A 55,626-nucleotide genomic window follows, 5' to 3' on the forward strand; every position below is an offset into this window, starting at 1 on the left:
CGGTCGCGTTCGGTCTCTTGGCGTCAACAATCCTGATCATCTTCGTCTTTCCCAGCATCATTGGCATCTACTTTGACATTGCTGATGTCCGGAAGTGGGAAGCTTCGCGTCAGGGGCACGGTGATGAGCTTGTCCCAGGTGCGTCGACTGCCGAGGTGCGTTAGTGGAAATGCAGTCCACAAACCCGTTCTACGCGACCGCTGCAGCGCTGGTATCGGTGATCCTGATCGGTTGGCTTCTTATGATCGGGCAGTCTTTGATTGTGCCGGTCATTATCGCAGTCATATCCGTTTACCTGCTCTCAGCTGCGTCAACAGGGCTGGCGTCAGTTCTGCCATCGTTGCGTGACTATCATCGGCTGCGCAGCCTGATTGTTCTGGCCATCTTTGTTCTGTTCGTTGTTCTTTTTGCCCTGTTTGTGTCAGACAATGCACTGGCCATCGCTGCCTCGCTGCCGACCTACGCAGACAATCTCAACACACTGATCGACAACCTTGCGAACACCTTGGGGCTGACAGAGGTTCCGAGTGTGGCCACCCTTCTTGAAAGGCCCCAGGAGCGCATTGATGTGGGGGCATTGGTGCAAAGCGCGGTTGGTACAGTCTCCGGCATTGGCTCTGTGTTGGTCATGGCGATTTGCTACGCGGTATTTTTGGCGGCTGACCTGAAGACTATGCCGGGAAAGCTGCGCATCGCACTTGGCGATGAAACGTCGGCAGAACAGACGGTCAAGCTGGTCATGAAGGTCAACAAGCGGATCGGGGGCTATCTGATCGCGAAAACTCTGGTGAACGGCATCCTTGCAGCCGTCTCCTTCGTGATCATGTGGCTGCTTGGGATCGAGTTCGCCCTGCTCTGGGCTGTGTTGATCGGGCTATTCAACTACATCCCCTATGTCGGGTCGATTATCGGTGTCGTCTTCCCGGTTTTGCTCAGCCTCGGCCAGTTCGGCTCACTGGCCGCAAGTGGCGCAGCGCTGATCGCACTTATGACCGCGCAGCTCTATGTCGGCTATGTTCTCGAACCAAAGATGCTTGGAAAATCTGTCAACCTGAGCGCGTTTGTAGTCCTGTTGGCGCTCTCCTTCTGGACCCTTCTATGGGGGGCCATCGGCGCGATCCTCGCGGTCCCGCTGACCGCCGTTGTAATGATCATCCTCGCCGAAATACCAAGCCTGCGCCCGGTCGCGGTATTGATTTCAGATGACGGCGAAGTGTGATGGGCCTCTTCTTCCGAAACTACCTCAACCTATTACGGGCCTTGGCTTCCGCAATTTTCGATCCACGTTCCCTGCATCTTCTCGCCATGACGGTCTCGCTGGTAGCGATCAGCACAGTCGTCTTTGTCTATCTCGAAGGATGGCGTCCGCTGGATGCGGCTTACTTCTCCGTGATGACAATGGCCACAATTGGGTTTGGCGATCTAGTTCCGACAACGGATGCTGGCAAGGTCTTCACCGTGTTATTCGCGACTGCAGGCATCGGCTTGTTTGTGGTTCTGGTCAGCACGATTGCAACGATTTTTGTAGCAAATTTTGTGGTTGAGAAGCGTTGAGCTGAAGAATCCGAAGTATGGACCAGTAGCGGTTTGCCGCATCCCGTTGAGTCGGGTCTGTCAAAATCGCTATTGGAGTCGCTGGCGCAACTGCAGCGCAAGGGCGGTTTGCCGCAAAGCAGACGGTAGCGTGACCAATAGTTGATGTCGGCAGTGCTTAGGGCCTTTTTGACGATTCGAAGGGCCGATTTGGTACTTATGCGAGTTGTTGCAAGAAGTCCCATTCAAGGATCAGCTCGGGACCGTCTGGCTTTGGAAGATCGGATCGCGAGACCATCGCCCCTTGAACAGAGAAATCACCCATCACGCGCACAGCTAAGAGCCGGTTGAAATGCCGGTCCATGCGGACAGTCACGGCCTTCCAGTTCTTGAACGGCGAGATTGTTTTGATCTCAACGAAATTGTCGCCAAGCCGCCCATCTGAACCTTCAGCATTGCGCCGATGCAAGACGATGCCATGCGCGATCGCGCCGTATAGCTCTCCAATGTCGCCGTAAATCTGTAAATGGCGACTGGTGGCCGCCTCAAATTCTCGTACCGTTCGCAGCAGTCCCTGGAAGGCTTTGATATAGGCGGGATCTGCATCCGGAAAGCTCTGACGGATTTGAGCGGCCTGCGCAGGATCGTTGATGTCACCCCAGCTCAGGAGTTGGTCGTCGGTCCACATGGGTTTGATATCTAAACGCGTTGATTCTGCCGGCACGTCCACTTTCAAGCAGCAGTGATTTCCACGTTCGGTAACACTTAATGCATTGAGATCGTGTGGTCGGCGGCAGATATCGGGGCGATCGTCAGCGTTAAATCCGCGCGCCCGGTGCCATTTCAGCGACATCATCAAAAGAAGTCGCCGCGAGCGATGGTCTGGAGGCACTTTAAGACGTGCTCCTTCTTTCCATCCCGCAGGGACTCATAGATCGTGTTATCTCCGCCAACCGGATAGGTTCCACAAAGAATGCGGTAGGCTGTCATGCCATTGTCGCCAAGGATTGCGAGCGCGTCTTCCAATCCATCCAGAAGCGTTCCGTCAGAGCCGACCTGCCACCGCGGGTACTTGGTTTCGCCAGTTGGGCTTGTGATCCCAAGCATCTTTTGTGCGCGTCGCAAATCATCGACATCTTCAGTAGAAAGGCCAAGCATTGCTGCCATCTCGTCCGCATCGCAAATGTCGTCACGTGACGAGATCTCCGCAAGGCGTTGCACGCCGCGCGCACTGGCAGTTGCAAGCGGATCTCCAGAATCGTCAAATGTCGCCATGCATTCCCTCACCGCTTCAGCGATGAGTGTCTTGGCATATTCTTCTGCCGACAAGCCACGCGCCTCAGCGCCGTTCTTCAAGGCGACAAACACGGGTTCAGGAATATTGTCGATGATAAGTTGAGGCAAATCTGCTCCCTCGCTCGATCACACCGCAGCCGGCCGACGCGCATGCCGTGCTGTGACGCGCTTCCAATCCAGTCCTTCGAAAAGCGCCTCAAACTGAGACTTGTTGATGGTGATGACACCATCGCTGATCCGTGGCCATTCAAAGCCTTTGCCCTCGATCCGCTTGTATACCAGCACCAACCCGGTCCCATCCCAGACAATCATCTTCAGGCGATCAGATCGTTTGGAGCGAAAGATGAATATCGCACCAGAGAAGGGATCCAGTTCAAATTCGTTCATCACAATGGCGGCGAGGCCATCCATGCCCTTCCGAAAGTCGACGGGTTTTGACGCTACATAGAATCTGAAGTTTCCGGCAGGCGAGATCATGTCTTGCCGTCCAGAGCGTGGACCAGCTGCGCCAACTGTTTGATGGGGTAGCTGCTGGGCAACTCCAATATGATGTCACCACACCTGAGCATGATCAAGTCGGCGACCTTGGGGCCGTCTGGCCGATTGTGATCCACTTTCAGCTCGGCAAAGGCCGTCTGCTTCGAGTCCCTTGGCGCAAACTTCTTCTTGTGCCCCGTCCCGTAGTCTCGTTTCCAACGATATGCTGTTTTGTCAGAAATCTGACAGGTTTTCTGAACATCTGCCATTGTCAGCTTTCCTGTTACCATCTGTCGGGCCAATTCGCTCTTGAGCTTATTGGGCCACATCCGACGGCCATCCTTGCCGACGGGGATGGAATAGCCGAAGGCGTGGAAGACGTTTTCGACTTTCTGATCACTTGCGAGGCCACCCAGGTCTTGAGAGTTCATGATGCCTGTATCCTTTTGGATGCATCATAAACCGTCGAACGCAGGCTGATCAGGGGCAATTTAGGGGGTCAGATGCAACGCTTACGATGCACTGGCCAGCCGAAGCTGCGATTGAGCGTGAGAGCCAAGGTGGTTTTTCCAGCGCCTGGGCTTCCATAAATGAATACGAGCATAACTGAACCTTCGCCTACTTCGACGGTCCGATCCAACTAGCTCCGCTATTTCTGGAATAGGCTCACCACTGGAAAACACGACAGGGTGATAGCTGCTCCGTACGAATAGTGGGAGCTTGATCGCCACCACAGACCATTGTCTGCCTAAAACTGATCCAGCAGACGCCGCAGGTAATCTCGTTCGACTTGTGGGCGGTCTTGTTCGGCAGAGCGGCGTCGGATCTCGCCCAACAGCTCTTCGGCGCGGCGATTTATCTCTTCACGGCCCAGTAATTGCTGGTCGGTACCAAGCTGACCGGTATTGCCCATTTCGCGCCCAAGCGGGTCACGCTGCCCTGGGACCGGGCGGCCAGAGGCTTGGCCCTGCTCTGATCCCTGACCGGGTTCGGCCTGCTGGTTTTGCGCCAGGGCACGGCCCAATTCGCGCATGCCGTTGCGCAGTGCATCCATGGCTTCGGCCTGCCGGTCAATCGCTTCGGGCAGATCGCCGTCGCGCAGCGCATCTTCCGCGCCTTCCATCGCGCCCTCCGCCCGCTCAAGCGAACGGCGCGCGATGTCGCCCGCCTCACCATCAAGGTTGGGAAGTCCGTCACGCTGGCGCTGCAATTCCTCGCGCAAAGCGCGCTGACGTTCGGCAAGGCTACGGGCATCCTGATCGCCCTCGCCACCGGCGCCATTGCCAACCTGTCCGCTTTGAGAATCTTCACCAACACCCTGGCCCTGACCCTGCTGGCCACCCTGACCTGGCTGGCCCGGCTGCTGACCCTGTTGACCCTGCGGCTGGCCGGGTTGCTGGCCTTGCCCTTGCTGTCCCTGTTGTCCCGGCTGACCTGGCTGGCGTTGTTGGCCCTGTCCGGGATTGAATTGTTCCTGCAGATCGCGGAACGCATCATCGGACAATTGTTCCTGATCACGCAAAGTCTCTGCCAGATCCTGCATGGATTGCTGGCCGGGTGTTTGCGGCCCATCACCGCCTTCACCTTGGGTGACGCGCATGTTCTCCATCATCTGGTTGAGCTGTTCCATCAGCTCTTGCGCCTCGGCCATGCGGCCTTCCTGCATGAGTTCCTCGATGCGGTCCATCAAGGCCTGCAGCTCATCCATCGACATCTGCTGGCTGTTGCCGCTGTTATCGGCCTGATCGGTGCCGTCATTCGGTTCAGCCTCTTGCGCGAGCATGCGCATGTATTCGTCGGTCGCCTCGCGCAGTTCCTGCATCAGCTCGGCGATCTCCTCGTCCGAGGCGCCGTTGCGCATCGCCTCCGCCAACCGCTCCTGCGCGCGGCGCAGACGTTCACGGGCATCGGCAAGCCGCCCGTCTTCGAGTTGAATGGCGAGATCCCAAAGGGCCTCGACAATCTCGGCCTGTCCTTCATCGGTCAGGCCAACATCACGGAAGTTATCGAGCCGGCGAATGATGGTGCGCAGCCGCAGATACGTGGTTTCATTCGAAAACAGCCCCTCGGGCCTATGCGACACCGCCCGCAAAATCTGGCTCACCCGGCGCATATTGGCCTTGGACCACATCAGATCGCGCCGCTGTTCGATCACAGCCCGCGCGAACGGTTGGAAAAAGCGGCGACCGGGCAGGATCAGCGGTTCGGGTTCGGTCGCTCCGGTCTGGCCAGCCGCATCCGTCACCTCAAGCTGCAATGTCACGGGCAGATTGGCGAGCGGGTGTTCGCTGAGATTCTCAATCAGAAACTCCTCGAATTCGGATCTGTCCCCGGTGAAGGGCATGGGCAAATCCAGAACGAGCGGTTCTACCGGATCAGGATCGATCACCAACCCATGCACGCGGTCAACAGCGGTCAGATCAAGGGCAAGCGTCGCCGTCCCGCTTTCCACGCCATAATCGTCGGACGCGCTAAAGGGCTGAGACAATTCACCCATCGCGTCAGCTTCGATTTCACCGGTGAGGTCGACTTCCGGTGGCATATCTTCGATGGCAACGACGTTCCATTCGACGCCATTCACCCCTACGACTGTTAAGACGCCCGATTGCGTGATCGTGAATTGCTGCTGCGCATCTGATGCCGCACCCAAGTCTTCGACCCGGCCCGACACTGTTTCTGCGACAGTTAGCGCTCCGACCTCACCGTAAAGTCGCAAAGTGACCTGGCTGCCCTCTGGTACACGCAATGGCCCTGCAGGCACATCGTTAAGGTAGATGGAAGGTCGGCCCGTATAGGCAGGTGGTTCGACCCAGCCTTCCCAGACAGGCCCCGTCGCCAGCGTCTGCTCGCCTCCCGCCGCAATCTCGGCCACGGAGCCGACACGCAGCAGCGAACCAAAGAGCAAGGCGGTCACAAAGAACAGGAGCGCGACAAACCGCAAACCGTAAGGGTCACGGTCCGAGACGCGCAAGTCCGGCTCGATTGCGCGCGCATCCTTCGTCCGTTCGGCCATGCGGGCCATATGGGCGCGCCAGACTGCTTCGGACGCGGCATCGCCACTACCAATGGCCTGACTGTCTGCAATGGCCGCGATAGGTCGGCCGGGCAATGCGGCATCAACCCTTGCGACAGCCTCGGCCTTGGTCGGAATACGAAAACGCCGCGCGCCCCAGATCAGCGCCGTCAGGGTCGCGATGACAGATACAACCACGCCACCCCAGAAAACCTCAAGCGGGACGAGATCCTGCCACCCCATCATGAGCGGCGCGAGGATCAGGAAGATGACCGTCCAGAGCGGCCAGAATGACCGCACAACTTCTTCCGCGATCATGCCAGCGCGCGTCGCGGCGACCGGCAATTGAAGATGTCGCATCTGATCGGGATCGGCTGTCAGCGGTTCTCTCCGAAGTTATGCGACTACTCTAACCACGATGGCATCGTATCGCGCGCAATCATTTCTTCATAGGTAGGGCGTGGGCGGATAACTGCAAATTGATCTTGGTCCACAAGAACCTCTGGGATCAATGGCCTTGAATTGTATTCCGATGACATAACCGCACCATAAGCCCCGGCAGAGCGGAACGCGACCAGATCATCCGGAGCCACGGCGGGCATGATACGGCCTTTGGCAAAGGTGTCACCGGTTTCGCACACGGGGCCGACGATGTCATACTTTGCTGGTTTGGCACCCGGTTCGGGCTCAATCACCGGCACGATGTCGTGCCATGCCTCGTACATGGCGGGCCGAATGAGGTCATTCATCGCACCGTCAAGGATCAGAAAGTCCCGATCCTCTCCAGATTTGACATAAATGACCTTGGACACCATCAGACCGGCATTGCCCGAAATCAGGCGCCCCGGCTCAATCTCGATCTCGCAGCCAAGGTGACCGACAGTGCGTTCGATCAGCGCGCCGTAATCTGTGGGCAGAGGCGGCGCCTCATTCGAGCGGGCATAGGGGATGCCAAGTCCACCGCCCAGATCGAGCCGCTTGATCTCGTGCCCGTCCGCACGCAGTTGTTCGGTAAGCTCTGCAACTTTCCGGTATGCGGCTTCAAAGGGCGCCAATTCCGTCAGTTGTGAGCCGATATGAACATCAATCCCGATGACTTTCAGCCCCGGCAACTTCGCCGCCATCGCATAAACCTCACGCGCGCGGCTGATCGGAATGCCAAACTTGTTCTCGGATTTGCCCGTCGCGATCTTCGCATGCGTTTTTGCATCGACATCGGGGTTCACCCGCACGGTGATGGGCGCCACCACTCCCATCGATTGCGCCACCCGGTCCAGAACCAGCATTTCGGGTTCGGATTCGATGTTGAACTGCCGGATACCGCCCTCCAGCGCCATCCGCATCTCATCAGCGGTCTTGCCGACCCCGGAAAAGACAATCCGTTCACCGGGGACGCCCGCCGCCTTGGCGCGCAGGTATTCCCCGCCCGAGACGACATCCATCCCCGCGCCTGCATCAGCGAGGACCTTGATAATGGCCTGATTTGAAGCGGATTTCATCGCATAGCAGACCAGATGATCCGCAAAGCCCAGCGCCTCGTCAAACAGCCTGAAGTGGCGGGTCAGCGTAGCCGTCGAATAGACATAGAACGGTGTCCCGACCGAAGCCGCAATCTCCGCAATCGCCACATCCTCGGCAAAAAGCGCGCCGTCACGATAAAGAAAATGGTCCACGCTTGCGATCCTCGTCCAAAACCAGAATTGGACATAGCAGATCGCTGGCGCTGGCCAACCCTAAACGCGGACGGTGTGCTTGTCTTTGTAATAGACGACGCGTTCGCGCAGATAGAGATAAAGAGGCAAGCCACAGCTGACGCCGATGCAGAAAGTTGCAGGGATCGCAATCATGCTCAGATAGTTCTTGGTCTTGAACGCCTCAGCAATGATCCAGATGGTCAGCGCGACGGCGGCTATCGTGAGATCCCAGACCAGCCCGCTTGTTGCGTTGTTCACATGCCACGCATCCACCATCGCCATGATGCTCCAGCCATTCTCCTGAAACCAGGAGATGAAGTAATACATCGGATGCACGGTGCCCCAGGTGGCCAGCAAAAGGTAGATAATCCGCATCAGAGTCTCAGCCCCACTGAGAGGGTGCCGTTTGAGGCTCCGATGCCCGCAGTTGTGTTCACACCATTTGAGCCGACGCTGAGGCCGACATTTGCGTTGGGCTCAAGCGGCGGACCATTTGCACCACATGCGGCCAAAGCCGCTAGACCCAGTATCAAAGCGATCATTTTCATCTCGAAGCCTCATGCATTGAGTTTTTGTGACCAATGCGCGATCTGCGCGCGCACATTTGCCGGTGCGGTGCCGCCAAAACTGGTGCGTGAGGCCACCGAGTTTTCAACGCCCAGCACGTCAAAGACGTCCGCGCGGATGCCTGCGTGCGTCTTTTGCATCTCTTCCAGCGTCAGATCCGGCAAGTCGCATCCTTTCTCCTCGGCCAAAGCGACAAGCGCACCGGTGATGTGATGCGCCTCACGGAACGGTAGCCCAAGTTCACGCACCAGCCAATCGGCAAGGTCAGTGGCGGTCGAAAACCCGCTGGAGGCTGCGGCTTTCAGGTTGTCTCGGTTGGCAGTCATGTCGCCAACCATCCCCGTCATGGCGGCCAGTGCCAGCATCAGGTTGTCAGCGGCATCAAAGACCTGCTCCTTGTCTTCCTGCATGTCCTTGGAATAGGTCAGCGGCAGGCCCTTCATCACCGTCATCAGGGCCACATTCGCCCCGAAAATGCGACCGATCTTGGCGCGGATCAGCTCTGCCGCATCGGGGTTGCGCTTTTGCGGCATGATGGAAGAGCCAGTCGACCATTTGTCCGACATGGTTACAAACCGGAACTGCGCGCTCGACCAGATCACCAGTTCTTCGGCCAGACGGCTCAGATGCATCGCACAGATGCTGGCAGCGGCGAGAAACTCCAAAGCGAAATCCCGATCCGATACCGCATCAAGCGAATTGGCCATCGGCGCGTCAAAGCCGAGTGCCTTCGCCGTCATCTCACGATCAATCGGAAATGACGTACCCGCCAGCGCCGCTGCCCCCAAAGGTGACAGGTTCATCCGCTTGCGCGCATCCGCGAAACGCGACCGGTCACGCGCAAACATCTCAACATAGGCCAGCATATGATGGCCCCAGGTTACCGGCTGCGCGGTCTGCAGATGGGTGAAACCCGGCATGACCCAGTCCGCCCCCGCCTCTGCCTGCGCGAGAAGCGCTTGGCAAAGCGCGCCGAGCGCCGCGTCCGCCGCATCGCATTGGTCCCGAACCCAAAGCCGGAAATCGACGGCTACCTGATCATTGCGCGACCGTGCTGTATGGAGCCGCCCCGCAGGCTCTCCAATCAGCTCTTTCAGCCGCGCCTCGACATTCATGTGGATGTCTTCCAAGGCGGCAGAAAACGGAAACTCCCCCGTTTCAATCTCTGACAAAACGGTGAGCAGACCTTCCCGGATCGCCGCAGCATCGTTATCGGTAATTATGCCTGTCGCGGCGAGCATTGCCGCATGGGCCCGTGAACCTGCGATGTCCTGCGGTGCAAGGCGGCGGTCGAACCCGATTGAGGCATTGATCGCCTCCATAATCGCATCGGGTCCGGCGGCAAAACGCCCGCCCCACATCGTGTTCGCGGATTTGGTCATGAAGGAAACAGCCTATGCGCAAGTTATTGTCAGCCCTGCTTTATACGGCCCTTCTCAGCGTTGCAAATCCGGGCGCCGCCGATATTGCGACTGCAGATGCGATGCGCGAAGGCGATATGCGCAAGCTGATCTTTCATGCTGAACCCATCGCAAGTTCGGATGTGCCGTTCATGGGCGAGGACGGCACCGAAATGACGCTGGACGCCTATCAGGGCAAACATGTGGTCCTGAATTTCTGGGCGACCTGGTGCGCGCCCTGTCGTCATGAAATGCCGCTTTTGTCAGCGTTACAAACCCAGCTTGGTGGCGACGACATGGAGGTTGTGACGATTGCAACCGGACGTAACCCGTTGCCCGGCATGCAGCGCTTTTTTGAGGAAATCGGCGTGGACAACCTGCCACTCCACACCGACGCGCGGCAAAACCTGGCGCGCAGTCTGGGTGTGCTTGGCCTGCCGGTGACCATCGTTTTGGACCCCGAAGGAAATGAAATCGCGCGGATGCAGGGCGATGCTGACTGGGCAAGCGACAATGCCATTGCGATCATGCAAACGCTGATCGGCACTGGCTCCTGACAAATGCTTGCGCTCAGGCGCGCCCGGCCGTCTCTGACAACAAAAGCGGGTCAATCCCCATCATTTTCAGGGCACCTGTCCATTTATGCTCGTTCGCGCGGCCAAAGATGATGTCCTCGCGCGGGTCGCAAATAAGCCAGCCGTTTCGTGCGATCTCCCGATCAAGCTGCCCCGGCCCCCAACCGGCATAACCCAATGCAAGCATTGAGGTTTTCGGCCCCTTGCCCTGGGCAAGATCCTCCAGCACTTCCAGGGTTGCCGTCATGCCCACGTGATCATCGACCTGCAACGTGCCATGAGCCGCCGCGTAATCGCTTGAATGCAGAACAAAGCCGCGCCCCAGCTCAACCGGTCCGCCAAAATGCACGCGAATGTCGCGCGCATTAGGACCACGCGCGATCTCAAGCTCTTCCAGAAGATTGCTGAAATCCACATTGGTCTGCGGTTTGTTGACGATCAGGCCCATGCTGCCTTCGTCGTCATGGGCACACATGTAGATCACGCTATGGGCAAAACGTGGATCGCCCATACCCGGCATCGCCACAAGTAGCTTGCCTGCAAGATGCACCGTTTCTTCTGCCATACCTTAATAATGTGGTCTGGGCTGGTGTGACGCAAGGGTCAACATTGCAAGGCCTGTCGTAAACGTGACTTCCCATTGCAGGCGCTTTGCATAAGTAACGTGTCATGCGCAAAACGACGCTCATATCACTTGCCCTAGCGGCATTACCCGTCTTTGGCGCGGCAGGTCCGTTTGACGATCTGGCCTCGGTCGAGATTTTGCCGGGCTGGCGCAATGCGGGGGGTGAGCATATGGCGGGCCTGCGCATCACGATGGACGAGGGCTGGAAAACCTATTGGCGCGCGCCAGGCGATGGTGGTATCCCGCCGCAGTTTTCGCTCACCGGATCGGAAAACATTACCGGCTTCACGCCGCATTGGCCGGTGCCTGAGCTTTTTTATCAAAACGACATGTACTCGGTCGGTTACGAGAATTCGGTCATCTTCCCCTTGCGGCTCTACAGTGTTGATCCCGAAGCACCGATGCGGATCAGCGGCCAGATCCATATTGGTGTTTGCGAGGAAATCTGCATTCCCGTGACGCTCGACTTTGATGAGCTTCTGCCTGTTGGGGGCGAGCGCGATGCTGCGATCACTGCAGCGTTGATCAACCGCCCTCTTACGGCGGACGAGGCGAATGTAGGCGCGGTGATCTGCCAGATCGATCCGATAAGTGATGGCTTGCAGGTCACCACGGTTATTGACGTCCCGCCAATGGCTGCAAAGGAATTTGTGGTTGTCGAGGCGGGGGATGACCATGTCTGGGTCTCCGAAGCCGATATCGCCCGCGATGGCAACAGGCTCAGCGCAACTGTCGATATGGTGCATCACAGCGGAGAGGCCTTTGCGCTGGATCGGTCAGCGGTGCGGATCACCGTGCTGGGTGACAATCAGGCCATCGATATTCAGGGCTGTGCTGCGGGCTAGGCACGTGCGCCGCCAACGCCTTGTATGATCCCCGCCACCATATAAATCGCCAGCAACCAAACCGCGAGACCACCCAGGAAAATCACAAAGGCCGGGGCGAAGCCATTGGCCAATGCTGGCAGCAGCGCAACGATGCCAGGCAACGGTGCGCCTGTGAGAATTACAGGACCTACGGTTGCTGTAAAGAGGCCAACGGCCCCCAGCGCCCCGATACCTGCAGGTAAAAGCATCGCCGCACGGCGTCCGCGCAAGGCGCGCTTGGCGGCCTGAACCTGCCGATGCACATCCTGCTGCATCGCCATCACCGATGGTACAACCAACAGGACCAACAACATCCCAAAGCCCAGACCGAAGACCAGCGTCACAACCGTTGGTTTGAGGAACTCCGCCTGGTTCGAGCCTTCGTATAGAAGTGGCGTGAGACCCAGCACCGTTGTCAGGGTCGTCAGCATCACCGGTCGCAACCGATCCACGGCCCCGTCGATAATCGCTGGCACAAGGCCGCGATCCTGCGCGTATTCGTCCACCGTCGTGACCAGCACGATGCTGTCGTTGATGATAATCCCGACCATCCCGATCAGACCCACCACCGTGAACATGCTAAGCGGGATCTCCCACACATAATGACCATAGATCGTACCAACCAAAGCAAAGGGAATGATCGACATGACAACAACGGGCCGGGTCCAGCTGCTGAAAATCCACGAGAGCGTCAGATAAATCCCCAAGAGCACGAGGATCAGCCCGGTGCGCGCATCGTTCAGAAAGCGCTGTTCCTGTTCGCTTTGCCCCGAAAGCTGCGTCTCAATCGCAAAATCGCTTTCGATGCCGGGCAGGATATCTTCGTTAATGGCAAGCTGGATTTCAGTGGCCCGCGCCGCATCTTCGTCATCGAGATCACCGATGACCGAAATCAGCTGAATGCCGTTTTCGCGGCGCACGGTGGAAAAGCCTGTGCGGCTTTGCACGGTCACAACATCGGCGAGCGGGACATAGGCGCCTTCCAGCGTTCTGATCTGGGTCCGATCCAGAAAATCTGCCGATAGCTCGCCTGATGGCAGCTCCACCCGGATCGTGCCGGACCGTGCGCCAACGGGAAAACTCGCCGCCTCAATCCCGCCGAGGCGATTGCGCAGGACACGGCCCAGCGCATCGATCCCAAGCCCCAGCGCGTCGCCCTGCGGGGTCAGTTCCAGGATCAGCTCTTCCTTGTCATAGGCCAGCGTGTCCTCAAGCCCGGAAATCTCGGGGAATTGGGCCAACCGGGTCTTGAGTGCCTCTGCGGCGGCCTTCAGCGTCTCGCTATCAGCGCCGAACATCTGGATGTCCAGACTGTCTCCGCCCGGTCCCGTCCCCCAAGAGCGGAAGCTGACGGTTTCGGCCAGCGGGTGCTGCACAATCGTGTCCTGCAAGGCGCTGACAAAAGCAAAGCTGGTATAGGGGCGGCTATCGGCGTCGATCAACTCGATGGTGATCGCGCCAAGCTGGTCGGCATCTTTCGTATCCGAGCCCGCGATGGCCCGCCCGGAATTCCCGCCAACCTCTGCGATCACGAATTTCAGCGGGTTCAGCCCATGCTCGGCCTCGTATTCCGCGCCCAAAGCCTCGGCCGCGCGCTGCATCTCACGCATCATTTCCAGCGTATCTTCGCGGGTCGCACCGGGCAGCATCGCAAAGTTGCCCGTGACCTGCGCCTGTTCGGGCGCGTTAAAGAATCGCCAGCTGACCTCACGCTCGATAAAAAGCGTGATTTGCGTGGCCAGCGCCACCAGCGCCAGCGCCACGACCGGATAGCGCGCAATGATGACGATATGCATGAAAGGACGGAAAACCGTTTCCTTAAACCAGTCAAAACCACGGTTTACCGTGCGCGAGGGCCAGTCATACCAGTGTTCCTTCGCCGAATGCGCCATCGAATGCGCGAGGTGATTGGGCAGGATTACAAAGCATTCGAGGAGGCTTGCCGCCAGCACAACGATCACGGTGAGAGGTATATCGGCGATCAGATCACCAAAGCGCCCGCCAATGGCGACAAGGCCAAAGAACGCGATAATTGTCGTGATTGTCGCCGAAAAGACGGGGCTGAACATCCGTTGCGCAGCCCGTTCTGCCGCGACAGTCGGGTCTTCGCCCAGATGCCTGACCCGGAAATCAGCATGTTCGCCCACCACAATCGCATCATCCACCACGATGCCCAGCGTGATGATCAGCGCAAAAAGCGAGATCATGTTGATCGTGATACCCACTGCATACATCAGCGCGATGGCTGCGAGCATCGCCGCCGGGATGCCAAAGGCGACCCAAAACGCGGTGCGCGCATTCAGGAACAGGAACAAAAGGCCGACGACCAGCATCAGCCCCGTCAGGCCGTTGTCCAACAGGATGTTCAGACGGCCCGTGATGAATTCCGCACGCGCATTTGTCAGCGTGATCGTCACGCCTTCTGGCAGCGTTGCTGTCAGCTCATCCGCGACCCGTTCCACCGTTTCCTGCATGCCAATGGCGTCACCAGTGGCCGAGCGTTGGACCCGCAATTTGACCGCAGAATCTTCACCGACGAAATAGGCCCGCGCGCGATCCGTGCCCTCAACCCGAACGGTGGCCACATCAGCAACGGTCAGTTTTGAGCCATCGGGGTTGGAGCGCAGGACAATCGCCCCGATGTCCTCGGCGCTGCGTTTCGCGACGCCGGTCCGCACCCTTGCGTTGGATGAGACATCACCGGCGGGGTCGGCTTGCGCCTCTTCCCCGATGCGCTGGGCGATGTCCGATAGGCCGATATCATGCTCGATCAGGGAAAGTGAGGGGACCTCGACAATGGTTGACGGGGCTGCGACACCCTGAACAGTCACCTGTGTCACGCCTTCGGTGAAAAGCCGCGTCGAAAACTCGTCGGCAAAGCGACCAAGTTGATCCACGCCAACAGGGCCGGTGATCACCACATCGGTCACCCGGTCCGACCAGCCACCGCGGCGCACCGACGGGTCTTCGGCATCTTCAGGCAGGCTCTCTGCGCTATCGAGGGCGAGTTGCACATCCTCTGCGGCGCGATCAATGTCGTAGCCGGGCTCAAATTCCAGCTGGATTGATGCGCGCCCTTCGCGGGAGGTGGAGGTGGACGAGGTGACGCCCTCAACCGCCAATAGCACCGGTTCGAGCACCTGAACGATGGCCTCGTCCACATCCTCAGCACCTGCACCATCCCAAGTGACCGATACGGTCAGATCATCCACGACCACATCAGGGAAGAACTGCGCGCGCATATTCGGAAAGGCCAGCAAACCCGCCGTCAGCATCAACACAAGCAGCAGGTTCGCCGCCGTCTTGTGCCGCGTGAAGTAGGACAGGATGCCCCCTGCCCGCGCGTTCAGCTTGTCACCGCCCGTGATCATCCGCTGCCCATACGGCTTTCGAGCCGTGCGACGGTCTCAGAAGAGACCTCGTCTTGCTCCAACTGTCCAATAATGCGGGCCTTCACGTCATCGGGCATCCGGCCTTCGGTGACAAAAGCGATCAGCTTGGCGCGGCGTTCGGGATCAAGCGTGATCATGTCCGCTGTTTGCGGCGCAGCTCCGCCCAGTTGGATCGGACGGACCCTGATGCCTGCGCCCAGAAGTGGTGAGCGTTCGGCGACAATCGTGGCACCCGCCAAATCGCCCACGCGAACGATGACATCATCACCCTGCCGCCGCAGAAGTTCCACCTGACCAAGCTCCAAGCGCTCATCCTCGCCCACAACCAGAACAGTCTCATCCGGGGCGAGCGCCGTTGCCGGCACCATAGCGACATTGCGCAATTCGGGCTCGTCAATCCGCACAGTCACAAAGTCACCGGGACGAAATCCAGGTGCTGCATCCAGACGCGCAAAGAGCAGGCGGCCCGTCTGCCCCTCGCCCACGGTGGCACCTTCACGAATGATCGTACCCGTTGCCGTGAGGTTCACGCCAGATACGTCCAAAGCCACCCGCACAGGCGCATTGAGCAACCGGCCGCCGGTATCCAGAAGCCGCGCATATTGCGAGGTCGAGACGCGAAAGCTGACCTCAAGCTGCGTGGGGTCGACCAATTGCGCAAAACGCTCATTGGCCGTCACGCGCCCGCCGGGGCTGATCGTGACATCCGAAAGGACGCCATCAAAAGCTGCAAAGACCTGGGTATCGTCCACATCACGCTCGGCCTCTGACAGACCGATCTCAGCCCTTGCAAGGCGCGTGCGGGCCTGATCAATACGTGCCTCGGCAGAGGCGACCGCCTGACGACGGGTCAAAACCGAAGCATCCGCAGACGAGGCCGCCAATTCCGCGTCTTCCACAGCTGCCGCCGTGCCCACACCACGTGTCTGCAGGTCGCGTGCCCGGGTCAGGGCCTGTGCGCGCAGATCGGCCTGCGCCTGGGCGGCGGCAAGTTCATCACGTTCCAGCAAAAGCGAGCGTTCGGCATCGCGCAACTCCGCTTGCGCATCCTGCAGGTCGGCACGGGTGCGGTCGAGCGCAGCCTCGGCCTCAACCGGATCGATCCGCAGCAAAAGCTGGCCTTGCGTTACCGCACCGCCTTCGACCAGCAGATCGCTCGCGTCCAGTACTGTGCCACCGGTCGCACTGCGCAAATCCAGCGTGCGCTGGCTGCGCAACTCGCCAAACACCGTCAGTTCCGGCGTCAGCGTTTGCGGCGCCAATGTCACCACATTCACCGACAAAACACGCTCGCGCTGCGGGAAACTGCGCGGCTCTTCATTCATCCGCGCGACAAGGGCCTCGCGGACCATATTGCCTGCGACAGCAATTAGCGTGAGCGTGACACTGAGAAGGAATATGCCCGTCAGACTTCGGCGCAAAAACCGCATGTTACCATCCTTGCTTGGCTGGCCTAGAATTAGGCGCTGGCTCGCTGCATTCCACTCTAACGCACGCGCACGTTACTTCCGTCGCAGATGTTCATCCAATCGCGGCATAATTTCCACAAAATTGCAGGGCCTGTGGCGATAATCGAGTTGGCGGGCCAAAATCTCGTCCCAGGCATCCTTGCAGGCACCCGGCGAACCGGGCAGCGCGAAGAGGTATGTTCCCCCTGCGACACCCGCTGTTGCCCGGCTTTGGACGGCGGAGGTGCCGATTTTTTGCATACTCACGATGGTGAAGATCGTGCCAAACGCATCGATCTCTTTTTCATAGACATCGCGATGCGCCTCAACGGTGACATCGCGGCCCGTCAGGCCTGTGCCACCCGTCGAAATCACCACGTCCACGCCATCATCGTCACACCATGCGCGGAGTTGTGCGGCAATCTCGGCCCGCTCATCAGGGATGATTTTGCGGTCTGCCACCTTGTGTCCCGCAGCTTCGATCCGATCAACGAGTGTCTGGCCCGATTTATCGTCCGCAAGCTGCCGCGTATCGCTAACGGTCAGAACGGCGATGCGGACAGGCACAAACTCAAGCGTTTCGTCGATGCGGCTCATCCGATCCTCACAGGCAGGGATTGGCGACAGGAAGACGGGGGATCGACATCATGCCGTCAATCTCATCGTTGGTATCCGCGACAAAGAGGCGATCCGAGAAATCTGTGACAACCGACGGATCGCTGCAAAAGGGTCGCGCGAGATCAATCTCGGACGCGACCAGCGCGTCGTAGCGGCGCATCACTTCGGCCGGATCGGCCGGCGGAAACGCATTTTCGGCATAAAAAGCGAGTGCCCGCGCGCGATAATCGTCGCTGATGGCTTGCTGTTCAGCGGGCAGCGTGACTTCGCAAGCCAGAAGGGCACTTTCCAAAGAAGCGAGCACGCTGACAAAACATCCCACGGCGCCATGGCCGCTTTGATCGAGGCCCATGAAAGTCACATCATCCTCGTTGCCGCGCAGGATCACGATATCGCCGACCTGCAAAAGATCACGATCAGCGTCAGCCGCCTCGACAGCGTCTGCGTTTTCGGCAAACAACTGTTCGTAGTCGATCAGACCCAAAGGGTCTGCCCCTGCCCGTGCGGCCAGTAACATCACAAACGCCGCAACATATTTTGTCATCATGCTCATCCCCGCAAACGCGCCTTAAGCGCCAGTAAATCCGCCCAGGCCTCACGCTTGGCAATCGGGTTCCGCAAAAGATAGGCGGGGTGGAACATGGGTAAGCACGGTTTGCCCAGCACTTCCACCCACTCCCCACGCATTCGGGTGATGCCCGTGCGTCCCAAAAGTGCCTGACAAGGCGTATTGCCCATGAGCACGAGGATGTCCGGCGCGGCCAGGGCGACATGCCGCTCAAGAAACGGCAGCATCATCGCGATCTCCGCCTTGTCCGGCGTGCGGTTGGATGGGGGGCGCCATGGCAGCACATTGGTGATGTAGACGGCCCGTGTCGCATCGCCATGCGCCCGGCCAACATCAATCGCCTCCAACATCCGGTCGAGCAGTTGACCCGCCCGCCCGACAAAGGGTTTGCCGGCCCGATCCTCATCCCGCCCCGGCGCCTCGCCGACGATCATCACGCGCGCGGCGGCCTGACCATCGCTGAACACAAAACTGCGCGCGCCGCGTTTCAACTCGCAATGTTCAAAACCCTGCATCGCGGTGGCCAGACCGGCCAAATCGATCGCCCCGGCCGCTAAACGTCGTGCCTCTGCCACCGCATCAACTTCTTCAGGCGCGACCGAGGGCGGCGGGCCGTCAGGCGGTGTAACCGGCGCCTTTGGTTTTGGCTTGGCCGCATCCAGTGCATAGCGATCCACCGGCTTGTCCTGCACCGCATCGCTCACCCCCAGCTCCACCTGCCATTCCAATGCAGCGCGGTCCGCCCAATATGTCTCACCCGAATCCATCACGCTCAGGTTATGCCGGATCGGCGGCAATGTGCACTCCCCCGCCATTGAAGCGCCGAAAGCAGCTATCTATAAGAGCGAAAGATCAGTGGACGAGGCCCCATGACATTTCGCGCGCATCACCTTCTGGGCATCGAAAAGCTGCACCCGACCGAGATCACAACGCTGCTCGACCTTGCCGACAGCTATGCCGAGCATAACCGCAAAGGTGTGGCCCATCGCGATGTTCTGGCGGGCCTCACCCAGATCAACATGTTTTTTGAGAACTCCACCCGCACCCAGGCGAGTTTTGAGCTGGCGGGAAAACGACTTGGCGCGGATGTGATGAATATGGGCATGCAGGCCTCGTCCATCAAAAAGGGCGAGACGCTGATTGACACGGCGCTGACGCTGAATGCGATGCATCCCGACCTTCTTGTGGTGCGACACCCGCAATCAGGCGCCGTGGATCTGCTGGCCCAAAAGGTGAATTGCGCCGTCCTGAATGCCGGTGATGGTCGCCATGAACACCCGACCCAAGCCCTTCTGGATGCGTTGACAATCCGCCGAGCCAAGGGGCGGCTGCACCGGCTTTCCATCGCGATCTGCGGTGATATCGCCCATAGCCGCGTTGCGCGCTCAAATATCCTGCTTCTGGGCAAGCTCGAAAACCGGATCAGGCTGATCGGCCCGCCAACGCTGATGCCATCTGGCGTGGCTGATTTCGGGGTCGAGGTTTTTGAGGATATGGAAAAAGGGCTGCAGGACGTTGATGTCGTCATGATGCTGCGCCTTCAGAAAGAGCGGATGGATGGCGGCTTCATCCCGTCAGAGCGTGAATACTTCCACCGCTACGGCCTCGACGCTGACAAGCTGCGTCATGCCAAGCCTGACGCCATCGTCATGCATCCGGGGCCGATGAACCGCGGGGTTGAGATTGATGGCACCATCGCCGATGACATCAACCGCTCTGTCATTCAGGAGCAGGTGGAGATGGGTGTTGCCGTCCGCATGGCCGCAATGGACCTCTTGGCACAGAACCTGCGCACGCGCCGCAAACCGCAAGAGGTCATGGCGTGATCACCCATTTCTTCCCGCCAGCAAAACATGAGAACTGGCAGGATTACTTCGATCCCGATGAGGAATTGCTCTGGCAAGGCGCCCCGGAACCCGGCGCACAGAGTTTGCCCATGACGGTTTTCATGAGCATTTTCGGCCTGCCCTTCCTTGCCGCAGGTTTGTGGGTCGCATTTAACGGATTTGACAGCACGCTGCCGTTCGACGGCTTTGTCCACGTTTTCTTTGGCGTGCTGATGGTGCTCTTTGCGATCCCGTTCATTGTCGTCGGTGCAGGCATTACGTTTGGCGTTTGGCTGTATGCCAAGCACAGCCATCACTATATTCGTTATGCACTGACCAACAAACGCGCTTATGTCGCCAAGTCTTTCTACCGACACACGCTCAAGATCTATCGGATCATGCCCGACGACGCGATTACCCTCGAACAGGGAAAATACGACAACGTGAAGTTCAAGACAATCTACACCACGGACAGTGACGGGGAAACGCGCCGTGATATCGGTTTTGACGGGATCAGCGGCGGGCGCGAGGTTTACGGGTTAATTCGCCAGATCCAGCGCGAGGGCACGGCATGATTGAGATCCCGGCAGACGATCACGGGCAAATCCGCGTCTTTGCGACGACCGATGCTCTGCCAGACGCAGTACGCGACAAGACGCCAGAGGGTATGATCGCGCTTTTCGGCCTGCCTCTTGATGGCACCTATGTCGATATCGTGAAGATCAGCGATTTGGGGGACATGACGCTTAGCGCCTATATCGCCGAAGGCTACGACATGACAGCCGACGCGGTGGACAAGGCGGCGGTGGATCAGGTCACTGGCACCGCCGTGCTGGTACTGTCACGCGCGACCGGTGGGCAAGCTGTCACGCTCAGACCCGAACATGGGCTGCGCCATGTGACGACCTACAGCCCTGTGGCTGGGATTACCCCGCCCGAAGCCTTGCCCGATAAGTCCGCCCGGGATCACGTGCCAACATCTCCCGCCAAGCCGCAGAAATCCGATGCAAGGATTGGAGGGATGGTCGCGATGTACGCACTTCTTTTCATGTTCGCGCTGGTGGGCCTAATGATCTGGGTCGGCGGATGAGCGACACGTCACATCAAGATCAGACCGGCTGGGAGGGTATTCTTGACCCCGATGAGACGATCATCTGGCAAGGACGCCCGGATGGCGGATTTCACCTCACCCCCGGCATGCCCTTCACGATCATCTTCGCACTGTTCTTTTCAGGTTTCGCGCTTTTCTGGATGATCATGGCCGCGCGCGCTGGCGGTCTGTTTTGGACATTCGGACTGATCCACTTTGGCGTGGGTCTGGCCCTGCTTTTTGGCACGACGATGGGCCCTTCATTTGTGCGGCGAAGGACATGGTACACGCTGACCAACCAGCGTGCCTTTATCGCCAAGAACCTGCCCATCGCGGGGCGCAGTCTGAAATCTTATCCGATCACATCCGATATGGCGATCACGCTGACCGAGGGCAGAAAGCAAAGCATCTATTTCGCGAGCAAACGCGACCGGCATGACGACAGCACAGAGGATCGCAAGATCGGATTTGAGCAGATCAGTGATGCTCGCGAGGTGTTGAAGCTGATCCGCGCGATTCAGAAAGACAAATCATGACGACCACCTTCTTTGCCAATGCCCGCCTGATTGATCCTGTGGCGCTGACCGACGGCATCGGCGCGCTGCTGATCGAAGGTGATAAAATCGCCGCCGTCGGAGAGGGCATCCAACAGCCCAAAGACGCCAAAGTCGTCGATTGCGGTGGTTATTGTCTGGCGCCCGGGATCATCGATATCGGGGTGAAAGTTTCCGAACCGGGTGAGCGGCATAAGGAATCCTTTCGCTCTGCCGGGATGGCGGCTGCTGCGGGTGGCGTGACCACCATCGTCACGCGGCCTGACACGCTGCCCGCCATCGACACGCCCGAAACGCTGGAATTTGTCGAACGCCGCGCGCAGCTGGACGCACCCGTGCATGTTTTGCCCATGGCCGCACTGACCAAAGGCCGTGCCGGGCGTGAAATGACCGAGATTGGCTTTTTGCAGGATGCGGGCGCTGTCGCCTTCACCGATTGCGACCGGGTCGTCACCGATACCAAAGTGTTCAGCCGCGCGCTGACCTATGCACGCTCGCTTGATGCGCTGGTGATCGGGCATGTGCAGGAACCGGGGCTTTCGGAAGGCGCCGCTGTCACCTCTGGCAAGTTCGCCTCACTGCGAGGTTTACCAGGTGTCTCACCCCTTGCGGAGCGGATGGCGCTTGACCGTGATATCAGCCTGCTGGAGATGACGGGCGCGCGCTATCACGTCGATCAGATCACCACGGCCCGCGCCCTGCCTGCGCTGGAACGGGCTAAGCGGAACGGGCTGCAGATCACCGCCGGGATCGGGGTGCATCACCTGACTCTCAATGAGTTAGACGTGGCCGATTACCGGACCTTCTTTAAGCTCAAACCCCCATTGCGCAGTGAGGACGACCGCCTCGCAGTGGTCACTGCCCTGGCCGAAGGGCTGATCGACATCATCTCTTCAATGCACACGCCGCAGGACGAGGAAAGCAAGCGCTTGCCCTTTGAAGAGGCGGCGAGCGGCGCGGTCGGCCTTGAAACGCTGCTGCCCGCCGCCTTGCGGCTTTACCATAGCGAGGTGATTGATCTGCCGCGCCTATTCCGAGCCTTGTCGCGCAATCCCGCGCGGCTTTTGGGTCTACCTGCGGGGCGGCTGAACGAAGGGGCGCCCGCCGATCTTGTTGTTTTTGATCCGGATGCGCCGTTCCAACTTGACCGAACGCAGCTTTTGTCGAAATCCAAAAATACCCCCTTTGACGGCGCGCGGATGCAGGGCAAGGTTCTGGGCACCTGGGTGGCGGGAACACGGATTTGGGGACAGCCATGATCTTTTTTCCGGAAATCAGCTGGGACACCGCAATGCTGTGGAGCGTGGTTGGTTACCTCTTGGGATCAATCCCAAGCGGGGTCTTAATTGCCCACGCCATGGGGCTCGGCAATCTGCGCGAGATCGGGTCGGGCAATATTGGCGCAACAAATGTGCTGCGCACAGGAAACAAGTCTGCCGCCGCGCTGACACTCCTTTTTGACGCGCTCAAAGGCGTTCTGGCGGTGCTACTCGCGCGCTACTTTGCGGATAGTGGCGCAGCCCAGGTCGCTGCAGTCGCAGCCCTTTTGGGGCATTGCTTTCCGATTTGGCTGAAGTTTAAGGGCGGCAAAGGGGTCGCCACCTACTTTGGCGTGATCTTTGCCCTTGCCTGGCCTCTTGGGATTGTTGCGGCCATCATCTGGCTCAGCGTTGCCGCAATCAGCCGGTATTCATCGATGGCTGCACTTGTTGTTGCGGGCTGGCTACCCCTTGTGATGATGTTTGCGGGTTATGCCAGTTACTTCCTGATGGGCGTGGTCCTTGGCCTGCTGGTCTACCTGCGTCATTGGGGCAATATCCAGCGACTGCGCGATGGAACCGAGACAAAGATCGGGGCCAAGTCCACGTCATGACATCGTTCTTGGCCCCGGATGTCATCGGCCCTGCTTCGGGCACCTTGCTGCACGGAAAACGCATCAACATGTGCGCGGCTGAATTCGGCATCTATCTTGATGATGGAAAACCCCTTGCGCACAGCGATTTGGGCTCAAAAGCGCTCACCACCGTTTTTGGCGATCCGCCAAACGCGGGAACGAAGGTCGATACACTGTCTGAGCCTTGCTTCTTTGCCGGACTGACATTGCGGGAATTTGGGCATACGCTGATCAATGCCACCGGTCGGCTTTGGGCGCTCGACAGCGTGCCAGATGATGTCACGTTGATATTCACCCCCAAAAAGCGACCTTCCAAGCATTTCTACCCCTTTGTTCAGCCAGTTCTGGATCTGCTAGGCATAAAGAACCCGTGGCGGATCATCCGAGAACCAACACGATTTGAAGAGATTTACACCGCCAGCGATCAGTTTGGTGAGCGTTATGACGGGCGCGGCAGCCCTATCTTTTACGATTGGTTCGACGGACGCCTTCTTACAAGACACCAACCGGAAGCCGGCGGCAAGCTGTATGTCAGCCGCAGTGGATTGGGCGCGGGCGCCGGGCGCTATGCATGTGAGGACTATCTTGAAGAGCTGCTGACGGTTGAGGGCTATCAGATCTATCATCCTGAGAAAGATGACCTGCCAACGCAGATCGCAGCCTATCAGAAAGCAGAACATCTGATCTTCGCCGAAGGGTCGGCACTGCATCTCTTTGCGATGGTGCGCCAACCGTCCCAGAAAGTGAGCGTTATTCAAAGGCGCGCAGCACTGCCACCGCTCATTCAGGTGCAGATGAATGACCGCCCCGGACCTGACGTCTTGGAAATAAATGCGATCCGCGAGATATTCTGGCCGCCAATACGCGCAGACCATATGTCGGTCTGTTTGTTGGATTTCTCGCAACTGGGTGCCACACTTGCTGCCGGTGGGTTCATCAGTGGCCGGAACGGTTGGCAAAATCCTGATAATGACGTCGAGACCACATCACTCAACGCCGGGATCAAGGCATCTGAAAAGATGCTAAATGCGCAGGAGCGGCGCGTATTTCTGAAAGAGTACCGGGCCAAAGTCCGCGCAAAGAATGCAAAATCAAGGTGAAACGAATATCGGCATGTCGGCGTCTTGCGGGTCAAGCCGCACTTTGTCGAATAGCGCAAACCGGTTGTAAAACAGCTCTTTAACGTCCGTGTACGCAAAGCTGTCATAGAATTTCGCAACGCCATAATCTGCAAGTGTCAGATCCTTCCATGCCGCGACGATGTCATCATAATTGTCCCGCAATACGCGGTTTTGCGGATCAAGATTGCTGATAAGGACAAGCCCGGTTGGCTGGCAACCGAGCACTGTGATCACAAGATCGGGACGGTATTGCTGCAGGATGGGCAGCAGTTTCCAGACATCACCGGTCCACGCCCGCGGCGGTGCATTTTCGACATCGCGCGTCGTCATCTCATGATCATAAGGGCAGCAATCGTGCATGGCGATCACCGCGCCATCTCGCGAATTGGCTTCGGCATTCATGAAGTCGCGCAGGAGATACTCCATCAAGTGCATGCCATCCAGAAAGCTGAAACTCAGCTTAATCCCCAACGACTTCAGGACATTGCTTGCGAAAAAATCGTCGCTTTTCTGTTGAAACGCCATGAAGGCCGATTTCTGGCCGATAACGTTGTTCTCTATCCTGAAGAACGGATCGACACCGATGGTCTTGCCCCTGACACTCTGCATGCTGCGCCCGGTGCGGCAGCCGATCTCAAGATACCAGTCGAACAGGACCGCCGCATGCAGCCGACGCATGAAGCGCAAATAGGGCAGATCGTTGGGCTTGTTGAACAATGGCCGCTCCTTGTATCAGACATCAAGGCGCCATGGGCATTTCCCCTGCATCCGGTGCCCGAGGTTAAATGCCAAAAGCCTCAATAGCTATAGTCCTGGTAAATCCGCGTCAGCTCACCGCCCCAGTCGCCGTGATAATGCCCCAGAAGTTCGTCCGCAGGGGTCTGGCCGCTTTCAATCGTTTCCTTCAGTGCGTTCAGGAAATGGGTTTCGTCCGGCACCAGCCCGCCCGCGCCTGCAATGGCGCGTGCTTTCAGCCCGGCCTCTGAGATCGCGACGACTTGGCGGGCGAGGTTGTGCATGCTGATCCCGTCGACCTGCGCCTGCAGCCCATCCACAGATGCGCCGATCCGCAGCGCCTCACGCTGTTCGGCTGTCCAGCCCTTGCAAAGGTCCCATGCCGCATCGAGTGCAGTCTGGTCATACATCAGCCCCACCCAGAACGCGGGCAGCGCGCAAAGCCTGCGCCACGGGCCGCCATCGGCCCCACGCATCTCGATAAACTGCTTCACCCGCGCCTCGGGGAACACGGTCGTCAGGTGGTCTGCCCAATCAGAGAGAAGTGGCTTTTCGCCCGGCAGCGCGGGCAATTCGCCCTTTAGAAAATCGCGGAACGACATGCCCAGCGCGTTGATGTATTTGCCATCGCGATAGACAAAATACATGGGCACATCGAGCACCCATTCCACCCAGGCCTCAAACCCAAATCCATCCTCAAACACGAATGGCAACATACCCGTGCGCGATGCATCCAGATCGCGCCAGATGCGGCTACGCCAGGATTTGTGGCCGTTCACCTTGCCCTCAAAAAACGGCGAGTTAGCAAAAAGTGCGACGGCCACAGGCTGCAGCGCCAAAGCCACGCGCATCTTCTGGACCATGTCCGCCTCGGAGCTGAAATCGAGATTGACCTGCACCGTGCAGGTCCGACGCATCATCGCCGTGCCCATGGTGCCGACTTTTTCCATATAGTCGTTCATCAGCTTGTAACGGCCCTTGGGCATCAAGGGCATCTGCTCATGCGTCCATTCCGGCGCCGCACCAAGGCCGATGAACTTCACGCCAATCTCGTCAGAGACCGCCTTGACCTCGGCCAGATGGGTGTTCACCTCATCACACGTCTGATGGATGTTCTCCAAAGGCGCGCCTGACAATTCCAACGCCCCGCCCGGTTCCAGGCTGACATTGGCGCCGTCCTTGGTCAGGCCAATGATCTTGCAATCTTCTTCAACCCGGTCCCAGCCAAATCGGCTTTCGAGCCCCTCCAAAACAGCCTTGATCGACCGCTCTCCTCCATAAGGGAGAGGCTTCAGCGTATCCTGACAATAGCCGAATTTCTCGTGCTCGGTGCCTATGCGCCAATCAGCCTTGGGTTTGCAGCCCTTGGCGAGCATCTCCACCAACTGCTCATAGCGTTCGATCGGGCCACCGCCGGACTGAGGGATAGACATTGCGCGTGGCTCCGTAGCTGCATTTGGTCAGACCTTTGACCTGCCCCAAGGGTGCCGCTAATGCAAGAGCGGCTTGGTCCGCGACCACAATGTCACCCGCACATCAGGTGTGTGCGACAGCACGTCCAGCACGGCTTCAGTTTTGATACCCGGCAAGGCAGAGAACACGTCAAAAAGGCTTTCGGCGCCTTGGGCGTTGATCGGAATGGCGATGCGCTGCCCCTCTATCCCCGTGAGGATCCAGCTGGGATCAGGATGGCTGCTAGGATCAAGCTCTAGCTTAGTCAGGTCGGCCACGTCAATCACCCCACCGTCTAGCGGGCCGAAATAGGCCAGCCGCCTTTCGCGCACCTGCACGACACCCGGACCGTCCCCCCCTTGGGCAAAACGCGCCCGCTGAAACCCGGCGACAGCCCATCCGAGCCCGATGGCGATGAAGATGAAGCCGAGCCAGACGGTGATCCCGACACCATCCAGCGCCCAATAAAGCCCGAAAAGGGCAACAGAGAGGGCGATAATGACCTCGCGCCAGCGCCAAAAGAACGCGCGCACTTCGGGACGTAGGAAATCAGCCATGGACCACCTGTGGTTCCTCAAACATCAGGATCGTGAAAGTTCCGATGCGTTGAAATCCAACGGCCTCATAGGCTTTGGACGCCTGCGCCGAGGCCGAGAACAGAATAGCGTGTTTCACGCCCAAACTGCGCGCCTCCTCCAGATGCAGTGCAACGGCGCGCCGCGCGAGGCCGCGTGATCGTTGTTCCGGCGGCGTGTAGACACCCCCGATCTGCACCGCCTCCGGCAGGGTTGCATTGAAACCAGTCATCCCGACCGGTTCATCATTCTCATAGAGAACGCGGTGTGAATCTACGTCGATATAGTTATCTATGTTCTTGATAGCTGTCTCTTGGGTGTCTTCGCCCGGCATCGGTAGGACTTCTTCCAGGTAAGCCCGCCGCCAACCCACGACCAAATCGTATGGCGCGTCTGAGAGCCGTCGCAGGGAAAAGCCGCTAACATCGGGCATGATCAGATCCCTCAAGGGCAATTCGTAATGTGGCTCTTCCGCATTGAGCGCCGGATCAGACGGCAGGCCAAGTGCGGCGTGCAAGGCTGCAACCTGACGGCCCTCGCCCAGAATGCCTTTCACATGCCTTCCGGTCAGCACAGCCTTGATATCGCCCCAAGGTTCTGTCGGGCATTGCGGAAACACTACGCCCTCTTCCGTGATGCTCAGCACATCAGTCAACGCACCAGCTTGCCAGCGGGACCAGCACCGCATGGCACGCGGATGTCCGCCCGCCATGCCGTGTCGCCGCAAGTTCGAAAGCGGAAACATCGACGCGGCGACATGTTTGGTCAGGAATGCCTCGATCACGGGCCGGTCCGCTTCGGTGGCGAGCATCATGTTGCGGCCTCCTTGAACAGAATTAATGTCCAGGTCCCGACCTTTTCAAAACCTAAGGCCCGATAGGCGCGGGCGGCAGCCGGGCTTGCGGAAAAGAGGGTTGCCTTGTTCACGCCCTGCGCTGCACCCTCCGCGAGATGAACCGCCACAGCCCGCCGCGCATGGCCGCGGTTGCGCAGCTCCGGCGGGGTATACACCCCGCCCAGTTGCACAGTCTCAGGAAGTTGGGCGTTAAAGCCGGTCATTGCAAGTGGTGTCTGCCCATCCATCAGCACCGTGTGACTCGCGTTCGCAAGGTAGCGGTCATAGGTCCTCTCCACCCGTGCATCAAGGCGCGCCAAGGGTGCGTTCAGCGTGTTGCGATCATAATCCCATATCCAGGATTTGATGACATCCGCAGGCGCCTCTGACAGTGGCCGCAACTGCCCTGTCCCTGCGGGCACCGACAGATTGCTGAGATCAAGCAGAAATTGCGGCTCGTCGGCGTCAACACTGCGGGGAAGGTCGGTGAGGCCCTGGCGTTCCAAACCCCGTACACACGCGACCGGCCCCACCATCCCGCTCAGCTTCCGTCCTCTGATCTGAACAGCAGCATCAGCAAAATTGCTCGACGGCAAAAGCGGCATGACCATGCCGCCCTGCGTTAGGGTCAGCACATCCGTGATCTGCCCTGCCTGACGCGCGATCCAGAAGCTGACGGCGTAGTCGTGGCCCCCGGCCATGCCGTGCTCCGCCAAATTGTTGAGTGGAAACATCGCCTGATGCAAACGCGCGCGCAGAAATGTCTCGATCTCCGCTCGGTCAGCTTCGGTTGCGGGGATCACCTTCTGCGCTCCTGATCCAGCGGGTGCCAGTTTGACTGGTCATCCGCTTCGGCATCGGTGCTGTAAGGGGCGGGTTCAAAGCGCGGCTCCATCTCCGTGAAATCACGGATCAGAACACGCTTGCCCGCCTCCAGACGATAGAGGCATCCCGCCTGCGTCTCGTACCGATCCATCGCGGTGCCGCGCGGCGGCTTAGCGCCCTCCAGAAGCTGATCCCGCAACGCCCGGCTGAGCGGTGCGCGGTGACCGTTCAAAAGGCGCAGCCCGCTGCGGCAATCCTTGGTCACCTCGCCCTTGACGACCCGCGACAGGTCACAGTCGCGTCCCAAAATGTCGTCGACCGGATCGCCATTAATGCGATAAAGCGTGCTATCCAGGAAATAGCCTCCGCTTTGCCAGCCATAGCCGTGGGGAAACAGGGCCAGCGCCGTAAAATAAGGCGAACGGCTCAGCACGGTGTAATAGCTGGTTGCAGGCGTGTGTGGATAGGCTTCCGCGACCGTGTAGATCAGATGCCGCCCATCCGGGGAAAGCTGACATTCCTCGGCATAGACCGACTTTTTCAACCACTGCCCTTCCGTGAAAGTATCAGTCGCCCGATCCCAAGCGATCAGGTTATACATCTTCTTCGCCGACCTACGCAGGATGACGGCACTGTCATTCTCGGTGGCGAAAAGAAGATAGAGACGCAGGATCGGCGGTGTGCTCATTGCCAATCACCGAACGCCTGTTGCCAGAGCGTCAACGCCGCCACCGCCGCCGTATCAGCCCGCAAGATGCGTGGACCGAGCGACACGGGATGGGCAAAGGTCGCCCTACGCAACATATCCCGCTCCGCCGGAGAAAACCCGCCCTCCGGCCCGATCAGGATCGCGCAAGGTGCAGCGAGAATGCTCGGCAGAGCCGCCGAGCGGCCCGATATCGCCTCGTCACAGAACATCAGATGGCGCCCGTCAGGCCACTCCGCTAGGACTTTGTCCAGCTTCGCCAGATCATCGACAGGCGGCACATACGTCCCACCGCATTGCTCCGCCGCTTCGACGGCATGCGCCTGCAACTTGTCCCGTCGGATACGGTTCGCGCTTTGGGCATAGGCGGTTTGCACCGGCATGATCCCCGCCGCCCCCATCTCGACAGCTTTTTCGACGATGAATGCCGTGCGTTCCTTACGAATAGGCGCAAACATCAACCAAAGATCGGGCGGCATCTGCAAAGGCGCGGTTTGATGCCGCGATACCAGCAACCCGCCTTTCTTACCCGCCTCCACGACCTCTGCGTCCCATTCACCGTCGACACCGTTGATCAGCGACACCGTTTCCCCCGCCGCCAACCGCATCACGCCAAAGAGATAATGCGCTTGTTCCCGCGACAGCGGAACCGATTGCCCTTCCCCCAAAGGGTGCTCTACATAAAGCCGAACCTTGGATGCCATGGGCGGACCATATGACCGAGAATGCCGAAGTGCCAGAGCCGTCAGATGCCGTCGCCGACGCCGTGGCAGGCAACTGGGTCGACCGCTTTGCGCCACCCGCGACACGGCCCTTTCTGCGGCTGAGCCGCGCGGATCGTCCCATTGGCACATGGCTGCTCTTGGCACCTTGCCTGTGGGGTCTGTCGCTGGCAATTCTGGCGACAGATACGGCGCGGCCCAATGATCTCTGGATCGCCTTGGGCTGCGGGATTGGCGCGTTCTTGATGCGCGGCGCGGGCTGCACATGGAACGACATCACAGATAGAGACATCGACGGCGCGGTTGAGCGCACAAGGTCGCGACCCATTCCCGCTGGTCAAGCTACCGTCCGTCAAGCTCTGATCTGGATGATCGCGCAGTCCATCCTTGCGTTTTTCATCCTGATCACGTTCAGCCCCGCCGCGATCATCCTGGGCGTCGTGGCCCTGATCCCTGTGGCCATCTACCCCTTTGCCAAACGGTTCACCTGGTGGCCGCAGGCCTTTCTGGGGCTCGCCTTCAATTGGGGCGCGCTGCTGGCTTGGGCGGCGCATACCAACAGCATCGGCCCCGTCCCCATCGTGCTTTACCTCGCGGGGATCGCCTGGACGCTGTTCTACGACACGATCTACGCCCATCAAGATGCCGAGGACGACGCGCTGATAGGTGTAAGATCCACCGCACGCCTTTTCGGCGACCGGTCCCGCGATTGGCTGCGGCTGTTCCTGACAATCACCGTAGTCCTGTTCGGGCTTGCGGTTGTGCTCGCCGTCCACGAACGCTCCATCCTGTCGCTGGTCATCGCCATCGGTGGGCCGTGGGCTATGGGCTGGCACCTCACCTGGCAATTGGCGAAGTTCAACCCCGACGACAATGACAGCCTGCTCCGCATATTCCAGTCCAACCGTGACGCGGGGCTAATCCCTTTGCCGTTTTTCGCGCTTGCCTATTTCGTGTGATTGAACCTGGGCGCTGACGGGCCTATGCAAGGCGAACCCAAAAACGTGGAATGGCATGCGTCTTTCAGCCCTACTTGTTCGCCTGATCGTCTTTGTCGGTGCCGCTTTCGTGTCCGTCGCGGCCGCGCGCACGACGGTGACCGTTGTCGAGGAACGCTCGGTCCTTGCGGTTCAGGAAACCCTTGTAGATCAAGGATATGAATGGGCGACGGTGCTTGGCGACGGGTTGCAGGTAATCCTTGAGGGCGAGGCCCCCACCGAAGCGGTGCGCTTTCGCGCCATCTCGGCCGCTGGTGGCATGGTCGATGCAAGCCGGGTGATCGATAACCTCTCTGTCACCGAATCAGAGGTGATCGCCCCACCAGAATTCGCCATCGAAATCCTGCGCAACAATAGCGGCGTGTCGATCATCGGCCTCATCCCCGCATCCGCAGATCGTGAAGCACTGGCGAACCGCATTCAGGACATCGCCGATGGCCAGCCAGTGACCGACCTGCTTGAGGTCGGGAATTACCCGACACCGGAAACCTGGCCCGCTGCACTTAGCTATGCGTTACGGGCGCTCGAAATGCTGCCGAAGTCGAAGATCTCGGTCAAAGCCAACACAGTCACGATCAGCGCAATTTCCGAAAGCCCTGCCGAAAAGCGCGAGTTAGAGGCAGCACTAGCGCGCAACCTGCCTGAAAACGTCTCAACCGCGGTTGAGATCAGCGCGCCGCGGCCCGTCATCTCTCCCTTCACCGCGCGCTTTATCATCGACGAGGACGGCGCCCGTTTCGATGCCTGCGCGGCGGACACGGCTGATGCGGCCGAGATGATTCTGGCGGCGGCAACCGAGGTTGGATTTGCCGGTGATGCGAACTGCACCCTGGCACTTGGCGCCCCGTCGCGGACCTGGGGTGAGACGGTCGCAATGACCATCTCGACTTTGGGCGCATTGGACGGCGGAACCGTCACGATTGCCGACACCGATATCACACTCATCGCCCCGATAGGCACTGGCCAGCGCACTTTCGACAATGCGGTGGGTGAGCTTGAAAACGCCTTGCCAGAGGCGTTTGCCCTGACCGCAGAGCTCCCGCAACTCCCCGATGAGAGCGAAGAGGAGGCACCGCAATTCACCGCTACGCTCAGTCCCGAAGGTGCAGTACAGGTGCGGGGCCGCGTGCCGGATGATGTGACGAACACGGTCGTCAAGAACTTTGCCAATGCGCGGTTTAGCGGTCGCGACATCACCATGGGCACGCGCGTTGTCGAGGGGCTGCCATCGGGCTGGTCGATTCGTGTTCTTGCGGGCATCGAGGCTTTGTCTGAGCTTTCGAATGGTGCGGTCGTCGTAACACCCGACACGTTTGAGGTGCGCGGCAATACCGGCAATGAAGAGGCAAGCGCCGAAATCTCGCGCCTTTTGATCGAAAAACTCGGGCAAGGTGCGGATTTTGAGATCAGTGTCACCTATGTCGAGGAACTTGATCCGATTGCGGGCCTCCCCACGCCCGAGGAATGTATCGAGCAGATCAAGGTCGTGACGGAAAATCGCAAGATCACGTTTGACCCCGGCTCAGCCGATCTGACGGCGGCGACGCAGCCTGTGGTCGATGATATTGCCGAGATCTTGCAGAAATGCGGCGACCTGCGCATCCGCGTGGCAGGCTACACCGATAGTCAGGGGCGCGAGGTCATGAACCAGCAATTGTCGCAAGACCGCGCGAATGCGGTGCTGACCGCCCTGCGCGCCCGCCGCGTGCCTGTATCCACGTTTGAGGCAATCGGTTATGGTGAGGAAAACCCGATTGCGGATAACGGCACCGAGGAAGGGCGTGAGGCCAACCGGCGCATCGAATTCAGCCTGATCCTGCCGGAACCCGCGCCCGAGGATACCAATGCGCTCGATGAGCTGGCTGAGGAAGCCGCCGACACCGAAGCGACGGACAGCGAATAACAAAGGCCAAGACGTTGAACAGAACCGAATTCATCATTGCAACCGCTGTGATCCTTTTTGTGGCCTTCATGCTGGGCTGGTTTGCCAGTTGGCTGGTCAACCGTTTCACGCGCGTGACCAAGGCAGAGGTCGGTGAATTGGACAAGATGGCCCAGGCCCTGCATGAGGCTGAAGAGACGCGCGATCAGGCGATTACCTATCTGCAGCAGCGCGAGGCCGAGATGACCAATCAGCTTAGCCAGACAGAAGCAGAACTGCGCGCGGCCATGGACGGCTTGCGCGAAGCACGGCGCGAGGCCGAAGAGCTGCGCGCCTATGTGGAGCAGCAGAGGGCAGGTTAATAGCTGGCCTTTGAACCCGGCAACTTCGGTTCTTTCACCCAGACCAATGCGCAAACTTCGTTTGCGCAGCGCCCGAGCCGACCCCACGGGGCGGGCGCTTCTCGCCCACCCCTCGGTTCGTACGCGGTTTGTTGCAGTCGTGGTCGAGTGAGAAGAAGAGTTCGTGCCCTAAGCCTCCGCCAAGTGACACGCCACGCGGGTTTCACCCAGGGTCCGCATCTCGGGTCGCTCTTTCTTGCAGATATCCGAGGCAATTGGGCAGCGTGGATGGAACGCACAGCCAGGTGGCGGGTTGATCGGGTCGGGGATCTCGCCTTCCGGCAGTTCCGCCTCGCGCCCGAAACCGTCCATCTTGGGCGCGGCCTCCAGCAGCATCTTCGTGTATGGATGGCGCGGATTGTCGAAAAGGTCGTCCGGTGCCGCCTCTTCGACCAGCCGCCCCAGATAGAGCACGCCGATCCGGTCCGACATATGCCGCACCACTGTCAAATCGTGGCTGATGAGCACGTATGTCAGCCCGAAATTCTCTTTCAGATCGCTCATCAGGTTCAGCACCTGCGCCTGAACCGACACATCCAGCGCCGATGTTGGCTCATCACAGACGATCAGCTTCGGCTCCGACGAAAGCGCCCGCGCAATACAAATCCGCTGCCTTTGCCCCCCGGAAAACTCATGCGGGAACTTGCCCGCATCAAGCGCTGACAATCCCACTTGCTCTAGCAGTTTTTCAGCCAATCCCGTCGCATCACCACCCCGCGCGACGACTGGTTCCACAATGATGTCCCGCACCCGCCAACGCGGGTTCAGCGAGGCAAAGGGATCCTGAAAAATCATCTGAATGTCAGAGCGGACCGCATCCACCTTTTCCGCATCGGTCTCGGTGGCAAGGTTCACGCCTTCGATCTCGACCGTCCCACCCGACGGATTGAGCAGCCCCACCAGCATCCGCCCGATCGTAGACTTCCCCGATCCACTTTCGCCGACAAGGCCGTAGGTCGTGCGCTCTGCCACGTCGAAATCTACATCCGATACGGCTGTCAGAAACGCCTTCTCCCGCCGCTCGATCATCCGGTTCAGCCAGGGTTTGGACACGTCAAAGACGCGACTGAGGTTCTTGACCGAAATCAGCGACATTCAGGAGACCTTTTCAGCAACCAGCGGAAACCAGCACGCGGCATGGGCATCCGAGATATGGGGAGCCGGGGCGGCGCGGCATTTGGCCTGCGCATATGTGCAGCGCGGGTGGAAGGCGCAGCCTTCGGGCACTTTGTCTAATCGCGGCATCGCCCCTTCGATCTGGTGCAACCGCGCCTTGCCCGCCGAGGCCAGCGGGGTCGAGGCCATCAGCCCGGCCGTATAAGGATGCTGCGGCTGGGTCAGCACATCGCGCACATTGCCCAGCTCGGCCAATCGCCCGGCATACATGACTGCCACACGGTCAGCTGCTTCGGCAATCACGCCCATATCGTGGGTGATCAGCATCACTGCCGTGCCGCGTTCCCGACAGAGCCGCTTCAGCAAGGCAATGATCTGCGCCTGCACGGAGACATCAAGCGCCGTGGTGGGCTCATCAGCAATGATCAACGATGGTTCTGCACAGAGGGCCAGCGCAATCACAACCCGTTGGCGCATCCCGCCGCTGAACTCATGCGGGTAGCTGTCGATCCGCTCGGCAGCACCGGGAATGCCGACTTCTTCCAAAGCGGCCACAGCGCGCTTTTCAGCTTCCGACCGGCTGATCCGAAGGTGGGTCAGCATCGTCTCGGTCAACTGATCCCCGATGGACAGCAGCGGATTGAGCGAGGTCAGCGGGTCCTGAAACACCATCCCGATGTCTTTGCCTCGCAGGCGCCGCATCGCCTCTCCCTGCAAGGCATCAATGCGAGTGCCATTCAGCCAGATTTCCCCCTTCGCAATGCGCGCTGGCGGGTTCAAAAGCCCGATGACAGCATTCCCCGCCATCGACTTGCCCGCCCCGCTTTCGCCAACAACGCCGAGAATTTCGCCAGCCTGGATGTCATAGCTGACACCATCCACAGGTTTCACAACCCCTGTGCGGGTCGGGATTTCGACAGAGAGGTTGCGGATGGAAAGGACAGTTGCCATCAGATATCCGCCTCCCCATTTCGAAGGCTTAGCAGGCGCGTGACCGCAGCCTGGATATCCGTGATTTTTTCTGTAACCGCCTTGCCGCTAATGATAAAAGGCGATGCCTCTTTTTCAAAACCAAGGCCCTTTGCATCATACGTTATTCGCACTGTATGATCGCTGACATCAATTTCTTTGATGACGCCGTAGTTTCCATGGCTCTGTTCGTTTATCTCGAAATGGGCAATGTCAAACCCCAAGGCGATATCCTGCTCGTCAAAGTAAATGCACCTGCTCACGGTCGCGTATGTTCCATCACTGCCCGCAAACGAAGCGACAAGGATGTTATTGTCATCAATGATGCTCACTAAATCGGCTTCCAAAGCTTTCATCGCAACCTCGGATTCAACGCGTCGCGCAGCCAGTCGCCGAGCAGGTTGACGCTCAGCGCAAGCATCAACAGTGTCACCGCCGGGAATAGCAGGATCCACCATTCGCCGGAGAAGAGGAAGCCCTGCCCTATGCGGATCAGCGTACCGAGGCTGGGCTGGGTGGGTGGCGCGCCAACGCCTAGGAAACTGAGTGTGGCTTCGGCAATGATGGCAAGCGCCAGCGAAATCGTCGCGATGACCAACACCGGCGACAGCACGTTGGGCAGGATGTGTCGCAGCATGATCGCTGTTGGTTTACGCCCAATCAGACGCGCGGCCTCGACATATTCCTTGCGCTTCTCAACCAGCGTGGCACCCCGCACGACGCGGGCGAACTGCACCCAGTCGCTGAGGCCAATGGCAATGATCAGCACCCAGATCGCCATCTGGTCGCGGTACTCGACAGGGGTGAACCCCTTCGCAATCCCGAAGATCAGCATCGCCACCAGGATCGATGGAAAGGTCAGTTGCACATCTGCCGTCCGCATGATGATCGTATCCAGCCAGCCGCCAAAATAGCCCGAGATCAGGCCCAACGTGATCCCGAGGACCATTGCAAAGAGCACCGCAGCAACGCCCACAAAAAGCGATATCCGCATGCCGTAGAGGATGGTTGAGAAAACATCGCGGCCCTGATCGTCGGTGCCCATCAGGAAGCTCTCGCCCGTGAACGCGTTGGGCGCCATCGGGGCCGTGAAGCCGTTCATCAGGTTCAGCGATGCCGGATCAAACGGGTTTGTGGGGGCGATGAGCGGGGCAAGGACCGCTGAAAAAACAAGGATCGCAACCACGATGGTCGAGACCATTGCGACGGGCGAGCGCCGGAACGAATAGTAGATGTCGCTGTCCAGAAACACACGAAAGCGCGATTTCTGGATGGGCTTGGCGGGTGCCATCTGTTCGGAAAGGTCAGTCATCAGTGGCCCCCGGCCCGGTCAACCCGCAGACGCGGGTCGATGAAGAAATAGAGGATATCCACGATCAGGTTGATCGCGACGAACATCACCGAGATCAGCATGAGGTATGCGGCCATCACGGGAATATCGACAAACTGGATCGCGTTGATGAAGAGGAGGCCCACGCCGGGCCATTGGAACACCGTCTCGGTAATGATCGCGAAGGCGATGATCGCGCCAAGCTGCAGGCCGATCACGGTGATCACGGGCACCATTGTGTTTTTGAGCGCGTGGCGGAAGTTGATCGCGCGTTCCTTCAGGCCACGGGCGCGGGCGAAGCGGATGTAATCCTGTCGCAGCACCTCCAGCATCTCGGACCGCACCAGCCGCATAATCAGCGTCATCTGGTAGAGGCCCAGCGTGATCGCGGGCAGGATCAACGCCTGCAGGCCTGAGGAGGTGAGGAACCCGGTGCTCCACCCGCCGATATCCACGGTCTCTCCCCTTCCGAAACTGGGCAGCCAGCCGAGTTCGACCGAGAAGATGTAGATCAGCAGGATGCCAATCAGAAAGGTTGGCAGTGACACGCCAATGAGGGAGGCGGACATGATGAAATTGGCGGTGAACCCGTTGCGGCGGATCGCGGTGAAGACACCCAGCGCGATGCCAAAAATCACCGCCAGAATGGCCGAGACGGCGGCGAGTTCCAGCGTGGCAGGCGCGCGTTCCAGCAGAATTTCGGCGACGGGCCGCCCTTGCCGGTAGCTGACGCCGAAATTGCCCTGCACCGCCCCTTCGAGGAAGCGGTAGTATTGAACCGCAAAGCCCTGATCGAGGCCCAGCTGTTCGCGCAGCCGTTCGATATCCTCAGCCGTCCGCTCCTGCCCCAGCATGTTGTCGATAGGGTCGCCGACGAAGCGAAACATCGAAAACGCCACCAACCCCACGATCAGCAGGACTAGGGCCGATTGCCCAATGCGCCGGATGATATATGCGAGCATGCCGCCCCCAGATTATGCGGTTGGGGGCCGTGGCCCCCTGACCATGCTTAGTTCACCGTGGCCCAGCGCAGCAGGAAGAAGTTATCCGGGCGCTGCGTGAGTGCGATATTGCTGCGTGTTCCCCAGACCAGAGGCTGCACGTAAAGCGGTACATAAGCCGTCTCGTCCTGCAGGATCTGAGCCACCTCATCCAGCATGCCCTGACGGACTGTGTCGTCCAATTCCGATTGGATCATTGGCAGCAATTCATCGACGCGTGCGTTTGAGTAGCCGCCGAAATTCCAGCTGCCCAGCCGCTTTTCCTCGTTTGGTGTCGATGCGAGGAACCGGATCGGATGTTCCGCGTCAAACGTGCCGGGCGACCAGCCGAGCAGATACATATCATAGTTATCTGCACGCAATTCGGGCCAGTAATTCTGCACCGGCATCGCATCCAGCGTGGCACGCAGGCCGACCTGAGCCAGCATACCGGTCACCGCCTGACACACGGCCTCGTCATTCAGATACCGGTCATTGGGGCATTTCAACCCGAATGAGAACCCATCGGGATAGCCTGCTTCGGCCAAGAGCGACCGGGCCAAATCGGGGTCAAAGGCAGGGCGTGCCGCGTGCGCTTCGGAAAAGCCCTGCATGGCGGGGCTGACGAGTTGTGCTACTTCTTCGGCATTGCCGCGCATGATGGTTTGCAGGATGGCGGGGACGTTCACCGCATGCGCCACGGCCTGCCGCACGCGTGGATCGGCGAATGGGTTGGTGTCGGTCACGTCAGACGAGAATTTCAGCGTATCCGCCTCATGCGGGAAACCCAGCATGATCACGCGCGCCTCGATCCCCTGGATGACTTCGACATTGGCGTCCTGCTGCAGACGCGCGACGTCCTGAATGGGCACCGGGTTGATGAAATCCACGTCGCCGGATAGCAGGGCAGCAACGGCTGTTGCAGGGTTCTGGATCGGCGTCAGTTCGGCACGGGTGATGTTGTGTTCCACCTCCCCCCACCAGCCATCAAACGGCTCCAACACGGTGCGCAGACCCGGCTCACGCGCGGTGACGCGGAATGCCCCGGTGCCATTGGTGTTCAATGTCGCGTAATTTCCCGCTTCCTTGTCAGGCAGGGTTGCGTTGTTCGCTGCGGCCCAGCCGCTATCCATGATCATCCAGTTCGCAATAGAGCCCGGAAAGATCGGATTGGGTGCGCTGGTCATGATGTCGATTGTGTAGTCATCAACGACGACGACCTCCGAGACGGGCGCGAACCAGCTGCGTGTGTCAGAGCCTTCGTCAGACGCGCGCTGATAGGAAAACAGCACGTCTTCAGCCGTGAACGCACTGCCGTCATGGAACGTCACGCCTTCACGCAGGGTGAAGCGCCAGCCTTCGCCATCGCCAATCGGCTCCCACGATGTGGCAAGGGCCGGCTCGATGGTCATGTCCTTCCCGCGCCGGACAAGCCCCTCATAGACATTATTCAGAAAACCCAGCACAGGTGCTGAATTGACCGCATGCGGGTCCATGGTTTGCGGGTCGGTGGTCTGGGCCCAGGTGAATTCCTCGGCCCATGCCGCAGGGGCCAGTGCCGTAACCAAGGCTGCAAGGCAGAGCGAACGTGACATGGTGTTTCCTTTGCTAAAACGGCGATGTCGCGCGGGGCCCGCGCGACATGCCAACATGGCGAAATGAACTCAGAGTGGCAAACGTCCTTAGTTCACAGTGAAATATTTCACCTTCGGCTGGTCTTCGGGGTCCACTTCGATCCCGAACCCTTCGGCCATCCCCCAGTTCAGGACTTGATGGTGGACGGGGATGTAAAGCTGTTCGTCCTGCACAACACGCCAGATTGCGGCAATATCTGCATTACGTGCCTCGAGATCCGTGTTTGAGGCAAGTGACGCGATTTTCGCGTCCAGCTCATCATTGTCATAGCCGGTGCCGTTCCAAGTGCCGATATCGCTTTCGCGCCCATGGACAAGGAAGTTGAACACATATTCCGAATCGTAGGTCGGCACACCCCAGCCCAGCATGTAGAAATCGGTGTTGCCATCGGTGATCAGCGGGAAGTGCTGTGCCTTTGGTTTGGCATCAAGGTTCACCGTGATGCCGATCTGGCCCAGCATGCCCACAGCAGCCTGACAGATGCCTTCATCATTGATGTAGCGGTCATTCGGGCAGTCGAGCCGGATGGAGAAACCATCGGCATACCCAGCCTCTGCCAAAAGCTCTTTGGCGCCTTCCACATCCGTGGTCGATTCCGCATCCATCTCGGCCGTCCAACCGTTGACGAATGGCGGCGCGATCATGCCCGCAGGCTGGCTTTGCCCACGCATCACGACCTGCTGGATCGCTTCGCGATTGATCGCCATCGACATCGCCCGGCGCACGCGCAGATCGGCAAGCGGGTTGGCCCCGTCAATGTTGTCAGCCTCGATGTCGTCAGCACCCTGGTTCATCCCGAAAAAGATGACGCGGTTCTGTGGCGTTTGTTTGACCACCAGACCATCTGCCGCATTCACGCGGTCAAGGTCCTGCACGGGCATGTCCTGCAGAAAGTCCACTTCACCCGACAGCATGGCAGCGACACGCGTCGCGGCGTTCTGGATCGGGGTGTAGACGATTTCGGTCACTTCCATGGGGAATTCATCAATGCCCCAGTAGTTGTCGTTGCGGACCATCACGGTGCGGACATCGGGCTCACGGCTTTGCAACACGTATGGGCCGGTGCCGTTCGCGTTGGTGGTGGCGTATGTGATCTCACCGCCCTCAAAGTCCTGCACCGCGACGGTATTGTTCGCCTCGGTCCAGTCCTTGTCCATGATGAAAAGGTTGGTCAGGTTCGATGGCAGGATCGGGTTGGGCCCGTCCGTGACCATCTCAACCGTGAAATCATCAACCGCGCGGACCTCAACAATCGAGCCGATCAGCTCTTTCATGTCCGAATTGGGCTGTTGTGCGCGTTGAAAGCTGAAGACAACGTCTTCTGCCGTGAAGGCCGCGCCGTCGTGGAAGGTCACGCCTTCGCGCAGGTTAAAGACCCAGACATTCGGATCATTCGCCGAAGGCGCCCAATCGGTCGCCAATGTCGGGACGAATGCACCCGTCACATCGCGAATGATCAGCGGTTCGTACATCTGGTGGCGGATCGTGTGGGTCGGGCCTTCGTTCTGCGAATGCGGATCAAGCGTCAATGCGTCGCCGGACCGCGCCCAGCGCAACGTCTCAGCGCTCACAGGTGCCGTGGTTGCCAGCAAAACGGCCGTGACCGTCAGTGCGGTTGTCGGTTTCATATCATGTTCCCTGTTGTTGTCTTTCTGGCGCGTAAAGTTGCGGGAACCGCGGGCAATTGCAAGGGGTGGACTGCGGTTCTACAGCAATCAATGCCGTCAAAAGTGGCAATCGCCTGAACGCGCAGCAGGAATGCAGTTGCGCTACTTCAATGCGAAATTGCATCCCCCCGCCCTTCCCGCTAGCCATGGCGCAAAGAAGGAATAACCGATGACCCCCATTGATCCCGTGGCCCTGACCGCAGATCTTGTGCGCTGCCCCTCTATCACGCCTGCCGAAGGTGGTGCTTTGGTGCTGCTGGAGGCCGTGCTGACCAAGGCCGGTTTCACCTGCACAAGGGTGGACCGCGGCGGGATTGCGAACCTTTTCGCGCGCTGGGGCCGGCAAGGAGCGAACCGCACCTTCGGGTTTAACGGTCATACCGATGTCGTGCCCTTGGGCGACGAAAACGCCTGGACGATGCCGCCTTTCGGGGCCGAGATCAAAGACGGCTATCTTTATGGACGTGGCGCGACGGATATGAAATCAGGCGTGGCCGCCTTTGCCGCCGCTGCCGTGGATTTCGTGACCGAGACTCCGCCAGATGGCGCGGTCATTCTGGCAATCACTGGGGATGAAGAAGCCGACGCCTTGGACGGCACCACCGCATTGCTTGATTGGATGAAGGCCAACAACGAGGCGATGTCGGTTTGCCTGGTCGGCGAACCCACCAGCCCCAACGAGATGGGCGAGGCGATGAAAATCGGGCGGCGTGGATCGATGACCGCCTTCTTCACAGTGACAGGTGTGCAGGGCCATTCCGCCTATCCGCACCGCGCCAAAAACCCGATGCCTGCCATGGCGCGGCTGATGGATGTGTTGTCGTCGCATGAGCTCGATCAGGGCACCGATCACTTCGATCCCTCATCCCTGCAGGTTCTGACGATTGATACCGGAAATCCCGCGACTAATGTGACCCCGGCGCAGACCCGCGCGACGGTCAATATCCGCTTCAACGACCAGCATTCGGGGGCAAGCCTGACCGCCTGGATGCAGGAGGAAGCGGACAAGGTCGCCGCGGATTTCGGCGTCCGAGTCGAGATGCGGGTGAAGATATCGGGTGAAAGCTTTGTGACACCGCCGGGCGACCTATCGGATTTAATTGCAAGCGCTGTGGAAGCCGAAACCGGACGCAAGCCAGAGCTTTCGACCTCTGGCGGCACCTCGGACGCAAGGTTCGTCAAGGATCACTGCCCCGTCGTCGAATTCGGGTTGGTCGGCAAAACCATGCATCAGGTGGATGAGCGTGTGGCCGTGGAGCATGTCCATCAACTGAAGGCGATCTACACGCACATTCTGAGGGAATATTTCGCATGATCAGCGTCGTCTCGGACTACGCGCCCTGTATTGCGCTGCGCCGCGCGGTCTTTATCGAAGAGCAGGGTATCGCCGAGGCCGATGAGATCGATGATCTTGACGACCAGGCGGTGCACCTGCTCGCCGTCGTCGATGGCCGCCCCGTGGGTACGGCCCGAATTCTTATCGACGGGCAGATCGGCAAAATCGGTCGTATCTGCGTGTTGCCGGATCAGAGGGGAACGGGTCTGGGGAAGGCTCTGGTCGAAGCTGGCATTACGCATCTGCGAACGCTGCCAGCAGTAACAAGAGCCAAATTGGGCGCGCAGGACCATGCAATCGGGTTTTATGCGAAACTCGGTTTTGAGCCGGTCGGTGACTTCTACGACGACGCAGGCATTCCGCATCAGGATATGGTTCTCGCGCTGTAGGAAGACTCTTACAAAAAGTCTTTGTAAAAAGCCCTTGAAGGCTTTTGACCAATTCCTTCAAAGGAATTGGCGTGCTAGGCGGGGGTCATGACACGGATCCCCTCAAAGTCCGAAATCCTGTCCTGGATCTCGGAAAATCCCACGAAAACGGCAAAACGCGACATCGCCAAAGCCTTTGGCATCAAGGGGGCTGCGCGGATCGATCTCAAGCGCCTCTTGCGCGAGTTGCAGGAGGAGGGGCGGCTTGCTAAGCGACGCAGTTCCTACCGCGATGCCGAAGAACTGCCCCCGGTCGCCGTCCTGGAAATTGTCGAGGCCGACGCTGACGGCGATCTTTTCGCCCGCCCTCTGGAATGGAAGGGCACGGGGGCAGAGCCGCGCATTCTGATGCTGCTGCGCTCCAGCGATCCGGCTTTGGGTGCCGGTGACCGCATCCTGGGCCGCCTGACCGTTGATAAGACCGAAAGCCACACCCACAGCGCCCGCATGATCCGCCGGATCGGGACCAACCCCCAACGCATCCTGGGCGTGTTTCGCGCCGGATCAGAAGGCGGTAGGGTCATGCCCATCGACAAGGGATCGGACAAGCAGTGGACCATCGCTGCAGGCGCGACTAACGGCGCCAAGGATGGCGAATTGGTTGAGGCGGAACAGGCGGGACCAAAGGGCCGCATGGGCCTGCCCAAGGCCCGCATAATTGCGCGTTTAGGCGATCCGACCGAACCACGCGCCGTGTCGCTGATCGCCATCCACCAACACGGGATTCCAGATCATTTCCCTGATGAGGTTGTGGTGGAGGCGGATGCCGCCAAACCCGTCGCTTTGGGCAAGCGCAAAGATTTGCGGCACCTGCCGCTTATCACCATTGATCCGTGGGACGCGCGGGATCACGATGACGCCTGTTATGTTGTGGCCGATAGCGACCCTAAAAACAAAGACGGCTTCATCATCTGGGTCGCCATTGCGGACGTGGCGCATTACGTGACACCCGGATCGGCACTGGACCGTGAGGCGCGCAAGCGCGGCAATTCCACCTATTTCCCGGATCGCGTCGTGCCGATGCTGCCTGACCGGCTATCGGGTGACCTCTGTTCGCTCCACGAAGGGGTCGAGCGGCCTTGTCTCGCTGTCGCCATGCGCGTCGATGCGGCAGGTAACAAGATCGACCACGCCTTCCATCGCGGGCTGATGAAGTCTGTCGCGTCGCTGAATTACAGGGAGGTGCAGGCTGCGGTCGATGGCGACCCGAATGACAGAGTTGCACCGCTGATGGATGATATCATTCATCCGCTCTACGCCGCCTTCGCGGCACTGATGAGGGCCCGTGCCGCCCGCCAACCGCTGGAACTGGACCTGCCGGAGCGTGAGATTGTGCTGGATCAGGGCGGTCAGGTCACATCGGTCAAATACAAGGACAGGCTCGACGCGCACCGGTTGATCGAGGAATTCATGGTGCTGGCCAATGTCGCCGCAGCCGAAACGCTCATCGCGAAACGGTCACCGCTTCTGTTCCGGGTCCACGAAGAACCCAGCCCCGAGAAGCTGGAGGCGTTGCGCGAGGTGGCGCAGGCCTCCGGCCTCATCCTTGCCAAGGGGCAAGTTCTGAAGACCGCGCATCTGAACCGGCTGCTGACCAGTGCTGCCGAGACCGAGAATGACGAACTGATCAACATGGCCACGTTGCGGTCGATGACGCAAGCCTATTACAACCCTGAAAACTTTGGGCATTTCGGGCTGGCATTGCGGGCTTATGCCCATTTCACATCGCCCATTCGCCGCTACGCCGACCTGATCGTGCACCGCGCCTTGATCGCCGCCCATGGTTGGGATGCGGACGGGCTGAGCGATTGGGACAAGGAAAACCTGCGCGAGACGGCCAAGCTGATCAGCGATACAGAGCGTCGGTCCATGGCCGCTGAACGTGACACGACCGACCGCTATCTGGCCGCATTTCTCGCCGACCGTGTTGGCGCGGAGCTGACCGGGCGCATCAGCGGGATCGCCAAATTCGGCGTCTTCGTTCGGCTGGACGAAACGGGTGCCGACGGGATGATCCCGATCCGCACGCTGGGCCGCGAATACTTTGATTATGACCCGGACAGTCAAACGCTGATGGGGGCCGAGACGGGCATGATCATCGGCCTCGGCCAGCGGGTGAGTGTCAAACTGACCGAGGCCGCGCCTGTCACGGGTGGTCTGATCCTTGAGCTTTTGACGCTTGAGGACCGCACCATCCCCCGTGGCCCATCTCGCGGTCGTGGCAAACCCGCGCGCCGCAAAGTCGGCTCAGCCCGCAAAAAAGCCGCAAAAACAGCGCGCAAGGTCAAAAGACGCCGCAGATAACACCTCTGCCTTATTCCAGCACCGCGCCCGACATGCTGCCGCCGCAATCCTGACTGACCCTGCAATCAGGGGCGTTTGAGATGATAGGTCAAGGCATGGTAAATCAGAAGACGCAACCGCAATGGTACGATGTCGTCGGGGGTTGCGAAGATTACCGCGCGGTTCCCCTCGATCTGATCGGTTCCGGGAAAGGTACTGGCATAGGTGCTGATGATATCCGTCGCACAATGCGCGAAAAGAGCAGCACCACCATTCTTCGCCATCCCGATCCGCAGAGTTGACCCGGATTTTGTCTCGGGCGTCAGATAGGATGGCTGGCCCCATTTGAGCGTTTCCTCGATCTGGCCTACTTCGGGCGTGTCCCAGGCGACGCTGAAGATCAGATCGCGCAGGATCATCCCCATCTCATACCCGTCCGGCGGAAAGGCCTCAAAAGCGGCTTTGACCTGATCGTTCGCAAAGGGCCTTATCATGCGGGCTTCATCCTGTTTTCGACGCGCGCGGCGTAGTCGGAAAGTATGGCATCATTCGCCACTCGCTCACTGAACGGCGTCGGCAAGGGTGATGCAAGAGCGGCGCAGAGCATCGCGGCAACCGAATAATCCGGCAGGCTGATCTCATCACCCATCAGATAAGCATGATCACCGAGCCGCGCCGCGATGGCTGCGAGGTCCGGTTCAATGCGTTGCAACCTTTCGACTTGGCTAAAACGGCCAAGCCCTTGCGTCTTCAGAGCTTTCAAAAGGGCCTTGCGAAAACTGCCGGTGATCGGTTTGCGCAAAATTGCAGGGATTTCCGCGAAGTAGTTCTCGCGAATGATCGGCCAGATCTCATCATTGCCCCACCGATCAAGCAAGACATGGAAATACATGTGCTCTTCGGCCATCCGAATGAAGGCATGGCCAGTGGCGCGATCCGTGACTTCACCCCAGAAATCCGCGCCCTGCTTTTCGAGATAGGACTGGATGTTGTGGCTGTCACCGATGACACCCGACGGGGTGCGTATCGCGGGCAGTTTGGCATAGGGAAATTTGCGTGGGTCATTGCTGTCTTCGCGTTTCCAATCAACGCCAGCGGCCTGCAGCAGCCACATCGCCTTGACGCAGAAAGGGCTGAAACTGAGTTGGCCAAAACCTGCCTGATAGGTGATGAGTGTGATCATGAAGGGCTCCTGTTCTTTGCGCCCTTATTGCAGGTGGTGCTGTCAATTTCTGGCAGGAGTGGTATCGTCACTCCATGTCCCGCACCGCACGCCTCTTTCAACTCATGCAATCGCTGCGCCGCCATGCACCGCCGGTAACCGCGCAGCAACTGGCCGACGATACCGGGGTGTCCTTACGCACGCTTTATCGCGACATTGAGGCTTTGCGCGGCCTTGGCGCGATCATCGATGGCACGGCAGGCTACGGCTATGCGCTGACCGAAGATGCGGCACTGCCACCCATGATGTTCGATGACGAAGAGATTGAGGCGATTGTGCTCGGTCTGCGCGAGGTGCAAGCCGTTGCCGACCCGCAATTGGCCGGGGCCGCGCAAAACGCATTGGCCAAATTACAGGCCCGCTTGCCCGGCGCACAGGCACATCGGCTGCAATACGCGGTCCTTTACGCCGACCGTATCGTGCGCCCGCCGATGCCAACCGTCGATGTGCGCGCTTTGCGACAGGCCACATGGGACGAACGCACGATTGAGATGGCTTATGTCGATGCCAATGGTAATGCCACGACCCGGCGGGTTGATCCGCTCAGCATCGTGTTCCTCAAAGAGACGCATAACCTGATCGCCTGGTGTCATCTGCGGCAAGCTTATCGCAATTTCCGGCTCGACCGGATGCAGGATTTGCGCATCACCAATGACAGCTTTCGCCCCCGCCGCGTGCCGATGCTGCGCGAAGCGATTGAGGTATTGTCGGATTGTTGGCCGGAGCCCACCGCGATGGTCCCAAAAAGCCGCGCATTGGCAGAGAGTTGATTTCGCCCCACCGCGATTTGCGCTATCTTGCGCAAAAATAACAATGGAGGCGGATCATGGATCGCAGGCAGTTTATCGGGACCAGTTTTTCAGCCTTGGCGTGCGGGACGATGTCCCATGCGCAGGCAAGCGGCTTTGGCAATTGGGTCGCAAGTTTTCGCGGCCGTGCTCGCGCGGCCGGCATCAGTGACCGCACGTTTCAGGCGGCTTTTGCCGACGCGCGCTATCTGCCAGACAGTATCGAGCGTGACCGCAATCAGGCGGAATTCGTGCGCCCGCTCGCCGATTACATGTCAACCGCCGTGTCAGACGCGCGGGTCAGCAATGGACGTCAATTGGCGCGCCAATATGCGCGGCTTCTGGAGCGGATTGAGGCGACCTATGATGTGGAGCCGCATATCGTCACTGCGGTCTGGGGAATGGAGAGCAATTATGGCCAACGCAGGGGAAGCACACCGCTGATCTCGACCTTGGCCACGCTTGCCTATGACGGGCGGCGCGGGCAGTTTTTCGAAGATCAGTTGATCGCCGCCCTGCGCATTCTGCAAAACGGTGACGTGGCCCCGCAGAATATGACCGGATCATGGGCCGGGGCGATGGGACATACGCAGTTCATCCCTACCTCTTATGAGGCTTATGCCGTTGATTTCACCGGCGATGGCCGCCGCGATATCTGGGCTGATGATCCCAGCGATGCGCTCGCCTCGACCGCTGCCTATTTCCGGCGCTTTGGCTGGCGCAAGGGCCAGCCCTGGGGCGTTGAGGTACGGTTGCCGAACGGCTTTGACTACGGCCAGACCGGGCGCACTGTCACACGCAGCCCTGCCGCCTGGGGTCAGATTGGCGTGAGCGGTGTGGATGGTCAGGTTGTCCCGAATTACGGTGAGGCAACGTTGATCACGCCAACAGGCGCGGGTGGCCCCGCATTTCTGGTGTTCCGCAACTATGACGTGATCTCACGCTACAACAACGCACAGGCCTATATCATGGGTGTCGGCCATCTGGGTGACCGCATCCGGGGGATGGGCCCATTACAAACGGCGTTCCCGGCGAATGAACGGCGCCTGCGCCGGGCAGAGCGGCGTGAGTTGCAAGAGCGCCTCACCAATGCCGGTTTTTCAACGCAAGGTGTGGACGGGCGGATCGGACCAAATACGCGCGCGGCGATCAGAGCCTATCAGCGCAGCGTCGGCCTGCCCCCTGACGGGCACCCGTCCTTGTCGCTATTGCAAAGGCTGCGGTGAACAGGGTCCGCCCTGCATGCAAGAGACGAGCATATCGAGAACCTCCTGCGACGGGTCGACGAAAATCCGACCTCCGCAGGGCTCGGCGAGCATGGTCACGGGCGGGTCTTTCGCTTCGACAAAGTAGATCGCATCGCCACCGCTGCGCGCGCTGCCACACCATGATCCAAGGCAAGAGACCTCAAGCGTCACAGGGCTGATGTAGTCAGAGGTAAAACCCCGCCGCGTCAGCCCCTTGCCGCGAAATTGCGCAGGGATTGGATCGGGCGCAGCCGTTGGCAACGCCGAGACACCGGGCGGCAAAAGCGCCTCATCAAACGTCATCTCGCCATAAAGCACAAAGTAGTTCTCAGGCGCCGCTGCAAGCTCTTTGAAGGTCATGATCGGATCGGGACGAATGCAGCTCAGCGCGCTGGCTTGTCCCCCAACGAATGCCAAAATGGCCGCACACAGGACGTGTTTCATGATCCGTTCCACCTTATTCGCCAAAACCGCATTGAACGATCAGTGCAAGGCCAAGCCTACAACTTGGCGCGGAACTCGGCGAGCACCTTTGCGTAAACTTCGCGTTTGAACGCGACGATGCCATCGACCAGTTCATCGGGATGCATCCACTTCCATGCCGAGAATTCGGGATGTGCGGTCTGCAGATCAATCTCGTCCGCCGTGCCGTGATAGCGCATCAGGAACCACTTCTGCTCTTGCCCGCGATAGCGCCCTTTCCAGATGTTGGGGACAAGCTGGTGCGGAATGTCATAGCGGATGAGTTCCGTGCTCTCAGCTTCGAGCGTCACAAGGTTCGGGGTGACAGAGGTTTCTTCCTCCAACTCCCGATAGGCCGCATCGATTGTCCGTTCGCCTTTGTCCAGCCCACCCTGCGGCATTTGCCAGGCCTCAGTGTCGCGGTCGATCCGTTGCCCAACAAAGATGTGACCCCGTGGATTGGCCAGCATCACGCCAACGCAGGGACGATAGGGGAGTTGGGAAATATCATCGGGGGTCATGATCAGGCCTTGGTGTGTCATCGGCTTACCTCTTCTTTCGAGGTAAGAGGTGGCATAAGAGGTAGAGGTTATCCGATAACAATTCGTGTCTCGTGGCAGATGTGTCGTGCGACCCATCTCAGATGGTCAGGCCTCAGCGCGATACAACCTGCCGTTGGACGACCCGGTCCGCGCCACTGATGCACGAAGATGGCAGAGCCGCGTCCCTTGACCGCGTATGGCCAGTTCCAGTCAGTCAGGATGACCAGATCATACATCGCGTCGGACCGGCGCAAACGCTCATGATTATAAGGGTGTGGCGCGCGCACCATCATATTGTAATCGGGGTCGCGCACATCGTCAGACCATAGGTCAAATGGTCCGATTGGCAGCGCCCAATCGGTGGGTTTTGCCATCCGATCCGGGCGGTAAAGCATGCCGACAATGCGGTGTATCCCGCGCGGCGTGGCCCCATCCCCTTCGGCCTTTTTTGCGGTCACACCACCCCGCCCAATGGTGCGGGGAAACCGCCGATTGCAGAACCGCAGGTGGGTTGGGGTCAGAACAAGGTCGGTGAGTTTCATAGTGCAGATAAACCATAGTTTATGTCTTCATGGCGAATCACTTGTGCGATTACAACGGGTTATGAATCTCGTGATGTTGGTTCCAAAGATCATTTGTTCATGTTATGTTCCGGAAGCAAAGTTGAGGATCACCATGGCAATCGGACCAAAACTAAACACCACGTTGCGCAACTTCATCGAAAAGCAGCATGTGTTCTTTGTCGCCACCGCTGCCGCTGACGGCCGGGTCAATGTCTCACCCAAGGGGATGGATTCCCTGCGCATCATTGATAACAATCGCATCGTCTGGCTGAACCTGACGGGCAGCGGCAATGAAACCGCGGCTCATCTGCGCGACGTCAACCGCATGACACTGATGTTCTGCGCATTCGAAGGCGACGCGTTGATCCTGCGGGTCTATGGCCATGCCACCACGCTGCATCCACATGATATCAGTTGGGATGGGGCCATTGCACAATTCCCACCGATGGCAGGCAGCCGTCAGATCTTCAACATGACGATTGATATGGTCCAGACATCCTGCGGCACCGGCGTGCCGCTGATGACGTTCGAAAAGCAACGCGGACCAGAGGAATTGCTGCCCTATTACGCCGATATGGGCGAAGATGGGGTGCAGGATTACTGGCGGCGCAAAAATGTCAAAAGCATTGATGGGTCGGAAACCGGCATATTCAGCGACTGATACTTACTGTCCGCGACCATTCACTTTGCCGGTGTGTCCTGGCTAAAGATATTGATCCAGCCAGAGCCTGACCGCTGCCAGACCGAGCTGACGAACATCTCCTCAGTCACGCATGCTCCCGTGCGCTGAAACGCCACTTTGTAGGAAAATATGGCAAAGTCCTGCCCCAGCGGCACTGCGCGACAATCCGATAGCACGAACGTTTTAACAGTCGGCCCATCGTCAAGCTGTTGAACGTGATCGGCTTTTGTCGCGAAACCATCCGGATAGACACCAAGGAAATCTGTATGCAGGGCTTTTTCGTCCGCAAGTACGTCGCCTCGCACAAGGGCTTGCCACACATCTGTTTCGCTGGCCTTCAGTTCCAGCAGAAGTTTGTTTTGCTTTGTGTCCATGTCACTTGTCCAGTAACGCGCACGAGTTGAGACATCCAAATCATCAATTCGATCAAGGGATGTTGGCGCCTTTCGCTTTCATTCGTATCGGCGCTTTGCGGGCGCCGATGATCTAAAGCAAGTGCCCCGATTTCGCAGCCTTCGTCGCCAGATACGCGTGGTTGTGCGGGTTCTCACCAACCTTCAGCGGCACGCGTTCGGTCACGTTGATCCCGCAACTCTCCATGCGCGCCACCTTGGCGGGGTTGTTGGTGAGCAGACGCACCGATGAAAACCCCATGCGCTTGAGGATCTCCGCACCGATCCGAAAATCGCGTTCGTCATCCTCAAACCCCAGCCGGTGGTTGGCCTCGACCGTGTCAAACCCCTGATCCTGCAGCGAATAGGCGCGCATCTTGTTGGCAAGGCCAATCCCCCGCCCTTCCTGGTTGAGATAAAGCAAGACACCCGCGCCCTCGGCCCCCATCTGGCTCAAAGCGCCGCGCAATTGCGGGCCGCAATCGCATTTGAGCGAACCTAGAAGATCACCGGTGAAACAGGCCGAATGCAGCCGCGATAGAACTGGTTGAGAACGGTCGGGCTGACCGATTTCGACCGCATAATGCTCTTCAGCGCCATCGTCGGGGCGGAAAATATGCAAGCGCCCTGCCTCTGACACTTCCAGTGGCAATCGGGCGCTGATGATGGGGTTGAGCGGGCTCAGCTCGGTCGCCAAAGCTGCGTTCGCCGGGACGAGCGTGAGGTTGTGTTCATTGGCGAAACTGATCGCATCGCTCAACTCAAGCACCAACGCGGCGGGCAAAAGCCTTGCCGCCTTGCACAGCGCAATCGCGGCACGGTGCAGATCGGCCCCTCCCTCACGCGCAGTATGCAGGGGGCCTTTCATCGGCGCACGAAGATCGTCAGCCGGATCCGCAATCGCCTGCACCCATGAGAGTGTCGCGTCACCCGGCAGAACCACACGCGCCAGATCACCATCATAGGCCCGTGCCTTTAGCGTCTGCGCGCGCCACGCGGTGATTGCCAAAACAGGTGCACCACCCAAAAGCTGCAGGTCAGCGAGCCGCGTCGCATCTAGCGTTTCAACTGCCAGCACCAGGGCACCACTCTCCAGCACAATCGGCACACCCATGCGCAAATCGGCCCGTGCGCGCGCCAGTCGTTCGGTAATGTCGGGGGAAAAACCCATCGCGTGCCACCTCTTTTGTTTCATCTCATAGCCGTTTCAGCCGCAAAGTGAAACAAAAGCACGGCAAATCACACGTCCGTGTGAAAGATTGGAATAGCGGCTTGTTTGAAACGTAAGCAGGACACAAATCTAGCTACGAACCGAAGGAGGATGTCATGGGACAACTCAAAAAGATATTGCTCGTCGATGACGATGACGACCTGCGCGAGGCGCTTGGCGAACAGCTTTTGATGACCGAGGATTTTGACGTCTTCGAGGCCGATGACGGCGCCAGCGCGATGGTGAAAGCCAAGGAAGGTCTGTACGACCTGATGATCCTGGATGTGGGCCTGCCCGACACAGATGGCCGTGAACTTTGCCGTCTGATGCGCAAGCAGGGCGTGAAATGCCCGATTCTCATGCTGACGGCGCAAGACAGCGACGCTGACACAATTCTGGGCCTTGATGCGGGTGCAAACGACTACATCAGCAAGCCGTTCAAGTTTCCCGTCCTTCTGGCACGTATTCGCAGCCAGTTGCGGACCCATGAACAATCCGAGGACGCGGTTTTCCAGCTTGGGCCGTATACGTTCAAACCAGCCCAGAAAATCCTTGTAACAGAAGACGATAAGAAGGTGCGGCTGACCGAAAAAGAAACAAACATCCTGAAATTCCTTTATCGTTCAACCGAAGGTGTGGTCGCCCGCGACGTCCTTTTGCACGAGGTTTGGGGCTATAATGCCGGTGTGACCACGCACACATTGGAGACACATATTTACCGTCTTCGCCAAAAAATAGAACCAGATCCGTCCAATGCCCGCCTTCTTGTGACCGAATCCGGTGGCTATAGGTTAGTGGCGTAGTACTCCAAGTCCGGTGATAGGGATCACTCCCGTTCCTTGTCATCGGACGCACGAAATCCCGCCGGAGATCGGGTTACATCTCCACCTCCCTGTTGGACTTGCCCGGACCTTGTGTCCGGGCTTTTTTTCTTTGGCGGTCGCTACCAGACCGCCTATCTGACAGTTAAGGATCAAGGGAGAGAAACGATGAAATCAGCCAAAGATTTTATGGACGAAGCGAATGCTGTTGTGCCGCGACTAGGCGCGAAAGAAGCGATTGCAAAATACAATGCCGGTGGTGGTGTCTTTGTCGATGTGCGCGACAGTGCGGCTATTGCAAAAACCGGGACAATTGCCGGGGCGCATCGCATTGCCCGCGGCATGCTGGAATTCGTCGCCGATCCCAGCACGGATTTTCACAACCAAGCGCTTAAACCCGATGCCGATATCTATCTGGTCTGCGGGGCGGGCGGACAGGCGGCCCTTGCTGGCAAGACGCTCAAGGACATGGGTTTCGAACACGTGACAAATATTGGCGGTATAGGTGCCTGGAAAGAAGCCGGCGGCGCAATGGAGGGCTAGCCGTCGAGAGCCTGCATCCAGTCAGCCAGCAGATCATCAATATGCTCGATCCCGACAGACACCCGGATCAGGTTCTCGGGGATGCCGGTGTCGGGCTCAATCGTGTGGCGATGCTCAACGAGGCTTTCGACGCCACCAAGCGACGTGGCCCGCAAGAAGAGGTTGAACTTGCCGATAACGCTCAGCGCCTCTTCCCGCCCACCTGCAACAAGAACCGAGAGCAGGCTGCCGAAGCCGCCCGTCATCTGGCGTTGTGCTACGGCATGTCCCGGATGGTGCGGCAGGCCGGGGTAGTAGACATCTTCGATGCGAGGATGGGCATACAAAACCGTGGCAAGTGCCATGGCGTTCTCTGACATCCGTTCAACCCGCAGCGGTAATGTGCGCATAGCGCGCGTTAAAAGCCACGCTTCAAAAGGGCCCAACACGGCCCCAGCCATCTTGCGGTCGGCGCAGATGGCCTGCCAGGCAGCTGTGTCCGGATTGCTGGTCGAGAGCACGCCGGCCAGAACGTCTGAATGGCCATTGATCGCTTTGGTGGCCGAATGCATGGCGATATCCGCGCCGTGGCCAATTGCCTGTGTCAGAACCGGTGTCGCGGCGGTCCCGTCGACAACCAGAAGACCGTCCGTGATCGCCCGGATGCCCGCGATATCCACTGTCTTCAGCCATGGGTTTGAGGGCGTTTCGATGAAGACCAGATCAGCCTTGATCGCCGCACAGGCCTGCGGCAGATCGTCAGCGTCCACTTCGTGCAAGCCGATACCACGCCGTTTGCAGAAGTCACGGACCCAGGCCGTGGTGCCCCAGTAGATCCCCGATTGAATGATGACCTGTGCGTCATTCGAAAGGGTCCGGAAAACCGCCGCGATGGCGGCCATGCCTGATGGAAACAAGAGGGTCTCGGCCGCAGCTTCCAGCGCCTGCAATACCCTTTCTGCCTGCCGGACGTTGTCGGAATTGTCGCGCGCATAGGTGTTGTCGTCACGCAGCAGGTCGTAGTCAGCATCACGCAGGAAAGTGGTGGAAGGCTGCAGCGACGGCACAACGCCGCCCGATTGCAGATCAATCGCACCAGCAGCATGGGCCGCAATTGTCGCGGGCTTGTCTGAAGAACTCATAGCGCTTTTTGGAGCCCAGTCTGATCAAGATGCAAGCCCTCAAATCACGGATTTGTTGTCATACACGCCGTGACAGCCTTGTAGGACTGGCGCATATTGCCACAAATGTTAATATACGATTAACGCTGGGTCAGCAGGACAGTTGACGAAAGCATGATCAGAACTGCTGCCTTGTTCATGACCGGAAATCCATGGGGGTGGATCGGGTGACGATTCAACACTCTGTTAAGACTTTAGGGGTATTCACTGCGCGAGCGCACGCTATGGTGGTATTTGACTGTATTTTTGTACAATTACGCAGATTTGCCCCATTCGGGTCCAGATAGTCATAGATGATAATACGGAAATGTAATGAGGATAATATGATGGTTTCAAGAACGCGGCGTACCGCAGCAGATGATGCTGCTGAAGCGTTTTACGGTCAAAACGAACAGGCTTTTATGGAGCAGGTAAGACAGATCTGCAGTGCGGACCCACGACTGATCAAAGTGTTCAAAATGACCCGCGACACGTACCAAAAGACCGCCCATTCCAACTAAGCGCGGTCTTTGTAGTATTTTAGCAACTATTGAGGCGACGGCGGAACTGCCCAGCCGTTTAG

60 protein-coding genes (1 of these 60 running past the window's edge) are annotated in these 55,626 nt (G+C 58.9%); 23 read left to right on the forward strand and 37 right to left on the reverse strand.

Features of this window, described 5'->3' with window-relative positions:
• The 3 genes in view from SLH49_RS18830 to SLH49_RS18840 are tightly spaced (at most 5 nt apart) and all read left to right on the forward strand, a layout consistent with a single transcriptional unit that may run on beyond the window.
• A protein-coding gene (locus SLH49_RS18830; RefSeq protein ID WP_320270709.1) for an efflux RND transporter permease subunit crosses the window boundary here: on the forward strand, positions 1–164 show its end. 2,968 nt of this gene lie to the left of the window's left edge; only the last 164 of its 3,132 coding nucleotides appear in the window; its start codon lies off the left edge, out of view; its stop codon occupies positions 162–164.
• Positions 165–169: 5 nt separating this feature from the next.
• Complete coding sequence (locus tag SLH49_RS18835) at positions 170–1,219, forward strand: AI-2E family transporter (protein ID WP_320270710.1); 1,050 nt, start codon at positions 170–172, stop codon at positions 1,217–1,219.
• Positions 1,219–1,554: a potassium channel family protein gene (locus SLH49_RS18840; RefSeq protein WP_320270711.1), complete on the forward strand. Its 336-nt coding sequence runs from the start codon at positions 1,219–1,221 to the stop codon at positions 1,552–1,554. Before SLH49_RS18835 ends, SLH49_RS18840 begins: the two co-directional genes overlap by 1 nt.
• A gap of 196 nt (positions 1,555–1,750) precedes the next feature.
• On the opposite strand, the gene SLH49_RS18845 is transcribed toward SLH49_RS18840, so the two are convergent.
• From SLH49_RS18845 to argH, 9 genes are all read right to left on the reverse strand, one after another.
• Positions 1,751–2,389: a hypothetical protein gene (locus tag SLH49_RS18845; protein WP_320270712.1), complete on the reverse strand. Its 639-nt coding sequence runs from the start codon at positions 2,387–2,389 to the stop codon at positions 1,751–1,753.
• Positions 2,389–2,937 carry a hypothetical protein gene (locus SLH49_RS18850; protein WP_320270713.1) on the reverse strand — a complete coding sequence of 183 codons (549 nt, stop codon included), beginning with the start codon at positions 2,935–2,937 and terminating at the stop codon, positions 2,389–2,391. Before SLH49_RS18850 ends, SLH49_RS18845 begins: the two co-directional genes overlap by 1 nt.
• An 18-nt stretch (positions 2,938–2,955) precedes the next feature.
• The gene (gene tnpB / locus SLH49_RS18855; RefSeq protein WP_320270714.1) at positions 2,956–3,306 is read right to left on the reverse strand and encodes an IS66 family insertion sequence element accessory protein TnpB; all 351 of its coding nucleotides are present in this window, start codon (positions 3,304–3,306) and stop codon (positions 2,956–2,958) included.
• Complete coding sequence (locus SLH49_RS18860; protein ID WP_320270715.1) at positions 3,303–3,737, reverse strand: hypothetical protein; 435 nt, start codon at positions 3,735–3,737, stop codon at positions 3,303–3,305. Before SLH49_RS18860 ends, tnpB begins: the two co-directional genes overlap by 4 nt.
• 317 nt (positions 3,738–4,054) lie before the next feature.
• Complete coding sequence (locus tag SLH49_RS18865; protein ID WP_320270716.1) at positions 4,055–6,679, reverse strand: TIGR02302 family protein; 2,625 nt, start codon at positions 6,677–6,679, stop codon at positions 4,055–4,057.
• A 44-nt stretch (positions 6,680–6,723) separates the two neighbouring features.
• Positions 6,724–7,992, reverse strand: coding sequence for a diaminopimelate decarboxylase (gene lysA / locus SLH49_RS18870; RefSeq protein WP_320270717.1), 1,269 nt, complete (start codon positions 7,990–7,992; stop codon positions 6,724–6,726).
• A 60-nt stretch (positions 7,993–8,052) separates the two neighbouring features.
• Positions 8,053–8,388: a DUF2834 domain-containing protein gene (locus SLH49_RS18875; protein ID WP_320270718.1), complete on the reverse strand. Its 336-nt coding sequence runs from the start codon at positions 8,386–8,388 to the stop codon at positions 8,053–8,055.
• Positions 8,388–8,561, reverse strand: a complete 174-nt coding sequence (locus SLH49_RS18880) for a hypothetical protein (RefSeq protein WP_320270719.1) — start codon at positions 8,559–8,561, stop codon at positions 8,388–8,390. The genes SLH49_RS18875 and SLH49_RS18880 overlap by 1 nt, the downstream gene beginning before the upstream one ends.
• A 9-nt stretch (positions 8,562–8,570) precedes the next feature.
• Positions 8,571–9,962 carry an argininosuccinate lyase gene (gene argH, locus SLH49_RS18885; RefSeq protein ID WP_320270720.1) on the reverse strand — a complete coding sequence of 464 codons (1,392 nt, stop codon included), beginning with the start codon at positions 9,960–9,962 and terminating at the stop codon, positions 8,571–8,573.
• A gap of 14 nt (positions 9,963–9,976) precedes the next feature.
• Between argH and SLH49_RS18890 the strand changes: the two genes are divergently transcribed.
• Positions 9,977–10,537 (forward strand): TlpA disulfide reductase family protein, encoded by a 561-nt coding sequence (locus tag SLH49_RS18890; RefSeq protein ID WP_320270722.1) that lies wholly within the window; start codon positions 9,977–9,979, stop codon positions 10,535–10,537.
• A 13-nt stretch (positions 10,538–10,550) separates the two neighbouring features.
• On the opposite strand, the gene SLH49_RS18895 is transcribed toward SLH49_RS18890, so the two are convergent.
• Positions 10,551–11,120: a YqgE/AlgH family protein gene (locus tag SLH49_RS18895; protein WP_320270723.1), complete on the reverse strand. Its 570-nt coding sequence runs from the start codon at positions 11,118–11,120 to the stop codon at positions 10,551–10,553.
• A 104-nt stretch (positions 11,121–11,224) separates the two neighbouring features.
• On the opposite strand from SLH49_RS18895, the gene SLH49_RS18900 reads away from it, so the two are divergent.
• Positions 11,225–12,025 (forward strand): protein-disulfide reductase DsbD domain-containing protein, encoded by an 801-nt coding sequence (locus SLH49_RS18900; RefSeq protein ID WP_320270724.1) that lies wholly within the window; start codon positions 11,225–11,227, stop codon positions 12,023–12,025.
• Here SLH49_RS18900 and SLH49_RS18905 read toward each other — a convergent pair.
• The 5 genes from SLH49_RS18905 to SLH49_RS18925 all read right to left on the reverse strand — a co-directional run bounded on the left by SLH49_RS18905 (position 12,022) and on the right by SLH49_RS18925 (position 18,839).
• A complete protein-coding gene (locus SLH49_RS18905; RefSeq protein WP_320270725.1) occupies positions 12,022–15,417 on the reverse strand; it encodes an efflux RND transporter permease subunit in 3,396 nt (1,131 codons plus the stop codon). The two genes, SLH49_RS18900 and SLH49_RS18905, sit on opposite strands and share 4 nt — an antisense overlap.
• Positions 15,414–16,868 carry an efflux RND transporter periplasmic adaptor subunit gene (locus SLH49_RS18910; protein WP_320270726.1) on the reverse strand — a complete coding sequence of 485 codons (1,455 nt, stop codon included), beginning with the start codon at positions 16,866–16,868 and terminating at the stop codon, positions 15,414–15,416. Before SLH49_RS18910 ends, SLH49_RS18905 begins: the two co-directional genes overlap by 4 nt.
• A gap of 72 nt (positions 16,869–16,940) precedes the next feature.
• Positions 16,941–17,483, reverse strand: a complete 543-nt coding sequence (gene moaB / locus SLH49_RS18915) for a molybdenum cofactor biosynthesis protein B (RefSeq protein WP_320270727.1) — start codon at positions 17,481–17,483, stop codon at positions 16,941–16,943.
• Between the two features lie 7 nt (positions 17,484–17,490).
• A complete protein-coding gene (locus SLH49_RS18920; protein WP_320270728.1) occupies positions 17,491–18,057 on the reverse strand; it encodes a hypothetical protein in 567 nt (188 codons plus the stop codon).
• Positions 18,054–18,839: a uracil-DNA glycosylase gene (locus SLH49_RS18925; RefSeq protein WP_320270811.1), complete on the reverse strand. Its 786-nt coding sequence runs from the start codon at positions 18,837–18,839 to the stop codon at positions 18,054–18,056. Before SLH49_RS18925 ends, SLH49_RS18920 begins: the two co-directional genes overlap by 4 nt.
• A 102-nt stretch (positions 18,840–18,941) precedes the next feature.
• On the opposite strand from SLH49_RS18925, the gene SLH49_RS18930 reads away from it, so the two are divergent.
• The 7 genes from SLH49_RS18930 to SLH49_RS18960 are packed head-to-tail and all read left to right on the forward strand — an operon-like array spanning position 18,942 to position 24,536.
• Positions 18,942–19,898 carry an aspartate carbamoyltransferase catalytic subunit gene (locus SLH49_RS18930; RefSeq protein ID WP_320270729.1) on the forward strand — a complete coding sequence of 319 codons (957 nt, stop codon included), beginning with the start codon at positions 18,942–18,944 and terminating at the stop codon, positions 19,896–19,898.
• The gene (locus SLH49_RS18935) at positions 19,895–20,473 is read left to right on the forward strand and encodes a hypothetical protein (RefSeq protein ID WP_320270730.1); all 579 of its coding nucleotides are present in this window, start codon (positions 19,895–19,897) and stop codon (positions 20,471–20,473) included. Before SLH49_RS18930 ends, SLH49_RS18935 begins: the two co-directional genes overlap by 4 nt.
• Positions 20,470–20,988 carry a hypothetical protein gene (locus SLH49_RS18940; protein WP_320270731.1) on the forward strand — a complete coding sequence of 173 codons (519 nt, stop codon included), beginning with the start codon at positions 20,470–20,472 and terminating at the stop codon, positions 20,986–20,988. Before SLH49_RS18935 ends, SLH49_RS18940 begins: the two co-directional genes overlap by 4 nt.
• Positions 20,985–21,524, forward strand: coding sequence for an aspartate carbamoyltransferase catalytic subunit (locus SLH49_RS18945; protein ID WP_320270732.1), 540 nt, complete (start codon positions 20,985–20,987; stop codon positions 21,522–21,524). Before SLH49_RS18940 ends, SLH49_RS18945 begins: the two co-directional genes overlap by 4 nt.
• Complete coding sequence (gene pyrC / locus SLH49_RS18950) at positions 21,521–22,801, forward strand: dihydroorotase (RefSeq protein ID WP_320270733.1); 1,281 nt, start codon at positions 21,521–21,523, stop codon at positions 22,799–22,801. Before SLH49_RS18945 ends, pyrC begins: the two co-directional genes overlap by 4 nt.
• Positions 22,798–23,415, forward strand: coding sequence for a glycerol-3-phosphate 1-O-acyltransferase PlsY (gene plsY, locus SLH49_RS18955; RefSeq protein WP_320270734.1), 618 nt, complete (start codon positions 22,798–22,800; stop codon positions 23,413–23,415). The genes pyrC and plsY overlap by 4 nt, the downstream gene beginning before the upstream one ends.
• Positions 23,412–24,536, forward strand: coding sequence for a glycosyltransferase 61 family protein (locus SLH49_RS18960; protein WP_320270735.1), 1,125 nt, complete (start codon positions 23,412–23,414; stop codon positions 24,534–24,536). Before plsY ends, SLH49_RS18960 begins: the two co-directional genes overlap by 4 nt.
• Here the strand turns inward: SLH49_RS18960 and SLH49_RS18965 are convergent.
• From SLH49_RS18965 to SLH49_RS18995, 7 genes are all read right to left on the reverse strand, one after another.
• Positions 24,528–25,274 carry a hypothetical protein gene (locus SLH49_RS18965; protein WP_320270736.1) on the reverse strand — a complete coding sequence of 249 codons (747 nt, stop codon included), beginning with the start codon at positions 25,272–25,274 and terminating at the stop codon, positions 24,528–24,530. The genes SLH49_RS18960 and SLH49_RS18965 overlap by 9 nt on opposite strands.
• An 80-nt stretch (positions 25,275–25,354) precedes the next feature.
• A complete protein-coding gene (locus tag SLH49_RS18970; protein ID WP_320270737.1) occupies positions 25,355–26,725 on the reverse strand; it encodes a glutamate--cysteine ligase in 1,371 nt (456 codons plus the stop codon).
• Between the two features lie 57 nt (positions 26,726–26,782).
• Entirely contained in the window at positions 26,783–27,301 is a 519-nt protein-coding gene (locus SLH49_RS18975) for a hypothetical protein (protein WP_320270738.1), read from the reverse strand.
• The gene (locus SLH49_RS18980; protein ID WP_320270740.1) at positions 27,294–28,133 is read right to left on the reverse strand and encodes a GNAT family N-acetyltransferase; all 840 of its coding nucleotides are present in this window, start codon (positions 28,131–28,133) and stop codon (positions 27,294–27,296) included. The genes SLH49_RS18975 and SLH49_RS18980 overlap by 8 nt, the downstream gene beginning before the upstream one ends.
• Complete coding sequence (locus tag SLH49_RS18985) at positions 28,130–28,957, reverse strand: GNAT family N-acetyltransferase (protein ID WP_320270741.1); 828 nt, start codon at positions 28,955–28,957, stop codon at positions 28,130–28,132. Before SLH49_RS18985 ends, SLH49_RS18980 begins: the two co-directional genes overlap by 4 nt.
• The gene (locus tag SLH49_RS18990; protein WP_320270742.1) at positions 28,954–29,667 is read right to left on the reverse strand and encodes a hypothetical protein; all 714 of its coding nucleotides are present in this window, start codon (positions 29,665–29,667) and stop codon (positions 28,954–28,956) included. Before SLH49_RS18990 ends, SLH49_RS18985 begins: the two co-directional genes overlap by 4 nt.
• Complete coding sequence (locus tag SLH49_RS18995) at positions 29,664–30,389, reverse strand: 16S rRNA (uracil(1498)-N(3))-methyltransferase (RefSeq protein WP_320270743.1); 726 nt, start codon at positions 30,387–30,389, stop codon at positions 29,664–29,666. Before SLH49_RS18995 ends, SLH49_RS18990 begins: the two co-directional genes overlap by 4 nt.
• An 11-nt stretch (positions 30,390–30,400) precedes the next feature.
• Between SLH49_RS18995 and ubiA the strand changes: the two genes are divergently transcribed.
• From ubiA to SLH49_RS19010, 3 genes are read left to right on the forward strand one after another with little or no spacing between them, the layout of a single operon-like run.
• On the forward strand, positions 30,401–31,366 hold the full coding sequence (gene ubiA / locus SLH49_RS19000; RefSeq protein ID WP_320270744.1) for a 4-hydroxybenzoate octaprenyltransferase: 966 nt from the start codon (positions 30,401–30,403) through the stop codon (positions 31,364–31,366).
• A 55-nt stretch (positions 31,367–31,421) separates the two neighbouring features.
• Positions 31,422–33,308, forward strand: a complete 1,887-nt coding sequence (locus tag SLH49_RS19005; protein WP_320270745.1) for an OmpA family protein — start codon at positions 31,422–31,424, stop codon at positions 33,306–33,308.
• Positions 33,309–33,322: 14 nt separating this feature from the next.
• Positions 33,323–33,649: a hypothetical protein gene (locus tag SLH49_RS19010; protein WP_320241342.1), complete on the forward strand. Its 327-nt coding sequence runs from the start codon at positions 33,323–33,325 to the stop codon at positions 33,647–33,649.
• A gap of 168 nt (positions 33,650–33,817) precedes the next feature.
• Here the strand turns inward: SLH49_RS19010 and SLH49_RS19015 are convergent, their stop codons facing one another.
• From SLH49_RS19015 to SLH49_RS19045, 7 genes are all read right to left on the reverse strand, one after another.
• Positions 33,818–34,783, reverse strand: coding sequence for an ABC transporter ATP-binding protein (locus SLH49_RS19015; protein WP_320270746.1), 966 nt, complete (start codon positions 34,781–34,783; stop codon positions 33,818–33,820).
• A complete protein-coding gene (locus SLH49_RS19020; RefSeq protein ID WP_320270812.1) occupies positions 34,784–35,758 on the reverse strand; it encodes an ABC transporter ATP-binding protein in 975 nt (324 codons plus the stop codon).
• Positions 35,755–36,129, reverse strand: a complete 375-nt coding sequence (locus SLH49_RS19025) for an Imm10 family immunity protein (protein WP_320270747.1) — start codon at positions 36,127–36,129, stop codon at positions 35,755–35,757. The genes SLH49_RS19020 and SLH49_RS19025 overlap by 4 nt, the downstream gene beginning before the upstream one ends.
• Positions 36,126–37,085, reverse strand: coding sequence for an ABC transporter permease (locus tag SLH49_RS19030; RefSeq protein WP_320270748.1), 960 nt, complete (start codon positions 37,083–37,085; stop codon positions 36,126–36,128). Before SLH49_RS19030 ends, SLH49_RS19025 begins: the two co-directional genes overlap by 4 nt.
• Complete coding sequence (locus SLH49_RS19035) at positions 37,085–38,065, reverse strand: ABC transporter permease (protein ID WP_320270749.1); 981 nt, start codon at positions 38,063–38,065, stop codon at positions 37,085–37,087. Before SLH49_RS19035 ends, SLH49_RS19030 begins: the two co-directional genes overlap by 1 nt.
• Positions 38,066–38,112: 47 nt before the next feature.
• A complete protein-coding gene (locus SLH49_RS19040; RefSeq protein WP_320270750.1) occupies positions 38,113–39,678 on the reverse strand; it encodes an ABC transporter substrate-binding protein in 1,566 nt (521 codons plus the stop codon).
• Between the two features lie 87 nt (positions 39,679–39,765).
• On the reverse strand, positions 39,766–41,346 hold the full coding sequence (locus tag SLH49_RS19045) for an ABC transporter substrate-binding protein (protein ID WP_320270751.1): 1,581 nt from the start codon (positions 41,344–41,346) through the stop codon (positions 39,766–39,768).
• Between the two features lie 208 nt (positions 41,347–41,554).
• Here SLH49_RS19045 and dapE point away from each other — a divergent pair, with 208 nt between their 5' ends.
• From dapE to rnr, 3 genes are all read left to right on the forward strand, one after another.
• Complete coding sequence (gene dapE / locus SLH49_RS19050; RefSeq protein WP_320270752.1) at positions 41,555–42,700, forward strand: succinyl-diaminopimelate desuccinylase; 1,146 nt, start codon at positions 41,555–41,557, stop codon at positions 42,698–42,700.
• The gene (locus tag SLH49_RS19055) at positions 42,697–43,110 is read left to right on the forward strand and encodes a GNAT family N-acetyltransferase (RefSeq protein WP_320270753.1); all 414 of its coding nucleotides are present in this window, start codon (positions 42,697–42,699) and stop codon (positions 43,108–43,110) included. The genes dapE and SLH49_RS19055 overlap by 4 nt, the downstream gene beginning before the upstream one ends.
• Before the next feature lie 87 nt (positions 43,111–43,197).
• On the forward strand, positions 43,198–45,453 hold the full coding sequence (gene rnr / locus SLH49_RS19060; protein WP_320270754.1) for a ribonuclease R: 2,256 nt from the start codon (positions 43,198–43,200) through the stop codon (positions 45,451–45,453).
• Positions 45,454–45,518: 65 nt separating this feature from the next.
• On the opposite strand, the gene SLH49_RS19065 is transcribed toward rnr, so the two are convergent.
• Positions 45,519–45,926 (reverse strand): DUF1801 domain-containing protein, encoded by a 408-nt coding sequence (locus SLH49_RS19065; protein WP_320270755.1) that lies wholly within the window; start codon positions 45,924–45,926, stop codon positions 45,519–45,521.
• Positions 45,923–46,615, reverse strand: coding sequence for a glutathione S-transferase family protein (locus tag SLH49_RS19070; RefSeq protein ID WP_320270756.1), 693 nt, complete (start codon positions 46,613–46,615; stop codon positions 45,923–45,925). Before SLH49_RS19070 ends, SLH49_RS19065 begins: the two co-directional genes overlap by 4 nt.
• Positions 46,616–46,689: 74 nt before the next feature.
• Here SLH49_RS19070 and SLH49_RS19075 point away from each other — a divergent pair, with 74 nt between their 5' ends.
• Both SLH49_RS19075 and SLH49_RS19080 read left to right on the forward strand, forming a co-directional pair.
• A complete protein-coding gene (locus tag SLH49_RS19075) occupies positions 46,690–47,424 on the forward strand; it encodes a YafY family protein (protein WP_320270757.1) in 735 nt (244 codons plus the stop codon).
• Positions 47,425–47,480: 56 nt separating this feature from the next.
• Positions 47,481–48,668: a lytic murein transglycosylase gene (locus tag SLH49_RS19080; RefSeq protein ID WP_320270758.1), complete on the forward strand. Its 1,188-nt coding sequence runs from the start codon at positions 47,481–47,483 to the stop codon at positions 48,666–48,668.
• On the opposite strand, the gene SLH49_RS19085 is transcribed toward SLH49_RS19080, so the two are convergent.
• From SLH49_RS19085 to SLH49_RS19095, 3 genes are read right to left on the reverse strand one after another with little or no spacing between them, the layout of a single operon-like run.
• Positions 48,648–49,133, reverse strand: coding sequence for a hypothetical protein (locus SLH49_RS19085; protein WP_320270759.1), 486 nt, complete (start codon positions 49,131–49,133; stop codon positions 48,648–48,650). The two genes, SLH49_RS19080 and SLH49_RS19085, sit on opposite strands and share 21 nt — an antisense overlap.
• A gap of 56 nt (positions 49,134–49,189) precedes the next feature.
• Positions 49,190–49,693 (reverse strand): RNA pyrophosphohydrolase, encoded by a 504-nt coding sequence (locus SLH49_RS19090; RefSeq protein WP_320270760.1) that lies wholly within the window; start codon positions 49,691–49,693, stop codon positions 49,190–49,192.
• A 47-nt stretch (positions 49,694–49,740) separates the two neighbouring features.
• On the reverse strand, positions 49,741–50,235 hold the full coding sequence (locus tag SLH49_RS19095) for a L,D-transpeptidase family protein (RefSeq protein WP_320270761.1): 495 nt from the start codon (positions 50,233–50,235) through the stop codon (positions 49,741–49,743).
• A 133-nt stretch (positions 50,236–50,368) separates the two neighbouring features.
• On the opposite strand from SLH49_RS19095, the gene SLH49_RS19100 reads away from it, so the two are divergent.
• Positions 50,369–50,917, forward strand: coding sequence for a pyridoxamine 5'-phosphate oxidase family protein (locus tag SLH49_RS19100; RefSeq protein ID WP_320270762.1), 549 nt, complete (start codon positions 50,369–50,371; stop codon positions 50,915–50,917).
• Between the two features lie 20 nt (positions 50,918–50,937).
• Here SLH49_RS19100 and SLH49_RS19105 read toward each other — a convergent pair whose 3' ends face one another.
• Together SLH49_RS19105 and ribA are read right to left on the reverse strand one after the other, a co-directional pair.
• Complete coding sequence (locus tag SLH49_RS19105) at positions 50,938–51,312, reverse strand: nuclear transport factor 2 family protein (protein WP_320270763.1); 375 nt, start codon at positions 51,310–51,312, stop codon at positions 50,938–50,940.
• Between the two features lie 112 nt (positions 51,313–51,424).
• Positions 51,425–52,501: a GTP cyclohydrolase II gene (ribA, locus tag SLH49_RS19110; protein WP_320270764.1), complete on the reverse strand. Its 1,077-nt coding sequence runs from the start codon at positions 52,499–52,501 to the stop codon at positions 51,425–51,427.
• A 155-nt stretch (positions 52,502–52,656) separates the two neighbouring features.
• Here ribA and SLH49_RS19115 point away from each other — a divergent pair, with 155 nt between their 5' ends.
• Positions 52,657–53,343: a response regulator transcription factor gene (locus SLH49_RS19115; RefSeq protein WP_320241311.1), complete on the forward strand. Its 687-nt coding sequence runs from the start codon at positions 52,657–52,659 to the stop codon at positions 53,341–53,343.
• A gap of 186 nt (positions 53,344–53,529) precedes the next feature.
• Complete coding sequence (locus tag SLH49_RS19120; RefSeq protein ID WP_320270765.1) at positions 53,530–53,904, forward strand: rhodanese-like domain-containing protein; 375 nt, start codon at positions 53,530–53,532, stop codon at positions 53,902–53,904.
• Here SLH49_RS19120 and SLH49_RS19125 read toward each other — a convergent pair.
• The gene (locus SLH49_RS19125) at positions 53,901–55,025 is read right to left on the reverse strand and encodes a trans-sulfuration enzyme family protein (RefSeq protein ID WP_320270766.1); all 1,125 of its coding nucleotides are present in this window, start codon (positions 55,023–55,025) and stop codon (positions 53,901–53,903) included. The genes SLH49_RS19120 and SLH49_RS19125 overlap by 4 nt on opposite strands.
• Positions 55,026–55,626 lie beyond the last annotated feature (601 nt).

It is taken from the genome of Cognatiyoonia sp. IB215446, assembly GCF_033963825.1.
In the GTDB taxonomy this organism is placed as follows: domain Bacteria; phylum Pseudomonadota; class Alphaproteobacteria; order Rhodobacterales; family Rhodobacteraceae; genus Yoonia.

Coding starts and splice junctions, on each gene's coding strand:
- SLH49_RS19045 (WP_320270751.1), bottom strand. CDS start 41,346: ATGAAACCGACAACCGCACTGACGGTCACGGCCGTTTTGCTGGCAACC.
- SLH49_RS19090 (WP_320270760.1), bottom strand. CDS start 49,693: ATGACACACCAAGGCCTGATCATGACCCCCGATGATATTTCCCAACTC.
- SLH49_RS18990 (WP_320270742.1), bottom strand. CDS start 29,667: ATGAGCACACCGCCGATCCTGCGTCTCTATCTTCTTTTCGCCACCGAG.
- SLH49_RS18840 (WP_320270711.1), top strand. CDS start 1,219: ATGGGCCTCTTCTTCCGAAACTACCTCAACCTATTACGGGCCTTGGCT.
- SLH49_RS19040 (WP_320270750.1), bottom strand. CDS start 39,678: ATGTCACGTTCGCTCTGCCTTGCAGCCTTGGTTACGGCACTGGCCCCT.
- SLH49_RS19075 (WP_320270757.1), top strand. CDS start 46,690: ATGTCCCGCACCGCACGCCTCTTTCAACTCATGCAATCGCTGCGCCGC.
- SLH49_RS18860 (WP_320270715.1), bottom strand. CDS start 3,737: ATGAACTCTCAAGACCTGGGTGGCCTCGCAAGTGATCAGAAAGTCGAA.
- SLH49_RS18960 (WP_320270735.1), top strand. CDS start 23,412: ATGACATCGTTCTTGGCCCCGGATGTCATCGGCCCTGCTTCGGGCACC.
- SLH49_RS18910 (WP_320270726.1), bottom strand. CDS start 16,868: ATGCGGTTTTTGCGCCGAAGTCTGACGGGCATATTCCTTCTCAGTGTC.
- SLH49_RS19070 (WP_320270756.1), bottom strand. CDS start 46,615: ATGATCACACTCATCACCTATCAGGCAGGTTTTGGCCAACTCAGTTTC.
- SLH49_RS18970 (WP_320270737.1), bottom strand. CDS start 26,725: ATGTCTATCCCTCAGTCCGGCGGTGGCCCGATCGAACGCTATGAGCAG.
- SLH49_RS19115 (WP_320241311.1), top strand. CDS start 52,657: ATGGGACAACTCAAAAAGATATTGCTCGTCGATGACGATGACGACCTG.
- SLH49_RS18865 (WP_320270716.1), bottom strand. CDS start 6,679: ATGCGACATCTTCAATTGCCGGTCGCCGCGACGCGCGCTGGCATGATC.
- SLH49_RS19125 (WP_320270766.1), bottom strand. CDS start 55,025: ATGAGTTCTTCAGACAAGCCCGCGACAATTGCGGCCCATGCTGCTGGT.
- SLH49_RS19120 (WP_320270765.1), top strand. CDS start 53,530: ATGAAATCAGCCAAAGATTTTATGGACGAAGCGAATGCTGTTGTGCCG.
- SLH49_RS18900 (WP_320270724.1), top strand. CDS start 11,225: ATGCGCAAAACGACGCTCATATCACTTGCCCTAGCGGCATTACCCGTC.
- plsY (WP_320270734.1), top strand. CDS start 22,798: ATGATCTTTTTTCCGGAAATCAGCTGGGACACCGCAATGCTGTGGAGC.
- SLH49_RS18975 (WP_320270738.1), bottom strand. CDS start 27,301: ATGGCTGATTTCCTACGTCCCGAAGTGCGCGCGTTCTTTTGGCGCTGG.
- SLH49_RS19065 (WP_320270755.1), bottom strand. CDS start 45,926: ATGATAAGGCCCTTTGCGAACGATCAGGTCAAAGCCGCTTTTGAGGCC.
- SLH49_RS19035 (WP_320270749.1), bottom strand. CDS start 38,065: ATGCTCGCATATATCATCCGGCGCATTGGGCAATCGGCCCTAGTCCTG.
- SLH49_RS19030 (WP_320270748.1), bottom strand. CDS start 37,085: ATGACTGACCTTTCCGAACAGATGGCACCCGCCAAGCCCATCCAGAAA.
- SLH49_RS18995 (WP_320270743.1), bottom strand. CDS start 30,389: ATGGCATCCAAGGTTCGGCTTTATGTAGAGCACCCTTTGGGGGAAGGG.
- SLH49_RS18890 (WP_320270722.1), top strand. CDS start 9,977: ATGCGCAAGTTATTGTCAGCCCTGCTTTATACGGCCCTTCTCAGCGTT.
- SLH49_RS19100 (WP_320270762.1), top strand. CDS start 50,369: ATGGCAATCGGACCAAAACTAAACACCACGTTGCGCAACTTCATCGAA.
- SLH49_RS18930 (WP_320270729.1), top strand. CDS start 18,942: ATGACATTTCGCGCGCATCACCTTCTGGGCATCGAAAAGCTGCACCCG.
- SLH49_RS19085 (WP_320270759.1), bottom strand. CDS start 49,133: ATGAAACACGTCCTGTGTGCGGCCATTTTGGCATTCGTTGGGGGACAA.
- SLH49_RS18980 (WP_320270740.1), bottom strand. CDS start 28,133: ATGATGCTCGCCACCGAAGCGGACCGGCCCGTGATCGAGGCATTCCTG.
- tnpB (WP_320270714.1), bottom strand. CDS start 3,306: ATGATCTCGCCTGCCGGAAACTTCAGATTCTATGTAGCGTCAAAACCC.
- ubiA (WP_320270744.1), top strand. CDS start 30,401: ATGACCGAGAATGCCGAAGTGCCAGAGCCGTCAGATGCCGTCGCCGAC.
- SLH49_RS19105 (WP_320270763.1), bottom strand. CDS start 51,312: ATGGACACAAAGCAAAACAAACTTCTGCTGGAACTGAAGGCCAGCGAA.
- SLH49_RS19095 (WP_320270761.1), bottom strand. CDS start 50,235: ATGAAACTCACCGACCTTGTTCTGACCCCAACCCACCTGCGGTTCTGC.
- SLH49_RS18880 (WP_320270719.1), bottom strand. CDS start 8,561: ATGAAAATGATCGCTTTGATACTGGGTCTAGCGGCTTTGGCCGCATGT.
- SLH49_RS18940 (WP_320270731.1), top strand. CDS start 20,470: ATGATTGAGATCCCGGCAGACGATCACGGGCAAATCCGCGTCTTTGCG.
- SLH49_RS18845 (WP_320270712.1), bottom strand. CDS start 2,389: ATGATGTCGCTGAAATGGCACCGGGCGCGCGGATTTAACGCTGACGAT.
- SLH49_RS18920 (WP_320270728.1), bottom strand. CDS start 18,057: ATGAGCATGATGACAAAATATGTTGCGGCGTTTGTGATGTTACTGGCC.
- SLH49_RS19005 (WP_320270745.1), top strand. CDS start 31,422: ATGCGTCTTTCAGCCCTACTTGTTCGCCTGATCGTCTTTGTCGGTGCC.
- SLH49_RS18895 (WP_320270723.1), bottom strand. CDS start 11,120: ATGGCAGAAGAAACGGTGCATCTTGCAGGCAAGCTACTTGTGGCGATG.
- SLH49_RS18925 (WP_320270811.1), bottom strand. CDS start 18,839: ATGGATTCGGGTGAGACATATTGGGCGGACCGCGCTGCATTGGAATGG.
- SLH49_RS19015 (WP_320270746.1), bottom strand. CDS start 34,783: ATGTCGCTGATTTCGGTCAAGAACCTCAGTCGCGTCTTTGACGTGTCC.
- pyrC (WP_320270733.1), top strand. CDS start 21,521: ATGACGACCACCTTCTTTGCCAATGCCCGCCTGATTGATCCTGTGGCG.
- rnr (WP_320270754.1), top strand. CDS start 43,198: ATGACACGGATCCCCTCAAAGTCCGAAATCCTGTCCTGGATCTCGGAA.
- SLH49_RS19055 (WP_320270753.1), top strand. CDS start 42,697: ATGATCAGCGTCGTCTCGGACTACGCGCCCTGTATTGCGCTGCGCCGC.
- ribA (WP_320270764.1), bottom strand. CDS start 52,501: ATGGGTTTTTCCCCCGACATTACCGAACGACTGGCGCGCGCACGGGCC.
- SLH49_RS18835 (WP_320270710.1), top strand. CDS start 170: ATGCAGTCCACAAACCCGTTCTACGCGACCGCTGCAGCGCTGGTATCG.
- SLH49_RS19025 (WP_320270747.1), bottom strand. CDS start 36,129: ATGAAAGCTTTGGAAGCCGATTTAGTGAGCATCATTGATGACAATAAC.
- SLH49_RS19080 (WP_320270758.1), top strand. CDS start 47,481: ATGGATCGCAGGCAGTTTATCGGGACCAGTTTTTCAGCCTTGGCGTGC.
- SLH49_RS18945 (WP_320270732.1), top strand. CDS start 20,985: ATGAGCGACACGTCACATCAAGATCAGACCGGCTGGGAGGGTATTCTT.
- dapE (WP_320270752.1), top strand. CDS start 41,555: ATGACCCCCATTGATCCCGTGGCCCTGACCGCAGATCTTGTGCGCTGC.
- argH (WP_320270720.1), bottom strand. CDS start 9,962: ATGACCAAATCCGCGAACACGATGTGGGGCGGGCGTTTTGCCGCCGGA.
- moaB (WP_320270727.1), bottom strand. CDS start 17,483: ATGAGCCGCATCGACGAAACGCTTGAGTTTGTGCCTGTCCGCATCGCC.
- SLH49_RS18875 (WP_320270718.1), bottom strand. CDS start 8,388: ATGCGGATTATCTACCTTTTGCTGGCCACCTGGGGCACCGTGCATCCG.
- SLH49_RS18905 (WP_320270725.1), bottom strand. CDS start 15,417: ATGATCACGGGCGGTGACAAGCTGAACGCGCGGGCAGGGGGCATCCTG.